General features: G+C 72.4%; 52 protein-coding genes and 1 tRNA gene (2 of these 53 only partly in view). 27 read left to right on the top strand and 26 right to left on the bottom strand.

Annotated elements, in window-relative coordinates; genetic code table 11:
* Together ABZ621_RS12935 and ABZ621_RS12940 are read right to left on the bottom strand one after the other, a co-directional pair.
* Window positions 1–432: the beginning of an erythromycin esterase family protein gene (locus ABZ621_RS12935; protein WP_360603670.1), read on the bottom strand. The gene continues 954 nt to the left of window position 1, outside the view; the window shows 432 of its 1386 coding nt (coding positions 1–432); it begins with the start codon at window positions 430–432; its stop codon lies off the left edge, out of view.
* Window positions 433–510: 78 nt separating this feature from the next.
* Complete coding sequence (locus ABZ621_RS12940) at window positions 511–1761, bottom strand: DUF1343 domain-containing protein (protein ID WP_360603672.1); 1251 nt, start codon at window positions 1759–1761, stop codon at window positions 511–513.
* Between the two features lie 201 nt (window positions 1762–1962).
* On the opposite strand from ABZ621_RS12940, the gene ABZ621_RS12945 reads away from it, so the two are divergent.
* Both ABZ621_RS12945 and ABZ621_RS12950 read left to right on the top strand, forming a co-directional pair.
* On the top strand, window positions 1963–2739 hold the full coding sequence (locus tag ABZ621_RS12945; protein ID WP_360603674.1) for an SDR family oxidoreductase: 777 nt from the start codon (window positions 1963–1965) through the stop codon (window positions 2737–2739).
* A gap of 84 nt (window positions 2740–2823) precedes the next feature.
* Window positions 2824–3417 (top strand): TetR/AcrR family transcriptional regulator, encoded by a 594-nt coding sequence (locus ABZ621_RS12950; protein ID WP_360603676.1) that lies wholly within the window; start codon window positions 2824–2826, stop codon window positions 3415–3417.
* A 4-nt stretch (window positions 3418–3421) separates the two neighbouring features.
* On the opposite strand, the gene ABZ621_RS12955 is transcribed toward ABZ621_RS12950, so the two are convergent.
* The 3 genes from ABZ621_RS12955 to ABZ621_RS12965 form a co-directional block, all read right to left on the bottom strand.
* Window positions 3422–4636 (bottom strand): acyl-CoA dehydrogenase family protein, encoded by a 1215-nt coding sequence (locus ABZ621_RS12955; protein ID WP_360603678.1) that lies wholly within the window; start codon window positions 4634–4636, stop codon window positions 3422–3424.
* Between the two features lie 6 nt (window positions 4637–4642).
* Window positions 4643–5695, bottom strand: a complete 1053-nt coding sequence (locus ABZ621_RS12960) for a phosphotransferase family protein (RefSeq protein ID WP_360603680.1) — start codon at window positions 5693–5695, stop codon at window positions 4643–4645.
* Between the two features lie 160 nt (window positions 5696–5855).
* A complete protein-coding gene (locus ABZ621_RS12965) occupies window positions 5856–6767 on the bottom strand; it encodes an MBL fold metallo-hydrolase (protein ID WP_360603682.1) in 912 nt (303 codons plus the stop codon).
* A gap of 240 nt (window positions 6768–7007) precedes the next feature.
* Here ABZ621_RS12965 and ABZ621_RS12970 point away from each other — a divergent pair, with 240 nt between their 5' ends.
* Entirely contained in the window at window positions 7008–7937 is a 930-nt protein-coding gene (locus tag ABZ621_RS12970) for an NADP-dependent oxidoreductase (protein WP_360603684.1), read from the top strand.
* A 198-nt stretch (window positions 7938–8135) separates the two neighbouring features.
* Here the strand turns inward: ABZ621_RS12970 and ABZ621_RS12975 are convergent, their stop codons facing one another.
* From ABZ621_RS12975 to ABZ621_RS12995, 5 genes are read right to left on the bottom strand one after another with little or no spacing between them, the layout of a single operon-like run.
* On the bottom strand, window positions 8136–8510 hold the full coding sequence (locus ABZ621_RS12975) for a DUF202 domain-containing protein (protein ID WP_360603686.1): 375 nt from the start codon (window positions 8508–8510) through the stop codon (window positions 8136–8138).
* A complete protein-coding gene (locus tag ABZ621_RS12980) occupies window positions 8510–8902 on the bottom strand; it encodes a DUF202 domain-containing protein (RefSeq protein WP_360603688.1) in 393 nt (130 codons plus the stop codon). Before ABZ621_RS12980 ends, ABZ621_RS12975 begins: the two co-directional genes overlap by 1 nt.
* Window positions 8903–8925: 23 nt before the next feature.
* The gene (locus ABZ621_RS12985; RefSeq protein WP_360603690.1) at window positions 8926–9453 is read right to left on the bottom strand and encodes an NUDIX domain-containing protein; all 528 of its coding nucleotides are present in this window, start codon (window positions 9451–9453) and stop codon (window positions 8926–8928) included.
* Window positions 9454–9501: 48 nt separating this feature from the next.
* Window positions 9502–10266 (bottom strand): glucose 1-dehydrogenase, encoded by a 765-nt coding sequence (locus tag ABZ621_RS12990; protein WP_360603692.1) that lies wholly within the window; start codon window positions 10264–10266, stop codon window positions 9502–9504.
* Window positions 10263–10928 carry a TetR family transcriptional regulator gene (locus ABZ621_RS12995; protein ID WP_360603694.1) on the bottom strand — a complete coding sequence of 222 codons (666 nt, stop codon included), beginning with the start codon at window positions 10926–10928 and terminating at the stop codon, window positions 10263–10265. The genes ABZ621_RS12990 and ABZ621_RS12995 overlap by 4 nt, the downstream gene beginning before the upstream one ends.
* Window positions 10929–11078: 150 nt before the next feature.
* Between ABZ621_RS12995 and ABZ621_RS13000 the strand changes: the two genes are divergently transcribed.
* A complete protein-coding gene (locus tag ABZ621_RS13000; RefSeq protein WP_360603696.1) occupies window positions 11079–12734 on the top strand; it encodes an FAD-binding dehydrogenase in 1656 nt (551 codons plus the stop codon).
* 194 nt (window positions 12735–12928) lie between these two features.
* The gene (locus tag ABZ621_RS13005; protein WP_360603698.1) at window positions 12929–13813 is read left to right on the top strand and encodes a TIGR03619 family F420-dependent LLM class oxidoreductase; all 885 of its coding nucleotides are present in this window, start codon (window positions 12929–12931) and stop codon (window positions 13811–13813) included.
* 77 nt (window positions 13814–13890) lie between these two features.
* On the opposite strand, the gene ABZ621_RS13010 is transcribed toward ABZ621_RS13005, so the two are convergent.
* On the bottom strand, window positions 13891–15288 hold the full coding sequence (locus ABZ621_RS13010) for a gluconate:H+ symporter (protein ID WP_360603700.1): 1398 nt from the start codon (window positions 15286–15288) through the stop codon (window positions 13891–13893).
* A 41-nt stretch (window positions 15289–15329) separates the two neighbouring features.
* Window positions 15330–15857 carry a gluconokinase gene (locus ABZ621_RS13015; RefSeq protein ID WP_360603702.1) on the bottom strand — a complete coding sequence of 176 codons (528 nt, stop codon included), beginning with the start codon at window positions 15855–15857 and terminating at the stop codon, window positions 15330–15332.
* A 202-nt stretch (window positions 15858–16059) separates the two neighbouring features.
* Between ABZ621_RS13015 and ABZ621_RS13020 the strand changes: the two genes are divergently transcribed.
* The 4 genes from ABZ621_RS13020 (at window position 16060) to ABZ621_RS13035 (ending at window position 20286) form a co-directional block, all read left to right on the top strand.
* Window positions 16060–16761 (top strand): FCD domain-containing protein, encoded by a 702-nt coding sequence (locus ABZ621_RS13020; protein WP_360603704.1) that lies wholly within the window; start codon window positions 16060–16062, stop codon window positions 16759–16761.
* A 223-nt stretch (window positions 16762–16984) separates the two neighbouring features.
* A complete protein-coding gene (locus tag ABZ621_RS13025) occupies window positions 16985–18442 on the top strand; it encodes an amino acid permease (RefSeq protein WP_360603706.1) in 1458 nt (485 codons plus the stop codon).
* Between the two features lie 129 nt (window positions 18443–18571).
* Complete coding sequence (locus ABZ621_RS13030; protein WP_360603708.1) at window positions 18572–19657, top strand: S-(hydroxymethyl)mycothiol dehydrogenase; 1086 nt, start codon at window positions 18572–18574, stop codon at window positions 19655–19657.
* Window positions 19657–20286, top strand: a complete 630-nt coding sequence (locus tag ABZ621_RS13035) for an MBL fold metallo-hydrolase (RefSeq protein WP_360603710.1) — start codon at window positions 19657–19659, stop codon at window positions 20284–20286. Before ABZ621_RS13030 ends, ABZ621_RS13035 begins: the two co-directional genes overlap by 1 nt.
* On the opposite strand, the gene ABZ621_RS13040 is transcribed toward ABZ621_RS13035, so the two are convergent.
* Together ABZ621_RS13040 and ABZ621_RS13045 are read right to left on the bottom strand one after the other, a co-directional pair.
* Window positions 20270–21196 carry a pseudouridine synthase gene (locus ABZ621_RS13040; RefSeq protein ID WP_360603712.1) on the bottom strand — a complete coding sequence of 309 codons (927 nt, stop codon included), beginning with the start codon at window positions 21194–21196 and terminating at the stop codon, window positions 20270–20272. The two genes, ABZ621_RS13035 and ABZ621_RS13040, sit on opposite strands and share 17 nt — an antisense overlap.
* Before the next feature lie 71 nt (window positions 21197–21267).
* Window positions 21268–21352: transfer RNA gene (locus ABZ621_RS13045), tRNA-Leu, on the bottom strand.
* 160 nt (window positions 21353–21512) lie between these two features.
* Here ABZ621_RS13045 and ABZ621_RS13050 point away from each other — a divergent pair.
* The 3 genes from ABZ621_RS13050 (at window position 21513) to ABZ621_RS13060 (ending at window position 24243) form a co-directional block, all read left to right on the top strand.
* On the top strand, window positions 21513–22838 hold the full coding sequence (locus ABZ621_RS13050; RefSeq protein ID WP_360603714.1) for a M20/M25/M40 family metallo-hydrolase: 1326 nt from the start codon (window positions 21513–21515) through the stop codon (window positions 22836–22838).
* 144 nt (window positions 22839–22982) lie between these two features.
* Window positions 22983–23216: a chaplin ChpH gene (gene chpH / locus ABZ621_RS13055; protein WP_360603716.1), complete on the top strand. Its 234-nt coding sequence runs from the start codon at window positions 22983–22985 to the stop codon at window positions 23214–23216.
* A 172-nt stretch (window positions 23217–23388) separates the two neighbouring features.
* The gene (locus ABZ621_RS13060; protein WP_360603718.1) at window positions 23389–24243 is read left to right on the top strand and encodes a chaplin; all 855 of its coding nucleotides are present in this window, start codon (window positions 23389–23391) and stop codon (window positions 24241–24243) included.
* Between the two features lie 58 nt (window positions 24244–24301).
* Here ABZ621_RS13060 and ABZ621_RS13065 read toward each other — a convergent pair whose 3' ends face one another.
* On the bottom strand, window positions 24302–24490 hold the full coding sequence (locus ABZ621_RS13065) for a DUF5703 family protein (protein ID WP_360603720.1): 189 nt from the start codon (window positions 24488–24490) through the stop codon (window positions 24302–24304).
* Between the two features lie 47 nt (window positions 24491–24537).
* Here ABZ621_RS13065 and ABZ621_RS13070 point away from each other — a divergent pair, with 47 nt between their 5' ends.
* Window positions 24538–25176, top strand: coding sequence for a hypothetical protein (locus tag ABZ621_RS13070; protein ID WP_360603722.1), 639 nt, complete (start codon window positions 24538–24540; stop codon window positions 25174–25176).
* Window positions 25177–25254: 78 nt separating this feature from the next.
* Here ABZ621_RS13070 and ABZ621_RS13075 read toward each other — a convergent pair whose 3' ends face one another.
* Window positions 25255–27405: a helix-hairpin-helix domain-containing protein gene (locus ABZ621_RS13075; RefSeq protein ID WP_360603724.1), complete on the bottom strand. Its 2151-nt coding sequence runs from the start codon at window positions 27403–27405 to the stop codon at window positions 25255–25257.
* Window positions 27402–28379 carry an aldo/keto reductase gene (locus ABZ621_RS13080; RefSeq protein WP_360603726.1) on the bottom strand — a complete coding sequence of 326 codons (978 nt, stop codon included), beginning with the start codon at window positions 28377–28379 and terminating at the stop codon, window positions 27402–27404. Before ABZ621_RS13080 ends, ABZ621_RS13075 begins: the two co-directional genes overlap by 4 nt.
* 165 nt (window positions 28380–28544) lie before the next feature.
* On the opposite strand from ABZ621_RS13080, the gene ABZ621_RS13085 reads away from it, so the two are divergent.
* Both ABZ621_RS13085 and ABZ621_RS13090 read left to right on the top strand, forming a co-directional pair.
* The gene (locus ABZ621_RS13085; protein ID WP_360603728.1) at window positions 28545–29594 is read left to right on the top strand and encodes an LLM class F420-dependent oxidoreductase; all 1050 of its coding nucleotides are present in this window, start codon (window positions 28545–28547) and stop codon (window positions 29592–29594) included.
* A gap of 208 nt (window positions 29595–29802) precedes the next feature.
* Window positions 29803–30588, top strand: a complete 786-nt coding sequence (locus ABZ621_RS13090; protein ID WP_360603730.1) for a ferritin-like domain-containing protein — start codon at window positions 29803–29805, stop codon at window positions 30586–30588.
* A 49-nt stretch (window positions 30589–30637) separates the two neighbouring features.
* Here the strand turns inward: ABZ621_RS13090 and corA are convergent, their stop codons facing one another.
* Window positions 30638–31630 (bottom strand): magnesium/cobalt transporter CorA, encoded by a 993-nt coding sequence (gene corA, locus ABZ621_RS13095; protein ID WP_360604140.1) that lies wholly within the window; start codon window positions 31628–31630, stop codon window positions 30638–30640.
* 134 nt (window positions 31631–31764) lie between these two features.
* On the opposite strand from corA, the gene ABZ621_RS13100 reads away from it, so the two are divergent.
* From ABZ621_RS13100 to mshC, 4 genes are all read left to right on the top strand, one after another.
* Window positions 31765–32454, top strand: a complete 690-nt coding sequence (locus tag ABZ621_RS13100) for a histidine phosphatase family protein (RefSeq protein ID WP_360603732.1) — start codon at window positions 31765–31767, stop codon at window positions 32452–32454.
* A 65-nt stretch (window positions 32455–32519) separates the two neighbouring features.
* Entirely contained in the window at window positions 32520–33110 is a 591-nt protein-coding gene (locus tag ABZ621_RS13105; RefSeq protein WP_360603734.1) for a DUF3090 domain-containing protein, read from the top strand.
* Window positions 33107–33910: an SCO1664 family protein gene (locus ABZ621_RS13110; protein WP_360603736.1), complete on the top strand. Its 804-nt coding sequence runs from the start codon at window positions 33107–33109 to the stop codon at window positions 33908–33910. Before ABZ621_RS13105 ends, ABZ621_RS13110 begins: the two co-directional genes overlap by 4 nt.
* A 157-nt stretch (window positions 33911–34067) precedes the next feature.
* Window positions 34068–35297 (top strand): cysteine--1-D-myo-inosityl 2-amino-2-deoxy-alpha-D-glucopyranoside ligase, encoded by a 1230-nt coding sequence (gene mshC / locus ABZ621_RS13115; RefSeq protein ID WP_360603738.1) that lies wholly within the window; start codon window positions 34068–34070, stop codon window positions 35295–35297.
* A gap of 50 nt (window positions 35298–35347) precedes the next feature.
* Here the strand turns inward: mshC and ABZ621_RS13120 are convergent, their stop codons facing one another.
* The 5 genes from ABZ621_RS13120 to ABZ621_RS13140 form a co-directional block, all read right to left on the bottom strand.
* Window positions 35348–36364 (bottom strand): PAC2 family protein, encoded by a 1017-nt coding sequence (locus tag ABZ621_RS13120; RefSeq protein ID WP_360603740.1) that lies wholly within the window; start codon window positions 36362–36364, stop codon window positions 35348–35350.
* A gap of 202 nt (window positions 36365–36566) precedes the next feature.
* A complete protein-coding gene (locus ABZ621_RS13125) occupies window positions 36567–38174 on the bottom strand; it encodes a glycerol-3-phosphate dehydrogenase/oxidase (protein ID WP_360603742.1) in 1608 nt (535 codons plus the stop codon).
* Between the two features lie 16 nt (window positions 38175–38190).
* Window positions 38191–39717, bottom strand: a complete 1527-nt coding sequence (glpK, locus tag ABZ621_RS13130; protein ID WP_360604142.1) for a glycerol kinase GlpK — start codon at window positions 39715–39717, stop codon at window positions 38191–38193.
* Window positions 39718–39779: 62 nt separating this feature from the next.
* The gene (locus tag ABZ621_RS13135; protein ID WP_360603744.1) at window positions 39780–40538 is read right to left on the bottom strand and encodes an MIP/aquaporin family protein; all 759 of its coding nucleotides are present in this window, start codon (window positions 40536–40538) and stop codon (window positions 39780–39782) included.
* A gap of 277 nt (window positions 40539–40815) precedes the next feature.
* On the bottom strand, window positions 40816–41580 hold the full coding sequence (locus tag ABZ621_RS13140; RefSeq protein ID WP_360603746.1) for an IclR family transcriptional regulator: 765 nt from the start codon (window positions 41578–41580) through the stop codon (window positions 40816–40818).
* Between the two features lie 256 nt (window positions 41581–41836).
* Here ABZ621_RS13140 and metH point away from each other — a divergent pair, with 256 nt between their 5' ends.
* The 4 genes from metH (at window position 41837) to ABZ621_RS13160 (ending at window position 49961) form a co-directional block, all read left to right on the top strand.
* The gene (gene metH / locus ABZ621_RS13145; RefSeq protein WP_360603748.1) at window positions 41837–45346 is read left to right on the top strand and encodes a methionine synthase; all 3510 of its coding nucleotides are present in this window, start codon (window positions 41837–41839) and stop codon (window positions 45344–45346) included.
* Between the two features lie 201 nt (window positions 45347–45547).
* Window positions 45548–46246 carry an HAD family phosphatase gene (locus ABZ621_RS13150; protein ID WP_360603750.1) on the top strand — a complete coding sequence of 233 codons (699 nt, stop codon included), beginning with the start codon at window positions 45548–45550 and terminating at the stop codon, window positions 46244–46246.
* Window positions 46247–46725: 479 nt separating this feature from the next.
* Complete coding sequence (locus tag ABZ621_RS13155; RefSeq protein WP_360603752.1) at window positions 46726–48318, top strand: ABC transporter substrate-binding protein; 1593 nt, start codon at window positions 46726–46728, stop codon at window positions 48316–48318.
* A 68-nt stretch (window positions 48319–48386) separates the two neighbouring features.
* Entirely contained in the window at window positions 48387–49961 is a 1575-nt protein-coding gene (locus tag ABZ621_RS13160) for an ABC transporter substrate-binding protein (RefSeq protein WP_360603754.1), read from the top strand.
* Window positions 49962–50039: 78 nt separating this feature from the next.
* Here ABZ621_RS13160 and ABZ621_RS13165 read toward each other — a convergent pair whose 3' ends face one another.
* Window positions 50040–50717 carry a response regulator transcription factor gene (locus ABZ621_RS13165; protein WP_360603756.1) on the bottom strand — a complete coding sequence of 226 codons (678 nt, stop codon included), beginning with the start codon at window positions 50715–50717 and terminating at the stop codon, window positions 50040–50042.
* Between the two features lie 10 nt (window positions 50718–50727).
* Window positions 50728–51630, bottom strand: a complete 903-nt coding sequence (locus tag ABZ621_RS13170; protein ID WP_360603758.1) for a RecB family exonuclease — start codon at window positions 51628–51630, stop codon at window positions 50728–50730.
* A 178-nt stretch (window positions 51631–51808) separates the two neighbouring features.
* Between ABZ621_RS13170 and ABZ621_RS13175 the strand changes: the two genes are divergently transcribed.
* The 3 genes from ABZ621_RS13175 to ABZ621_RS13185 all read left to right on the top strand — a co-directional run bounded on the left by ABZ621_RS13175 (window position 51809) and on the right by ABZ621_RS13185 (window position 54613).
* Entirely contained in the window at window positions 51809–52942 is a 1134-nt protein-coding gene (locus ABZ621_RS13175) for a site-2 protease family protein (RefSeq protein ID WP_360604144.1), read from the top strand.
* Window positions 52943–52961: 19 nt separating this feature from the next.
* Window positions 52962–53849 carry a tRNA (adenine-N1)-methyltransferase gene (locus tag ABZ621_RS13180; protein WP_031013975.1) on the top strand — a complete coding sequence of 296 codons (888 nt, stop codon included), beginning with the start codon at window positions 52962–52964 and terminating at the stop codon, window positions 53847–53849.
* 176 nt (window positions 53850–54025) lie between these two features.
* Window positions 54026–54613, top strand: coding sequence for a hypothetical protein (locus tag ABZ621_RS13185; RefSeq protein ID WP_360603760.1), 588 nt, complete (start codon window positions 54026–54028; stop codon window positions 54611–54613).
* Window positions 54614–54617: 4 nt separating this feature from the next.
* Here ABZ621_RS13185 and ABZ621_RS13190 read toward each other — a convergent pair whose 3' ends face one another.
* Window positions 54618–54929, bottom strand: coding sequence for a ferredoxin (locus ABZ621_RS13190; protein WP_360603762.1), 312 nt, complete (start codon window positions 54927–54929; stop codon window positions 54618–54620).
* Between the two features lie 241 nt (window positions 54930–55170).
* Between ABZ621_RS13190 and arc the strand changes: the two genes are divergently transcribed.
* Window positions 55171–55864, top strand: the beginning of a protein-coding gene (gene arc, locus ABZ621_RS13195; protein ID WP_360603764.1) for a proteasome ATPase. It continues 1073 nt past the right edge of the window; only the first 694 of its 1767 coding nucleotides appear in the window; its start codon is at window positions 55171–55173; its stop codon lies off the right edge, out of view.

Consider the following 55864-nt stretch of genomic DNA (forward strand, 5'->3'; position numbering starts at 1 on the left):
CTCGTCGCGCATGATCCGCTCGATGTCGCCCTCGCCGGTCGTCACCCACCGGTCGACGAGCAGCCCCGTGGACCAGTTGGCCTCCAGCGCGAAGGTGGTGAACCCGCGCTCCTCCACGAGGTGCTCGAAGATCCGGTGCTTCGCGGCGAAGAACTCGCCCGAACTGTGGGTGGCCTCGCCGACGCCGACGACCTCGGCCCGGCCGACGATCCGGTCGAGGGCCCGGGTGTCGTCCAGCGGCGAGGCGGAGCGGGCGAGTTCACGCAGGACGGGGTCGGAGGGGACTTCACTGGATCCAATGTGACGGGATCCGAGGTCGTCGGCGCCCGGCGCCCCGCGTACGGTCGCGGCGGCGCCGGGGACGGCGGCGGCGAGGCAGAGGGCCGTGAGGAGCCCCACGACGGGCAGGCGGCCGAGTAAGGAGAGCTTCATGGCGCCAGCCTCTCCGCCGCGGCTCCCTCGGGCCCATCCCGGCCTCCCCCGTCTCCGCCGGGGGGACAGCCCCACCCGTCACCGGTACAGCAGGTGCTCCCTCCGGACCGCGCGGAAGGCGGTCAGGTCCTCGGACCAGGCGGCCACGATCTCGTCGGTGGCGGCGCCGGCGTCGACGAGGGTGCGGACGCGGGTGGAGCCGGTGAGCTTGTCGATCCAGTGGTCGGGCCGCCAGGCGAAGCCGGACCAGGAGGCGCGGGCGGTGACCAGGAGCGCGATCCCGGCGCGTACCGGGTCGAAGGCCTCCCGGTCGTGGACGTGCAGCTGCACGCCGCCGACCGTGCGGCCCTGGAACTTCGAGAAGGTCGGCGCGAAGTAGGCCTCGCGGAAGCGGACCCCGGGCAGCTCCAGTGCGTTCGCCGCCTCCGCCCAGCGGCGGTCGACGCCCTCCGCGCCGAGGAGTTCGAAGGGGCGGGTGGTGCCCCGGCCCTCGGAGAGGTTGGTGCCCTCGAAGAGGCAGGTGCCGGAGTAGACGAGCGCGGTCTCCGGTGTCGGCATGTTGGGGCTCGGCGGCACCCACGGCAGCCCCGTGGCGTCGAAGAAGTCCGACCGCCGCCACCCCGTCATGGAGACCGTCTCCAGCTCCACCGGCCGGGTCAGGAACTCGGCGTTGAACAGGAGCGCCAGCTCGGCCACGGTCATCCCGTGCGCCTGGGCGATCGGCTCGCGGCCCACGAAGGTCGCGAAGGCCCGGTCCAGGACGGGGCCGAGGGCCGCCCGGCCGCTCACCGGGTTCGGCCGGTCCAGGACCACGAACCGCTTCCCGGCCAGCTCCGCCGCCACCATGCAGTCGTACAGCGTCCAGATGTACGTGTAGAAGCGGGCGCCCGCGTCCTGGATGTCGAAGACGACGGTGTCGACGCCGGAGGCCGTGAAGACGTCCGCGAGCGGCCGGCCGCTCTTCAGGTACGTGTCGTAGACGGGCAGTCCGGTCGCCGGGTCGTCGTACCGGCCCTCGGAGCCGCCCGCCTGCGCCGTGCCCCGGAAGCCGTGTTCGGGCCCGAACACGGCGATCAGGTCGACCCGTTCGTCGGCGTGCATGACGTCCACCAGGTGGCGGGCGTCGGCGGTGATCCCGGTCGGGTTGGTGACGACGCCGACCCGTTCGCCGGCCAGGAGGGCGTACCCGTCCGCCGCGAGCCGCTCGAATCCGGTCCGTACGCGCGCGTGGCCCCGCCCGGGGGCGGCCGCGGCCGGCGTGGCCGTCGCGGCGGCCAGCGCCCCGCCGGCGGCCAGCAGACCCCGGCGCGACAGTCTCGTCCGCTTCATGCGTGCTCCCGCCTCATCGCGTGCTCCCGCCTCATGCGTGACATGGGCACGCAGGCTAGCGCTCCTGACGGCGTGGGGGAACGAGGCGTGCGGAAGGCGTCCGCCGAAGGAACCAGGTCTTCCACCCCTCCATACCGACCGGTTAGTCTGCCCGCTGTCAGGGGAATCGCACGAACCGCACCGAACCACCTGGAGGGGTCCATGAACGCGGGCACGCACGAGCTCAGGGGCGCCGGCGTCGTCGTCACCGGAGCGGGCGGCGGCATCGGTGCCGCCCTCGCCCGGCGCTTCGCCGCCGAAGGCGCCCGCGTCGTCGTCAACGACCTCGACCCGGCCCGCGCCAAGGCCGTCGCCGACGAGATCGGCGCGCTCGCCGTCCCCGGCGACGCCTCCGCGATCGTCGACGAGGCCCGCGAGGCACTCGGCGGCACCGTCGACGTCTGGTGCGCCAACGCCGGACTCGCCTCCGGCGGCGACGCCTTCGCCGACGAGGCCGTCTGGGCGGCCGCCTGGGACGTCAACGTCATGGCCCACGTCCGCGCGGCCCGCGCCCTGCTCCCCGACTGGCTGGAGCGCGGCACCGGCCGCTTCGTCTCCACCGTCTCCGCCGCCGGCCTGCTCACTATGATCGGCGCGGCCCCCTACAGCGTCTCCAAGCACGGCGCCTTCGCCTTCGCCGAGTGGCTCTCCCTCACCTACCGCCACCGCGGCCTCAAGGTGCACGCCATCTGCCCCCAGGGCGTGCGCACCGACATGCTCGCCGCCACCGGCTCGGCCGGCGACCTCGTCCTCGTCCCCACGGCCATCGAGCCCGAGACCGTCGCCGGCGCCCTCCTCGACGCCATCGCGGAGGACCGCTTCCTCGTCCTGCCGCACCCGGAGGTCGCCGACTTCTACCGGAACCGCGCCGAGGACCCCGAGCGCTGGCTCGGCGGCATGAACAAGCTCCAGCGGCAGTGGGAGGCGGGCGCGCGATAGCGCACCCGGCGACGGATGGGAAGATCTACCGACGACAGACCCCGTACACCAGGGACGGGGCAGCGGACCGGAAGGCGGCGGGGCATGGCCAGGACGACGGACGGGGACGGTTCTCCCGTCCCCCAGAGGCTCCTCGCCGCCGCCACCCGGCTCTTCGCCGAGCAGGGCTACGACCGTACCTCCGTACAGGAGATCGTCGAGGCGGCGGGCGTCACCAAGGGCGCCCTCTACCACTACTTCGGATCCAAGGAGGACCTCCTCCAGGAGGTCTACGCGCGCGTGCTCCGGCTCCAGCAGGAGCGGCTCGACGACTTCGCCGGCTCCGACGCGCCCGTCGAGGAGCGGCTGCGCTCCGCCGCCGCCGACGTCGTCGTCACCACCATCGAGAACCTCGACGACGCCTCGATCTTCTTCCGCTCCATGCACCACCTGAGCCCCGAGAAGAACAAGCAGGTCCGTGCCGAGCGCCGCCGCTACCACGAGCGCTTCCGCGCCCTCGTGGAGGAAGGCCAGCGGGCGGGCGTCTTCTCCTCCGCCACGCCCGCCGACCTCGTCGTGGACTACCACTTCGGCTCCGTGCACCACCTGTCCACGTGGTACCGCCCGGACGGGCCGCTGACCCCGCAGCAGGTCGCCGACCACCTGGCCGACCTCCTGCTGCGGGCCCTGCGCCCGTGAGCCGTCAGAGGTAGCGCTTCAGCTCGCGGCGGGCCAGCGACCGCTGGTGCACCTCGTCGGGCCCGTCCGCGAGCCGCAGGGTCCGCGCCGCCGCCCACAGCTCGGCGAGCGGGAAGTCCTGCGAGACGCCGCCCGCGCCGTGCGCCTGCACCGCCTTGTCGATGATGTCCACCACCGCGCGCGGGGTGGCGATCTTGATGGCCTGGATCTCGGTGTGGGCGCCCTTGTTGCCGACGGTGTCCATCAGCCAGGCCGTCTTGAGGACGAGCAGCCGCAGCTGCTCGATCGTCACCCGGGCGTCCGCGATCCAGTTCTGCACCACGCCCTGCTGGGCGAGCGTCTTGCCGAAGGCGGTACGGGAGACGGCCCGCCGGCAGGTCAGCTCCACCGCCCGCTCGGCCATGCCGATCAGCCGCATGCAGTGGTGGATGCGGCCCGGGCCGAGCCGGGCCTGGGCGATGGCGAAGCCGCCGCCCTCCTCGCCGATCAGGTTCGCGGCGGGGACCCGCACGTCCTCGAAGACGACCTCGGCATGGCCGCCGTGGTAGTGGTCCTCGTAGCCGTACACCCGCATCGCCCGGCGCACGTGGACGCCCGGGGTGTCGCGCGGCACGAGGATCATCGACTGCTGGCGGCGGAGGTCCGACCCGTCCGGATCGGTCTTGCCCATCACGATGAAGACCTTGCAGTCGGGATTCATCGCCCCGGAGATGTACCACTTGCGCCCGTCGATCACGTACGAGTCCCCGTCCCGCCGGATCCGGGTCTCGATGTTGGTCGCGTCGGAGGAGGCCACCTCGGGCTCGGTCATCGCGAAGGCGGACCGGATCTCGCCCGCGAGCAGCGGATCCAGCCACTGCTTCTTCTGCGCCTCGTCGGCGAACTGGGCGAGCAGCTCCATGTTCCCGGTGTCCGGGGCCGCGCAGTTGAGGGCGGTGGGGGCGAGCTGCGGGCTGCGGCCGGTGATCTCGGCGAGCGGGGCGTACTGGAGGTTCGTCAGCCCGGCACCGTACTCCTCGTCGGGCAGGAACAGGTTCCACAGGCCCTGCCGCTTGGCCTCGGCCTTCAGCTCCGCCACCACCGGCGGCTCGTCCCACGGGGAGGCGAGCGCGGCCCGCTGCTCCTCGGCGACGGCCTCGGCGGGGTACACGTGCTCGTCCATGAAGGCGAGGAGCCGGGTGCGCAGCTCCTCGGTGCGGGCGTCGTAGGAGAAGTCCATGGCGGGTCAGCCCTCCTGAAGGGTGGTCAGGCCGTGCTCGATGAAGACGGGGACGAGGTCGCCGATGCGGTCGAAGCCGGCGCCGACGGTCTGCCCGAGGGTGTAGCGGTAGTGGATGCCCTCCAGGATCACGGCGAGCTTGAACCAGGCGAAGGCCGTGTACCAGGAGAGGGCGGAGACGTCCCGGCCGGAGCGGGCGGCGTACCGCTCGACGAGCTCGGCGGCGGCGGGGTGGCCGGCGGCGGTCGCGGTGGTCGAGATCGGCGAGCCCGGCAGGTCCAGCGGGGTGCTGTACATCACCAGGAGGCCCAGGTCGGTCAGCGGGTCGCCGAGCGTGGACATCTCCCAGTCGAGGACGGCGGTGATCCGGTCGTCCGCCCCGACGAGGGCGTTGTCGAGCCGGTAGTCGCCGTGCACCACGGTGGGCGCGGTGGGGGTCCCCCCGGCGGAGCGAGGGGGAGAGTCGGGCAGCGCGCGGCCGAGGGCGGCGTGCAGCTCCTCGATGCCGGGCAGCTCACGGCCCCGGGAGGCGACGAGCTGCTTGCCCCAGCGGCGCAGCTGCCGGTCGAGGAAGCCCTCCGGGCGGCCGAAGTCGCCGAGCCCGACGGCCTCCGGTTCCACCGCGTGCAGGTCGACCAGGGTGTCGACCAGGCCGAGGACGGCGGCCCGGGTGCGCTCCGGGCCCAGCGGCGCCAGCTGGGAGGCGGAGCGGTACGGGGTCCCCTCGACGAACTCCATCACGTAGAAGGGCGCGCCGAGCACCTCCTCGTCCTCGCACAGCAGCACCGTGCCCGGCACCGGCACCGAGGTCCCGCCGAGGGCGCTGATCACCCGGTGCTCGCGCTTCATGTCGTGCGCGGTGGCCAGCACGTGCCCGAGCGGGGGGCGGCGCACCACCCAGCGGCCGGTGCCGTCGGTGACGACGTACGTGAGGTTGGAGCGGCCGCCCTCGATCAGCCGGGCTTCGAGGGGTCCGGCGACCAGCCCCGGCCGCTCGCGGTCCAGATGGTGGCGCAGGCGCTCGGGGTCGAGGCCGGGTGGCGGGGCGGCGTGGCTCATCGGGCGTACCTCCGGTGGGTCGGTCGGTCGGCGTTCATGATGACCGACCAGTCGGTATGTCGTCCAGAGGAACCCCCCGAAACGGCCACGGGGAGGGCCGGAAGTCGTCCGGCCCTCCCCACGCGCGCGTGCCCGCCCGCTGTCGCTGCCTCTGCCGCGCTCAGGCGTGGCAGGCCACCGGTACCCCGCCGTTCATCGCCGCCATGTCGCCGAAGACGGCCGCGGGGTCGAGCGGGTGCCCCTCGGGGAGCCCGTCCAGCTCCGCGTACGCCCGGTGCAGATTGGCCACCAGCCGCTCGCTCTCCCGCCACCCGGCGAACTCGCCCAGGTCCGCCCGCCGCGCGGTCTCCAGCGGCGGATCGCCCTTGGCCCGCCCCTCGCCGGCCAGGTCCAGGACCCACCGCAGATAGCGCTCGGTGGCCTCGTACGCGCCCGGGTCCGTCACCGGCCCGTGTCCCGGCACCACCCGCTCCGCGTCCAGCGACCGCAGCACGTCGATCGCGCGCAGCGAACCGGACACCGTGCCCATCGGCACGAACGGGGTGCCGCCCTGGAAGACCAGGTCCCCGGTGAAGACCACGCCCTGCTCCGGCAGGTGCACGATCGAGTCGCCGGTCGTGTGCGCCGGACCCGGGTGCAGCACCCGCACCTCGATGCCGCCCGCGTACAGGGTCAGCCGGTCGCGGTACGTCAGGTCGGGCGGCGTGATCTCGACCCGGCCGAAGTCGTTCTGCGGCCACAGCAGGTGCAGCTGGTGTCCCGCGGCCAGCTGCTCGGTCCGGCAGTTCTCGTGCCCGACGATCCGCGCCTCCGGCCGGAACACGCCGTTGCCGTAGGTGTGGTCGCCGTGGTGGTGGGTGTTCACGATCGTGCGCGGCAGCGGCAGCCCTTCGGCGAGCACCGCCTCGCGCAGCGACAGGGCGCGCCGCTCGGTGGCGGTGGTGTCGACGAGCAGGGACTCGCCCGCGTCGCCGAGGAAACCGGCGTTGTTCAGACACCAGCCGCCGTCGGGCTGGACATAGGCGTGGACGTGCGGCGCGAGCGTGACCACGTACGGGTCGGTGGCAGGCACAGGGCTCCCCCGGGAGACGTATTCGACGGGATCGACGGGATCGACGGGATCGACGGGATGGACGTGATGGACGGGATTCGACGGGATCGGCACGGCGGTACAAGATCGACCGATCAGCGGAAGCCTGCCACCGACGGGCCTTCCCCGGGGCGCTTTCCCGGCGACCGCCCTCCCTCCTCCCGTTCCCCCGCGGCCCCGCCCGGCTTGCGGAGCACCCCGCCCGCACCGAGGGTCGGTGCCATGAAGGCCATCAGCTACCGCCGCTACGGCGGCCCCGAGGTCCTGGAGTACGGCGAGCTGCCCGACCCGAAGGTGGGGCCCGACGAGGTCCTGGTCCGGGTGAAGGCCGCGGCGGTCAACCCGGTCGACTGGAAGGCCCAGGCCGGCTACCTCGACGGGATGGTCGACGCCGTCTTCCCCGTCGTCCCCGGCTGGGACGTCTCCGGCGTCGTCGTCCGGCCCGGCGTCTCCGTCACCGAGTGGGCGGAGGGCGACGAGGTCATGGGGTACGTCCGGGAGGACTTCCTCGCCCACGGCACCTTCGCCGAGTACGTCGCCGCCCCCGTCCGCACCCTCGCCCGCAAGCCCCGCTCCTGCTCCTTCGAGGAGGCCGCGGGTCTGCCCCTGGTGGGGCTCACCGCCTACCAGGCCCTGCACACGGCGCTGTCGGTACGGTCGGGGGAGACGGTCCTGGTACTCGCCGCGGGCGGCGGGGTCGGCTCGATGGCCGTCCAGATCGCCCGGCACCTCGGCTGCCGCGTCCTGGGCGCGGTCCGCGAGTCCGGCGTGGACCGGGTGAGGGAACTCGGCGCCGAGCCCGTCCTCTTCGACGAGCGGACCTTCGCCCACCAGGTCCGGGAACTCGCCCCCCAAGGCGTCGACGCCCTTCTGGACACCCTCGGCGGACCCTTCCTCCAGCACGCGGCCAAGCTCCTCGCCCCCGGCGGCCGCCTCGCCTCCATCGCCGACGGCGAGGCCCTCGCGCTCGGCGGCCGCTACTTCTGGGTCCGCCCGGACGCCACCGACCTCGCCGCGCTGGCCGACCTCGCCGACGAAGGAGTCCTGGACGTCCGCGTGGCGAAGACCTTCCCCCTGGAACGCGCCGCCGACGCCCAGCGCGCCAACGCCGAGGGGGGCCTCCAGGGCAAGGTCGTGGTCACGGTGCCGTAGCCGGGGCGAGGCCTGACCGGATGCTGGATCCAACATCCAGCCTCTTGGATCCAACGTCCCGGATCCGATCTCCTGGATCCGATCTCCCGGATCCAGGAGGTTGGATCCAGCCTCTTGGAACTGTTGGATCCGGCCTCCTGGATCCGGCCTCCTGGATCCGGCCTCCTGGATCCGATCTGCTGGATCCAGGAGATCGGATCACCAGATCAGCACCGCCCCGCACACCGCCAACGCCACGGTGCACCCCGCGGCCAGCAGCGCGCCCCGGGTCGACAGGACCTGTGGCCGGGCGGTGTCCAGGGAGCGGATCCGCCGGTGGGTGACGGCCAGGAAGCCGATCCACAGCAGCGCGGCGAGGGCGAGGCCGGTCACGCCCGCGGCGGTGGCGTCGTCCATCAGGGCGAGCTTGACGCCGAGCACCGCCACGACCGTCCAGGACAGGGTCGTCCGCCGCCAGGCGAGCCGGGTCCGCTCCGGCTGGAGCCCGGGATCGCGGGCCTCGCCGCCGGAGGCTCCGGACCCGGACCCGGAGGACTCGCGGCCGGAGCCGGACCCGGGCGCGGCGCCGCCCACTAGCCGGCCCGGCCGACGACCACGAGGACGACCATGGCGACGGCCACCACGGCCACGGTGAGGCTCAGGACGGTGGGGAAGCGGGAGACCGGCAGGTCCTCGCCCCGGCGCATGGCCCGTTCGCAGCGGATCCAGTGGTTCACCGCGCGCAGCGCGCACAGCACTCCGGCGGCCAGCAGGGCGAGCGAGAGCCCGACCCGGACCGCCCAGCGCAGGTCCGGCAGGAACTGGTCGACGGCGAAACCGCCGCCGATGAGCGCGAGGGCCGTCCGGATCCAGGCGAGGAAGGTCCGCTCGTTGGCGAGGGAGAAGCGGTAGTCGGGGGTTTCGCCCTCGTCCCGGATCCGCCGCGGCGCGAACCACAGCCGCAGGCTCTGTACGAATCGACTCACCCCGGCACCCTAACGGCCCGCCGTCACCGGCTCTCGTCCGCCACCAGTCGCTCGTACGCCGCGAGCCCGTCCGGCACCCACTCCCAGGCCCCGGGCGCGCCGGGCAGCCGCTCGCGCAGCTCCTCCCCGGTCAGGAAGGCGTGCCAGGCGACCTCCTCCGCCTGCGGCCGCACCGGCAGGTCGCAGCGGACCTCGTACACGGACGACCACCACTTCCCGGCGACGCCCCCGGAGTCGTACAGGAACCTGAAGAGGAAGTCGGGCCGGGGGAGCCCGGAGACTCCCAGCTCCTCCTCGGCCTCGCGCAGCGCGGCGTCCTCGTAGGACTCGCCGGCGCCGACCACGCCGCCGACGAACAGGTCGTACATCGATGGGTACACCAGCTTCGTCGGCGTCCTGCGGTGCACGAAGAGCCGGCCCTCGGCGTCCCGCACCCGGATGAAGGTGCAGCGATGGATCAGGCCCCGCGCGTACACCTCACCGCGCGGAGCCTGTCCGATCACCCGGTCGTCCTCGTCGACGACGTCGATCATTTCCTCAGCGGCGCTCATGAGCCCATGAAAGCACCACGGGAACCACCGCCCCGCGACGGGCGGGGATCACTGCCCCATGACGTACTTGACCGTCGGGCCCGTCGTCCAGCCGCCGTCCACGGCGAGCTCGGCGCCCGTCACGTACGACGCGGCGTCCGAGAGCAGGAAGACGACCGCGCCGGCGATCTCGTCGGCCTCGCCGACCCGGCCCATCGGCGTGTTCGGGTACATGCCCTCCCCGCGCTGGATGCCGACCGAGGCCGTCATCGGCGTGTAGGTCATGCCCGGGTGGACCGAGTTGACCCGGATCCTCGCGGTGCCCAGCTCCACCGCGCCGATCTTCGTCAGCCCCCGCACGCCCCACTTGGAGGCGCCGTAGCCGGCGGTGAGCGCGAGGCCCATCAGGCCGGCCGCGGAGGAGATGTTGACGATGGAGCCGCTGCCGGCCTCCCTCATCGCCGGGATCGCGGCCTTCATGCCGATGAAGACGCCGGTGAGGTTGATGTCGAGGACCTTGCGGAAGTGCTCGACGCTCTCGGTCTCCAGGAGGGCGCCGGTGGAGATGCCGGCGTTGTTCACCAGGCCGTGCAGCCCGCCGAACTCGGCGACCGCGTAGGCGACGGCCGCCGCCCACTCCTCCTCGGAGGTGACGTCGTGGCGGAAGAAGCGGGCGCGCTCGCCGAGCGCCGCGGCGGTGGCCGCGCCGTCCTCGTCGAGGACGTCGGTCACGACCACGTTCGCCCCGGCGGCGACGGCCTGACGGGCCGCCTCCGCGCCCAGGCCGCGGGCGCCGCCGGTGATGAGGACGGTCTTGCCGGTGAGGTCGTTCATGGGGAGGTCCTTTCGGGGTGGTGCTCGGTGGTTCGGTCGCGCCCGGGCCGTGCGGCCCGGAGGAGCGCGGTGGTGGTCTCGACGAGGTCGGCGAGGAAGAGCGGCTCGTCGGTGAGCGGCTCCGCCCCGGCGAGGTACTGCCGCGCCCGGTCGGCGAGCGCCGCGCCGACCACGGTGAGCGCCAGGTCCACGCGTTCCAGGAGCAGCGGCTCGGGCAGCCCGTCGGCGGCCAGCCGGTCGGCGAGGCGCTCGATCAGCCCCCAGTAGGCGGTGCCGGCCAGGGTGGGGTGCGGGGTGCGGGAGCGGATGCCGCTCTCGTGGCTGAGCTGCGCGGAGATCCGCAGACACCGGCACCCGCGCTCGGTCCGCAGCTCACTGGCCTCGGCCGTGACGAGCGCCGCGACCAGCTCCCGTACCCCTGCCTCCGTGTCGTACGCGAGGGAGACGAGCACCTGCTCGGTACGGGCCAGCCGGCCGGCCATGACCGCGTCGAGGAGCCCGGCGCGGGAGCCGAAGTGGTACTGGACGGCCGACGGGTTGGCCTGTCCGGCGACGCGGGTGATGTCCCGCAGCTGGGCGCCGTCGACGCCCTGGGCGGCGAAGAGCTCCTCGGCCGCGCGGATCAGTTTGTCCCGGGTCTCGGGTCCTGACGTCCTTGCCATACATTCATATTAATGCTCGACATTAGAAAACGGGAGCGGGGCGTCGGCGCAGGCGTCCGGCACGCGCGGTCGCCTCGATTCGCGCCGGACGCTCACCTCGATCCGTGCGAATGGTTGACTGGATACATTCGTGTATCCAAGATGCGATCCATGTCCTACGACGCCGATGTGATCGTGATCGGGGCCGGCCTCGCCGGTCTCGTCGCCACCGCCGAACTGGTCGACGCCGGCCGGTCCGTGATCCTCCTGGACCAGGAGCCCGAACAGTCCCTCGGCGGCCAGGCCCACTGGTCCTTCGGCGGGCTCTTCCTCGTCGACTCGCCCGAACAGCGCCGGCTGCGCGTCCGGGACAGTCACGACCTCGCCCTCCAGGACTGGATGGGCACCGCCGGCTTCGACCGGCCCGAGGACGCGTGGGCCCGCCGCTGGGCGGAGGCGTACGTCGACTTCGCCGCCGGCGAGAAGCGTTCCTGGCTGCACGCGCGCGGGATCCGCTTCTTCCCCGTCGTCGGCTGGGCCGAGCGCGGCGGCTACGACGCCAACGGCCACGGCAACTCCGTCCCCCGCTTCCACATCACCTGGGGTACGGGCCCCGGCCTCGTCGCCCCCTTCGAGGCGAAGGTCCGCGAGGGCGTCGCCCGTGGCCTCGTCACCTTCCGCTTCCGCCACCGCGTCACCTCCCTCGGCCGTACCGCGGGCGCCCTCGACACGGTCACCGGCGAGGTCCTGGAGCCCTCGGACGCCGAGCGCGGCACCGCCAGCAGCCGCGCCGTCACCGGCTCCTTCGAGCTGCGGGCCCAGGCGGTGATCGTCACCACCGGCGGCATCGGCGGCAACCACGACCTGGTCCGCGCCCAGTGGCCCGCCCGCCTCGGCACCCCGCCCGAGAAGCTGCTCTCCGGCGTCCCCGCCCACGTCGACGGCCTGATGCTCGGCATCGCGGAGAAGGCCGGCGCCCGGCACGTCAACCGCGACCGGATGTGGCACTACACCGAGGGCATCGAGAACTGGAACCCCATCTGGGCCCGGCACGGCATCCGCATCCTGCCCGGCCCCTCCTCCCTCTGGCTCGACGCCACCGGCAAGCGGCTCCCGGTCCCGCTCTTCCCCGGCTTCGACACCCTCGGCACCCTCGAACACATCATGCGGACCGGCCACGACCACACCTGGTTCGTCCTCGACCAGCGGATCATCGGCAAGGAGTTCGCCCTCTCCGGCTCCGAGCAGAACCCCGACCTCACCGGCAAGTCCGTCCGCGACGTCCTCGGCCGGGCCCGCGCCGACGTTCCCGGCCCCGTCCGGGCGTTCATGGACAAGGGCGCCGACTTCGTCGTCGAGGACGACCTGCCGTCCCTGGTCCGCGGCATGAACCGGATCACCGGCCGGGACCTCGTCGACGAGGACGCCCTCCGCCGCGAGGTGACCGCCCGCGACCGCGAGATCGCCAACCCCTTCACCAAGGACCTCCAGATCACCGCGATCCGCGGCGCCCGCAACTACCTCGGCGACCGCCTCATCCGTACCGCCGCCCCGCACCGCATCCTCGACCCCAAGGCCGGCCCCCTCATCGCCGTCCGCCTCAACATCCTCACCCGCAAGTCCCTCGGAGGCCTCCAGACCGACCTCTCCTCCCGCGTCCTCACCGAGACGGGCGAACCCCTTCCGGGCCTGTACGCGGCCGGCGAGGCCGCCGGCTTCGGCGGCGGCGGCGTCCACGGCTACCGCTCCCTCGAGGGCACCTTCCTCGGCGGCTGCGTCTTCTCCGGCCGCGCGGCGGGCCGCGCGGCGGCCGAGGCCGTGGCGTAGACGTACGCCCCTCGCCCCCCGGCGCCGTGTAGCGGTGCCGACGTGAGGCCCCGCCACGCGCGCGTGGCCCGTCCGACCGGCCCCGCCACACGCGTGGCCCGGACGTCCGGCCCACCCCCGCCACGCGCGCGTGGCGGGGGTCACACGCCGGGCCCTTCGTGTCGCGGAACCTCCCGGTGCCCAGGATGGGGCCCATGGAGATAGGCATCGCACTGCCCCAGTACGGCACCCACGCCCGCGCCGACCGCATCGCGGACTTCGCCCGGGACGCCGAGGAGGCCGGGTTCGACTCGTTCTGGGTCGGCGACCGCGTCCTCACCCCGGTCGCCCCCGGCGACCTCTATCCGGGGCACACGCCGGAGAACCCGTACCCCCACCAGTACAAGACCTTCCTCGACCCGCTGACGGTGCTCACCGTCGCCGCCGGTGCGACCTCCCGCGCCCGGCTCGGCACGAGCACCCTCAACGGCCCCTGGTACCCGCCCGCGCTGCTCGCCCGCTCCCTCACCTCCCTCGACCAGGTCAGCGGCGGGCGCCTCGACGTCGGTCTCGGCATCGGCTGGCTGCGCGACGAGTACACCGCCGTCGGCGCGGACTTCGGCAGGCGCGGCGCCCTCCTCGACGAACTGCTCGACGTCCTCCACGGCATCTGGACCCAGGAGGAGTTCGGCCACCGCGGCCCCCACTGGACGATCCCCGTCTCCTTCGTGGGCCTGCGCCCCGTCCAGCCCGCCGGACCCCCCGTCTATCTGGGCGGCTTCAGCCCGGCCGCACTGCGCCGGGTCGGCCGACGGGCCGCCGGCTGGGTCGGCGCCGTCCTGCCGCCCGGCGCGGCCGAGGGACTGTGGGAGGTGGCGCGGCGCGCGGCCGGCGAGGCGGGCCGCGACCCGGAGGCGCTGCGCCGGCGGATCCGCTGCAACCCCGGCCCCGGCACCTCGGCGGACGCCATCGCCGTGGTCCTCGACGGGGTGCGCGCCACCGGCGCCGACGGCTGCTTCGTCGACCTCCAGCGGTCGGTCGACTCGCCGGACGAGGCCCTGGAGCTCGGGGCCGAGGTCCTGGACCTGCTGCGGGGCTGAGCGCGAGCACCGACCGGGCACGACGAAGGCCCCGGACCCCTGCGAAGAGGTCCAGGGCCGTCGCGGCACCCGCGCCGCTACACCAGCAGCGACAGCAGCAGCACGAACACCAGGCCCACCACCGAGATGATGGTCTCCATCACCGACCAGGTCTTGATCGTCTGGCCGACGTTCATGCCGAAGTACTCCTTCACCAGCCAGAATCCGGCGTCGTTGACGTGGCTGAAGAAGAGCGAACCGGCACCGATGGCCAGCACGAGCAGCGCCGTCTCACCGGTCGACATGCCCGCGGCCAGCGGGGCCACCAGGCCCGCCGCCGAGATCGTCGCGACCGTGGCGGAGCCCGTCGCGAGCCGGATGGCGACCGCGATCAGCCAGGCCAGCAGCAGCGCCGGGATCGACCAGTCCTTGGAGAAGTCCAGGATCATCTGGCCGACGCCGATGTCGATCAGGGTCTGCTTGAAGCCGCCGCCGGCGCCGACGATCAGCAGCACGCCCGCGATCGGGGCGAGGGACTTATCGACGGTCGAGGACAGCCGCTCCTTGGTGAAGCCGGCCGCGCGGCCCAGGGTGAACAGGGCCACTATGACGGCGGCGAGCAGCGCGATCAGCGGCGAGCCGATGACGTCGGTGACCTTCTGCACCGCGTTCTCCGGGTCGTCGACCACGATGTCGACGAGCGCCTTCACCAGCATCAGGACGACCGGCAGCAGCACGGTGGCGACGGTGACGCCGAAGCCGGGGCGCTTCTCCAGGTCCTCGGAGGGACGCGACGGGATCATGTGCTCGGGCGCCTGGATGTCCACCCAGCGGGCGGCGTACCGGGAGAAGAGCGGACCGGCGATGATCACGGTCGGGACGGCGACGACCAGGCCGAGGGCGAGGGTGACGCCCAGGTTGGCGCCGACCGCGTCGATCGCGACGAGCGGGCCGGGGTGCGGCGGGATGAGCCCGTGCATCACGGAGAGACCGGCGAGGGCGGGGATGCCGATCCGCATCAGGGAGTAGTTGCCGCGCTTGGCGACCATCAGGACCACCGGGATCAGCAGCACGATGCCGACCTCGAAGAAGAGCGGCAGGCCGATCACCGAGGCGATCAGGACCATCGCCCACGGCATGGACCGCTTGCTCGCCTTCGCGAGGATCGTGTCGACGATCTGGTCGGCACCGCCGGAGTCGGCGAGCAGCTTGCCGAGGATCGCGCCGAGCGCGATCAGCACGCCGACGCCGGCGACGGTGTTGCCGAGTCCGGTGCTGAACGACTTGATGGTGTCCGCGAGCGGCGCCCCGGCGAACGCGCCGAGCGCGAGCGAGCCGATGGTCAGCGCCAGGAAGGCGTGCAGCTTGAACTTGGTGATGAGCAGGACGATGACGGCGATGCCGGCGAGAACGGCGATGCCCAGCTGGGCGTTGCCGGCCGAGGTGATCGGTTCGACGGCGTCCGCTGCCAGGGTCTCGACGCTGAGACTGGTCACGGTGGTGTCCTTCGTACGGGCAGGTGGGGAGGGCGGGAGGGTCAGCCGGCGAGGCGCCGCAGCGCGGCGACGGCCCGGTCGGTGATCTCCTCGGGGGTGCCGGAGACGTCGACGGCGACGCCGGCCTCGTCGTCCTGCAGCGGCTGCAGGGTGGCGAACTGTGAATCGAGCAGCGCGGTGGGCATGAAGTGGCCCTTGCGGGAGGCCATCCGGCCCTCGATCAGCTCCCGGTCGCCGGTCAGGTGGAGGAAGACGACCCCGGGGGCGGCCGCGCGCAGCCGGTCCCGGTAGATCCGCTTCAGCGCGGAGCTGCTCACCACCCCGCCGAGCCCGGCCCGGTCGTGCGCCCAGGCGCCGATGGCGTCGAGCCACGGTTCCCGGTCGGCGTCGTCGAGCGGGACGCCGGCCGACATCTTGGCCACGTTTGCCGCCGGGTGGAAGTCGTCGCCCTCGGCGTACGGCAGGCCGAGGGCGCCGGCCACCAGCGGGCCGATCGTGGTCTTCCCGGTCCCGGCGACGCCCATGACGACGACGACCGGGGGAGCGGCGGGGTGGGGGGTGGTGCTCATGGAGGTGCCTCGCTGTCTTCTTCGACATCGGTGCTGCTCGACATCGGTGGTGTCTTCGCGACATCGGTGCTGTCTTCGCGACATCGATCCGTCGCGCTCATGAAACCCATTGAGTACGACGTATTCAAGAGTCTGTGACGTAAAAGTAGTACTTTTAATTCCCGAGGTGATCACCGGACGGCCCCCGCATAGGCTGAGCCCCATGACGACATCGGCCCAGGGGCTCCACTCGCACGTGCTCGCCACCCTGGGCCTGGCCATCACCGCCGGGGAGTACCCGCCCGGCACGGTGCTCCGCACCGACGAGCTCGCCCAGACCTTCGACGTCTCCCGGACCGTCGTCCGCGAGGTCGTCCGCGTCCTGGAGTCGATGCACCTGGTGGAGTCCCGCCGCCGGGTCGGCGTCACGGTCCTGCCCACCGAGAGCTGGAACGTCTACGACCCCCAGGTCATCCGCTGGCGCCTGGCCGGCGCCGACCGCCCCCGCCAGCTCCGCTCGCTCACCGTGCTGCGCTCCGCCGTCGAGCCCGTCGCCGCCGGCCTCGCCGCCCTCCACGCGACCCCGGACCAGTGCCGCGAGCTCACCGAGCAGGCCCTCGGCATGGTCGCCACCTCGCGCGGCCGGCAGCTGGAGGCGTACCTCGTCCACGACATCGCCTTCCACCGGGTCGTCCTGAACGCGTCGGGGAACGAGATGTTCGCCCGCCTCGGCGACGTCGTCGCCGAGGTCCTCACCGGTCGCACCCACCACCACGTCATGTTCGAGGACCCCGACCCGGCCGCCGTCACCCTCCACGTCCAGGTCGCCGAGGCGGTACGGGAGCGGGACGCCGTCCGCGCCGAGGCGCTGACCCGCGAGATCGCCGTCGGCGCGCTCAAGGAGCTGGACGTCCTGGCCCCGTGACGGCACCGGGCCGCCGCATGCCGCTCGTACGCCGCTCGTACGCCGTACAGCGCTGCGTAACCTCTGAACTAGCTCAAATCCGGGCGTTCAGTGAGTTCGCTCACAGTCAGTGAGCATGTCTTGCCGTGAGGATGTCCGCTGGCCGTCCGAGGCGACCCCCACGAAGGGGCCCGGCCCGGCCGCACCGCACAGCCCCCACCCCCTCACGAAGGCGAACAACTCCATGACTGACCGCGTCACCGCGGCCGAGCCGCTGTCCGCCGCCCCGGCGCACACGGCCGGCTCCCCCCACGTGGACGCCGGCGACGCCGGGTACCGCAAGGACCTCAAGTCCCGGCACATCAACATGATCGCCATCGGCGGCGCGATCGGCACCGGCCTCTTCCTCGGCGCCGGCGGCCGGATGGCCAGCGCGGGTCCCTCGCTCTTCATCGCGTACGCGGTCTGCGGCGTCTTCGCCTTCTTCGTGGTCCGGGCCCTCGGCGAGCTGGTGCTCTACCGCCCGTCCTCCGGCGCCTTCGTCTCCTACGCCCGTGAGTTCATGGGCGAGAAGGGCGCCTACACGGCCGGCTGGCTGTACTTCCTGAACTGGTCGACCACCGCCGTCGCCGACATCACCGCCGCGGCCACCTACGCCCACTTCTGGTCGATGTTCAGCGACGTCCCGCAGTGGATCCTCGCCCTGATCGCCCTCGCGGTCGTCCTCGCCGCCAACCTCATCTCGGTGAAGTACTTCGGCGAGATGGAGTTCTGGTTCGCGATCATCAAGGTCGCCGCGCTCGTCGCCTTCATGCTCGTCGGCATCTTCCTCGTCGTGACCTCGCACGACGTCGGCGGCTCCACCCCGGGCCTCGCCAACATCACCGAGAACGGCGGCATCTTCCCCAACGGCATGATGCCGATGCTCCTGCTCATCCAGGGCGTCGTCTTCGCCTACGCCTCCGTCGAGCTCTGCGGCGTCGCCGCCGGCGAGACCGAGAACCCCGAGAAGATCATGCCGAAGGCGATCAACTCGATCATGTGGCGCGTCGGCCTCTTCTACGTCGGCTCCGTCGTCCTGCTCGCGCTGATCCTCCCGTACACCGCCTACTCCGGCGACCAGAGCCCCTTCGTCACCGTCTTCGACAAGCTGGGCATCCCCGGCGCCGCCGGCGTGATGAACCTCGTCGTCCTCACCGCCGCCCTCTCCAGCCTCAACTCCGGCCTGTACTCCACCGGCCGCATCCTGCGCTCCATGTCGCTGGCCGGCTCCGCGCCGAAGTTCACCGGCGTCATGAACAAGGGCGGCGTCCCCTATGGCGGCATCCTGCTCACCGCGGGCTTCGGCGTCGTCGGCGTGATCCTCAACGCCAGGATGCCCGAGGACGCCTTCGAGCTGGTCCTCAACTTCGCCTCGATCGGCATCATCGGCACCTGGGCCATGATCATGGTGTGCTCGCTGCTCTTCGTCCGCCGCGCCAAGCAGGGCGTGCTCGCCCGCCCCGCCTACCAGCTGCCCTGGGCTCCGTACACCCAGATCGTCACCCTGGTCTTCCTCGGCTCCGTCCTCGTCCTCATGTGGATGGACGGCGGCATCGGCCGCACCACCGTCAACTGCCTGCCGCTGATCGGCGCGGCCCTCGTCGGCGGCTGGTTCCTGGTCCGCCGCCGGGTCCGCGAGACCTCCGGCAAGCAGGACTGACCCCGTCCCCCCCGACTCCCCCCACGGGAGCGGCGGACCCCCGCAGGCACGGCCTGCGGGGGTCTCGCCTTTTATCAGGAGATAGTGGTACGCAGGAGGCTTACAAGATCCTCTGAAGGGAAGTCAGCGATGCCACAGCACGTGCGGGGCGTCATCGCCCCCGGCCGCAACGAGCCGGTGCGGATCGAGACCGTCGTCATCCCCGACCCGGGCCCCGGAGAGGCCGTCGTCCGCGTCGAGGCCTGCGGTGTCTGCCACACCGACCTGCACTACAAGCAGGGCGGGATCAACGACGACTTCCCCTTCCTCCTCGGCCACGAGGCCGCGGGCACCGTGGAGGCGGTCGGCGAGGGCGTCACCGACGTCGCCCCCGGCGACTACGTGATCCTCAACTGGCGGGCCGTCTGCGGCCAGTGCCGCGCCTGCCGCCGCGGCCGCCCCTGGTACTGCTTCGACACCCACAACGCGAAGCAGAAGATGACGCTCCTCGACGGCACGGAGCTCTCCCCGGCCCTCGGCATCGGCGCCTTCGCCGAGAAGACCCTCGTCGCCGCCGGCCAGTGCACCAAGGTCGACCGCTCCGTCGCCCCCGAGATCGCCGGCCTCCTCGGCTGCGGCGTGATGGCCGGCATCGGCGCCGCCATCAACACCGGCAACGTCTCCCGCGGCGACACCGTCGCCGTCATCGGCTGCGGAGGCGTCGGCGACGCCGCCATCGTCGGATCCCGCCTCGCCGGCGCCGCGAAGATCATCGCCGTCGACGTCGACGAGCGAAAACTGGCCAAGGCCAAGGAGATGGGCGCCACCGACACCGTCGACTCCCGCACCACCGACCCCGTCGAGGCGATCCGCGCCCTCACCGGCGGCTTCGGCGCCGACGTCGTCATCGAGGCCGTCGGCCGCCCCGAGACGTACCGGCAGGCCTTCTACGCCCGCGACCTCGCCGGCACCGTCGTCCTCGTCGGCGTCCCCACCCCCGAGATGCAGCTCGAACTGCCCCTCCTCGACGTCTTCGGCCGCGGCGGCTCCCTCAAGTCCTCCTGGTACGGCGACTGCCTGCCCTCCCGCGACTTCCCCATGCTCATCGACCTGCACCGGCAGGGCCGCATCGACCTCGGCGCCTTCGTCACCGAGACCATCGCCCTCGACGACGTCGAGAAGGCCTTCGCCCGCATGCACGAGGGCGACGTGCTGCGCTCGGTGGTGGTGCTGTGATGACCGCCCGCATCGACCACCTGGTCACCTCCGGCACCTTCAGCCTCGACGGCGGCACCTGGGACGTCGACAACAACGTCTGGATCGTCGGCGACGACGAGGAGGCGATCGTCATCGACGCCGCCCACGACCCCGACGCCATCCTCGAAGCCCTCGACGGCCGCGCCCTGCGCGCCATCGTCTGCACCCACGCCCACGACGACCACGTCGGCGCGGCCCCCGCGCTCGCCGCCGCCACCGGCGCCCGCATCCTGCTGCACCCCGCCGACCAGCCGCTGTGGAAACTCACCCACCCCGACCACACCCCCGACGGCGACCTCGCCGACGGTCAGGTCCTCACCATCGCCGGCACCGACCTGAGGGTCCTCCACACCCCGGGCCACGCCCCCGGAGCGGTCTGCCTGCACGTCCCCGACCTGGGCACCGTCTTCACCGGCGACACCCTCTTCCAGGGCGGCCCCGGCGCCACCGGCAGGTCCTTCTCCGACTTCCACACGATCGTCGACTCGATCCGGGAGAAGCTCCTCACCCTCCCGCCGGAGACGGTCGTCCGCACCGGCCACGGCGACTCCACCACCATCGGCGCGGAAGCCCCGCACCTCCAGGAGTGGATCAAGCGGGGACACTGAGCGAGAGGCGGCTCGTGAACCGCCTCTCCTCGCCCGTGAACGGGTCGGGGAACTCCAGCGCCGCCGCGAGCAGCCGCAGCGGCCGCCGGTAGTCCTCCGGCCCGTCCTCACGCACCACCGGATACAGCGGATCGTCGACGATCGGCAGCCCCAGCGCGTTCATGTGCACCCGCAGCTGATGCGTCTTCCCCGTCTCCGGCAGCAGCCGGTACCGCCCGTAGGCGCCGAGCCGCTCCACCAGCTCGATCCGGCTCACCGCGTTCGGCTCGCCCGGCACCTCCCGGGCGGCCAGCACGCCCCGCTCCTTCTCGATCCGGCTGCGCACCGTCACCGGCAGCGCCACCCCGGGGTCGTACGCCGCCACCGCCGCGTACTCCTTGCGCACCCGCCGCTCCTTGAACAGCAGCTGGTACGCCCCCCGGTCCGCCGGCCGCACCACGAAGAGCACGAGCCCCGCCGTCAGCCGGTCGAGCCGGTGCGCCGGCTGGAGCTCCGGCATCCCCAGCTCCGCCCGCAGCCGCGCCACCGCCGTCTCGGTCACATGCCGCCCGCGCGGGGTCGTCGCCAGGAAGTGCGGCTTGTCCGCCACCAGGATCCGCTCGTCCCGGTACACCACCCCGACCTCGAACGGCACCCGCTCCTCGGGCGCGAGGTCCCGGTGGAACCACAGCCACCGCCCCGGCTCGTACGGCTCCGAGGCCGCCGCCGCCCGCCCGTCGGCCCCGACGAACCGTCCCGCGTCCAGCATCGCGCCGATCCGCTCCGCGCCGACCGCGGCCCCGTACCGCCCCAGCAGGTACGCCCCCACGGTCGGCCAGGTCCCCGCCGGATCCTCCGGCAGCCGGAGCCGCACGGGGTCGATCCCGTCCCGCTGCGGCAGCGGCGCCGCCGGCACCCTCTTCCTGCGCACCGCTCCGCCTCGCCCTCGTCCGCACAACGCCGAAGTCCCGGTCGAGTGAACTCGACCGGGACTTCTTCATGTGTCCGAGGGGGGACTTGAACCCCCACGCCCGATAAAGGGCACTAGCACCTCAAGCTAGCGCGTCTGCCATTCCGCCACCCGGACTAGGTGTCTGTCTCGCGGCCCTGAGCCGTTCCGACGAGGGAAACCATAGCAAACAATCGGACCGGCCGATCACCACGCCCTTGCGCCGCCGGGGCGGGCGCGGGGGAGGATGGGGGCGACCACCAGCAAGCACGTGGGGCACGTCGTGGGAGGAAGCAGCGTGAGCGAGTCGAACACCGGCCGGACCGTCGCGGGCGAGGACGAGGTCGTCGACCTCTGCCGGGACCTCATCCGCATCGACACCAGCAACTACGGCGACCACTCCGGCCCGGGGGAGCGCGCCGCGGCCGAGTACGTCGCCGAGAAGCTCGCCGAGGTCGGCCTCGAACCGAAGATCATCGAGTCGCACAAGGGACGGGCCTCCACCGTGGCCCGCATCGAGGGCGAGGACCCTTCGCGTCCGGCGCTGCTCATCCACGGGCACACCGACGTCGTCCCGGCCGACGCGGCCGACTGGACCCACCACCCCTTCTCCGGCGAGGTCGCCGACGGGTGCGTCTGGGGCCGCGGCGCCGTCGACATGAAGGACATGGACGCGATGACCCTCGCGGTCGTCCGCGACCGGCTGCGCAGCGGCCGCAAGCCCCCGCGCGACATCGTCCTCGCCTTCCTCGCCGACGAGGAGGCCGGCGGCACCTACGGCGCCCGCCACCTGGTCGACAAGCACCGGGACGTCTTCGACGGGGTCACCGAGGCCATCGGCGAGGTCGGCGGCTTCTCCTTCACCGTGAACGAGAACCTCCGCCTCTACCTGGTCGAGACCGCCCAGAAGGGCATGCACTGGATGCGGCTCACCGTCGAGGGCACGGCCGGCCACGGCTCGATGACCAACGACGACAACGCCATCACCGAACTGTGCGAGGCCGTCGGCCGGCTCGGCCGCCACCAGTGGCCGGTCCGCGTCACCAAGACCGTCCGCAGCTTCCTCGACGAGCTGTCCGACGCCCTCGGCACCCCGCTCGACCCCGAGGACATGGACGGCACCCTCGCCAAGCTCGGCGGCATCGCCAAGATGGTCGGCGCCACCCTGCGCAACTCCGCCGCCCCCACCATGCTCGGCGCCGGCTACAAGGTGAACGTCATCCCCGGCCAGGCCACCGCCCACGTCGACGGCCGCTTCCTGCCCGGCTACGAGCAGGAGTTCCTCGCCGACCTCGACCGGATCCTCGGCCCCAAGGTCCGGCGCGAGGACGTGCACGGCGACAAGGCCCTGGAGACCAGCTTCGACGGCGCCCTCGTCGACGCCATGCAGCTCGCGCTGCGCGCCGAGGACCCGATCGCCCGCGCCGTCCCGTACATGCTCTCCGGCGGCACCGACGCCAAGTCCTTCGACGACCTCGGCATCCGCTGCTTCGGCTTCGCCCCGCTCCAGCTGCCGCCGGAGCTCGACTTCGCCGGCATGTTCCACGGCGTCGACGAGCGCGTCCCCGTCGACGGCCTGAAGTTCGGCGTGCGCGTCCTGGACCGCTTCCTCGACGCCTGCTGACCGCGGGCCGGCCAGAATTCGGCAGCGCGTTTGGGTTTGCCCGGAAAGAGTGAATGCATCCGGGGGCTCGTAGCCCCCACCCTTCCCCCTCGTTACAGGTGATGCGGTCCGCGGCTGGGGCCGCATTGTCAACTAGGAGGAATAATGATCAAGAAGGTCGTCGCTGCTGCGGCTGCCACCGGCGGTCTCGTTCTCGCGGGCGCGGGCATGGCCGTCGCCGACGCGGGTGCCCAGGGTGCGGCCATCGGTTCCCCCGGTGTCCTCTCGGGCAACGTCGTGCAGGTCCCGGTTCACGTGCCGATCAACGCCTGCGGCAACACGGTCTCCGTGATCGGCCTGCTGAACCCCGCCTTCGGCAACACCTGCATCAACGCCTGACGTTGTGCCCCGCCCCTTGAGGGCGTGAGCCGTCCGGCCCCGGAGTGCGTGCCATGCACTCCGGGGCCGGTGGCCATTCCGCCCCGGGCACGGGCCCGGTGGCCCTCACTCCCCGCCGGTCGGGCGTTCGAGGCCGATCCGGCGCATTGCCGAGAAGGCAGGTAAGCAAGCTATGCGACAGGTCACGCGCAAGAGCATCATCACCGTCGCGGCGGCCGGAGGCGTCTTCGCGCTCGGCGGCGGCATCGCGCAGGCGGACTCCGCCGCGAGCGGCACGGCCAGGAACTCACCCGGCGTGGCGTCCGGGAACACCGTGCAGGTCCCGATCCATGCCCCGGTCAACGCCTGCGGCAACACCGTCGACGTCGTCGGGGTGCTCAACCCGGCGATGGGCAACTCCTGCGCGAACATCCCCGCGCAGTCCGGCCCCGGCACGTCCGGCGGCGCGTACGCGAGCGACTCCCCGGGCGTGGCCTCCGGCAACACGGTGGTGGTCCCGGTCGACGTGCCCGTGAACGCGTGCGGCAACAGCGTCACGGGCATCGGCCTCGGCAACCCCGCCACGGGCAACGACTGCGCCAACGGCCAGACCCCGGACTCCGGCTACGGCGAGGAGGAGCCCGGCGGTTACGGCGAGGAGCCGGGCGGCTACGGCGAGGAGACCCCGCCGGGGACCCCCGGGACCCCGGGCACGCCCGGCACACCCGGCACCCCTGGTACGCCGGGGACTCCCGGTACGCCGGGTACCCCTGGGACTCCCGGTACCCCCGGTACGCCGGGTACCCCCGGGACTCCGGGTACGCCTGGCACTCCCGGTACCCCCGGCACTCCCGGTACCCCCGGTGTGCCGCCCGGTCCCGGTGGTGGCTCGAACCACCCCGGGCCGCAGCTCACGCCGCCGCCGGCCTCCCCGGACGAGCTCGCAGAGACGGGTGCGTCCGCGCCGCTCGGCGTGATCGTGCCGGCCGCCGCGGGGATGCTCCTCGCGGGCTCGCTGGTCTACCGCCGCTCCCGCCGCGGCGCCTGACCCGCACCGGCCGGAACGCGAAGGGGCCCCGCACCGTGCGGGGCCCCTTCCGCGTCCGTCACCAGGTCGCGCGCATCTGACGGATGATCCGCCGCTTCAGCCGCACTCTGCGGCTCCCGTCCCGGCGGAGGGTGAGTCGGTCCAACTCCCAGTGTCCGTACTCGGCATGGTCGGTCAGAAGCCGCGTCGCCTCCCTGCGGGAGACCCCTCGCGGCACGTACACGTCGACAAATTCGTATTCCGGCATCGCATCTATTGTGCGGGCACCGGCCCGGTACGGATAGCGTCTGTCCCATGTCTGATGCTGCGCAGCCCACCGCTGCCGAGGTACGTGCCGCCGCAGAGGCGGTCAAGACCGCACTGGACCGCCACCTCGCGGCGGTCGAAGGCCGCACGGGGGACGACGACACGGCGGTGTACGAGGCGTTCAACGCGCTCGCCGCGGCCGCCGAGTCCTACGACGAACTCCTCTACGACCGCTACGACGAGGTGACCCCCTTCGAGATCCCGGGGGCCGACGAGGGGCTGCCGCCTTACGCCGGACCTGACGAACCCCACGCCCTCAGCGTGCTGATCCGCCGGGACTACGCGGTGGCCGAGCCGCGCCGGCTGGTGGCCCAGGCCCGGCGCGTCGCCGACCTGGACCACGACGAGGAGGGACCCCGCACCACGGCCGCCGCCCTCGGCGTCCTCTTCGGGGAGTACGAGCCCGACGAGATCGCCTCCCGGCACAAGGAGTTCGGCCTGGAGGAGGGCGACTCCACGCTGTGGGTGACCGCCGCGGGCGAGCTCCCGGAGCCGGGGGAGTGGCTGGCCGCCCCCTTCGAGCAGGCCGACCCGGAGCGGATCGTCTGCCGCTTCGACATCAGCTCCGTCTTCGACGATGACGAGGACGACGACGAGGAGGCCGGTGAGGTGGCCGCCGGCCGCTGACACGCGACGGGGAGGACGCCGGAGGGCCGGGACACCACTGCTGGACGTCCCGGCCCTCCGGCGTTCCGCCGTCCGTTCCTACTCCTCGTCGGACGCGGCGAGGAGGGCGATCAGCAGGGGGCGCAGCCGGGTCGTGCGCGCCGGGGCGAGGACCTCGGCCACCGAGCGGGGCAGCGCCTGGTCGACGCCGTGCACGACCGACAGATGGCGCTCGGCCCGGCCGAAGGCCGTGTAGACCCACGGCCGGCTCAGGCCCGGCGCCGCGTCGCCCGGCAGGACCACGACCACCGCGGGCCAGCGGCCGCCCGCCGCCTGGTGCGCGGTGAGGGCCCAGCCGTGCCGCAGCGCCGACTCCACCCGCTCCTTCGGTACGAGGACCTCGCCGTCGCCGGTGCGCAGGCGCAGGCCCTCGGCGTCGGCCCCGAGGACCGTGCCGGTCACCGTCCGGCCGGGCACCGGCGCGTACGCCACCCGGTCGCCCGGGTCGTAGCCGCCGAAGCGGCCGGGGCCGGGGTTCAGCCGCTGCTTCAGGGCCGTGTTCAGCGCGCGCGTCCCGGCCGAGCCGCCGTGGCCGACCGTGATCACCCGGGTCTGCTCGGGGGTGAGCCCGAAGGCGCGCGGCACCGAGTCGGCGACCAGCTGGACCGTGCGGTGCACGGCCTCGCCGGCGTCCCGCACGGGGACGATGACGACCTCCTTGCCGGGCGCCTCGACCTGGTTCAGCTCCCCGATGCCGATGCCCGAGACCAGTTCGCCCAGCGGGCCGGGGTCGGGGCGGCGGGAGGCCACCCGGGGGCAGACGCGGGCCGCCAGGGCGTCGGCGAAGACCGCGCCGGGACCGGCCGACCCGAGGACCTCCGGGTCGCCGCTGAGGACCAGCCGGCAGCCGTCGGGGAGGGCCTCGACGAGCATCGCGCCCGTCTCCACGTCCAGCTGCGGTGCGTCGAGGACCACCAGCAGGTCCAGGGCGAGGCAGCCCTCCTCGTCCCGGCCGGGACCGGCCGTCCCGGAGAGCAGCGCGGCGAGCGTCACGGCCGTCCCGGAGGCGCGGTCCTCCTCGCTCAGGCGCTCGGCGTCGTGCACGGCGACCAGGACCCGCAGGCCGTGCTCCCGGGCCGTGGCGGCGAGCTCCAGGGGCTCGGCGCGGGCGGCCTCGCCGCCGGTGTGCAGCACGAGACCGTGGCCGCCGACGGCCCGCTCCAGCTCGCCGCCGTCCCACTCCCGCGGGGTGACCGTGCGCACCAGCCGGGCGAGGCCGTCCGCGAGGCTCTCCTCGGCCAGGGCGTACCGGTCGAGCCCGAGCAGCGCCGGTTCCGCCGGCTCGTCGTCCTCCGGCCCGGCGCCCTCGGCGGCGGCCTCGCCCTCTCCGCCCTCTTCGTCCTCCTCGGGCTCTCCCGGAGCCTCGTCCTCCTCCTGGAAGACCAGGACGGCGCCCTCGGAGACGGCCGTGCCGACGGCCTTCTCGGGATCGGGGACCTGGTGCCGGGCGAGTCCGGCCGCCACCTCGTCGACGGTGAGCGCGGTGTGGCCCTGGAGGGCGGCGTGGTCGAGCAGCCACACGGTCAGGGCGACGGCCCGGCGGGGGTCGTCGGGGCCGCAGGCGCCGCCGAGCAGGGCCCGCGCGAAGCCGTCGGCCTGTTCCGGCCGCACCCCGGGGACGGCGAGGAGCCGCCACGGGTCCTCCGTCAGGGCCTCGGCGGCCTGTTCGCCGAGCGCACCGACGACCTGCCCGGCCAGCGCCTCGGGCGCGCCGCCCCGGGCCAGCACCTCGCGGACCCCGGCCAGGGCGCCTGCCGTGGGCGCGGCCGGCGCCGACGGGGCGGGCGGACGGACGGTGGTCTCGGGCGCCCGCGTGGGGCGCGGCGGCTCGGGCGCCGGAGCGAAGAAGGCGCCGCCGGACGCGGAGCCGCCCTCGACGGCCCGTACGGCGGCGAGCAGATCGGCGGCGGTGCCGCTGAGCTTGGCCCCGCTCGCCACGGGCCCGGACTTCTCGGCCTTCCGCGCCTCGATCCTGGCCCGCAGCTCCCGCTGGGCCGCCAGCTCCGCCTGCGCCTCGCTCACCTCCGGCGCGTCCTCCGTCGAGGCCTCGGAGGACTCGACGGCCTCGACGGCCTCGGAGGACTCGGCGGAGGCGTCGGCGGTTTCGGTCGCCTCGGCGGTCGTCGGCGCGTCCTCGTGGGTCACGTCCTCGGGTGCCTCGGGCGCGGTCTCCCCGGCAGGCTCGGTCACAAGGTGCTCCAGTCGTGATCCGGATAGCGGTGCACGGGCGCGGACACATCGTCCAAAGCCCGGCAGATCTCGTCAGGAAGACTAAGGCCCTCCACCGACAGCGCGGCCGTGAGCTGGCGTGCCGTGCGCGCGCCGACGATCGGGGCGGTCACGCCCGGCCGGTCCCTGACCCAGGCGAGCGCCACGTGCAGCGGGCTCGTGTTGAGCCCGTCGGCGGCGGTGCCGACGGCGTGCACGATCCGGCTCGCGGCCTCGTCGAGGTACGGCTCCACGAACGGCGCGAGCGCATCCGACGCGCCCCGGGAGTCGGCCGGGGTGCCGCCGCGGTACTTGCCGGTGAGCACGCCGCGTCCGAGCGGGGAGGAGGGCAGCAGGCCTATGCCGAGGTCGATGGCGGCCGGCAGCACCTCCCGCTCGACGCCCCGCTGGAGCAGCGAGTACTCCAGCTGCGCCCCGGCGAGCCGGGTGCGGTCGCCGGCCAGCTGCCAGGTGCCCGCCTTGGCGAGCTGCCAGCCGCAGAAGTTGGCCACGCCCGCGTACCGCGCCCGGCCGCTGCGTACCGCGATGTCGAGGGCCTGGAGGGACTCCTCCAGCGGGGTGAACGGGTCGTAGGCGTGCAGCTGCCACAGGTCGACGTGGTCCGTGCCGAGCCGGGCCAGGGAGGCGTCGAGGGCGGCGAGCAGGTGGCCGCGCGAGCCGTCGGTGCGGCGGTCGGGGTCCGGGACGCTGCCGGCCTTGGTGGACAGGACCAGGTCGCGGCGCGGCACCAGCCGCTCCATGAGCCGGCCCAGGAGGTACTCCGCCTCTCCGCCGCCGTACACGTCGGCGGTGTCCACGAGTGTGCCGCCCGCGTCCCAGAACGCCTTCAGCTGCGCGGCGGCGTCGTGCTCGTCGGTGTCCCGCCCCCAGGTGAGCGTGCCGAGCCCGATGCGCGAGACGCGCAGGCCGGTCCGTCCGAGATGCCTCTGCTCCATGGGCGGGACATTACTGGCCAGGGCACCACGCGCAGAGACCCTGTGGACGGAAGCTGTGGACAGAGACGGTGGACGACGGCGTGGCGCCCGGCCCCTGACGGATGCGGGAGGGGCGCGCTAGAGTCCCGACGAGAGACGTTACCGATGGGTAAGGGGTGCGTGGAAATGCGGCTCGGCATCAACCTCGGCTACTGGGGCGCCGGCATGGACGGCGACAACCTCGCCGTCGCCCAGGAGGCCGACCGGCTCGGCTACGACGTCTGCTGGGCGGCGGAGGCGTACGGCTCGGACGCGCCGACCGTGCTCTCCTGGGTCGCCGCGAAGACGGAGCGGATCGACGTCGGCTCGGCGATCATGCAGATCCCGGCACGCCAGCCCGCGATGACGGCGATGACCGCCGCCACCCTGGACTCGCTCTCCGGCGGCCGTTTCCGCCTCGGCCTGGGCGTCTCGGGGCCGCAGGTCTCCGAGGGCTGGTACGGCGTGAAGTTCGACAAGCCGCTGGCCCGCACCCGCGAGTACGTGGAGATCGTCCGCAAGGCGATGTCCCGCGAGCGCCTCACCCACGAGGGCGAGCACTGGACGCTGCCGCTGCCCGGCGGTCCCGGCAAGCCGATCAAGCTGACCGTCCACCCGCAGCGCGAGCACATCCCGCTGTACATCGCGGCGATCGGCCCGAAGAACCTGGAGCAGACCGGCGAGATCGCCGACGGCGCCCTGCTGATCTTCCCCTCGGCCGAGCACCTGGAGGAGACGGCGCTGCGGCCGCTGCGGGCGGGCCGCGAGAAGGCCGGCCTGACCATGGACGGCTTCGACGTCTGCCCGACGCTGCCGCTCGCCCTCGGCGAGGACGTCGACGCGCTCGCCGACGTCTTCCGGCCGTACACCGCCCTCTACGTGGGCGGCATGGGGAGCCGCAAGCAGAACTTCTACAACCAGCTCGCCCAGCGCATGGGGTACGAGAAGGAGGCCGCCGAGATCCAGGACAAGTACCTGGCCGGCGACAAGACGGGCGCCGCGGCGGCCGTGCCCCGCTCGCTGATCGACCAGACCGCCCTGCTCGGCACCGTCGACCGGATCGCGGACCGCATGACCGCCTACGCGGAGGCCGGTGTCACCACGCTGACCCTGGCCCCGGCCGGCTTCACCCTCGACGAGCGCCTCACCGCGCTGCGCGCGGGCGTCGACGCCCTGGAGCGGGCGGGTCTGGCGTAAGGAAGACTGCGGCCGTGGTGGGGGCTCGGGGGTCTTCCCCGCCACGGCCGTCATGCCGTTCAACGCGCCACCGCGCCCCCGGTTACGGCCCCGGCTCTCACTCTTTCGGCCGACACCGCGGAGCCCTCCTGTTGCCCCCCGTCCCGGACCGCATTTGACTCGGTCTCCCGGACGCGCGGAGTGCGGTCGTCCGCAGGGAGGTGCAGCGATGCTCACGGCCAAGAGCCTGTTCCAGGAAATCATCGACGACGACGAGGCCTTCCGGCTCTTCTGTTCGATCGCCGCCAGCGGCGAGTCGCAGGGCGGCTGGGAGAACGCCCGGATCGCCGCCCTCGTCGCCCCCGGCATGCGGGAGCTCGCGCCCAAGATCACCCGGCACGGCGCCGACGAGGACAAGCACGGGCGCATCTTCAACGCGCTGCTGCGCAAGCGGGGCCTCGAACCCGTCCCCGTACCGCCCGAGACCGACTACACGATGCTCCTCGAACGGCGCGGCATCGGGCTCGCCCACGAGAAGCTCCGCGGCGACCGGCCGCTGTCCGAGCGCGACGTCATCGTCTACCTCGCCCACAGCAGGGTCACCGAGCAGCGCGCGGCCGACCAGATGGACATGCTCGTCACCTACTTCGGCGACCACCCGGAGCTGGGCAAGGCCATCCACATGATCGACAACGACGAGGCCAACCACCTCGCCTACTGCCACGAGGAGCTGCTCCGGCTCGCCCGGGCCGGTCACGGCCGTCTCATCCAGACCACCCTGCGCGAGTCGGCCCTCGCCGAGATCCAGGTTTACCGGGACGTCAGCCTCGCCGTCATGGGCCACATGGGCCGGATCCTGAAGTGGCCGAAGCCCAAGGGCGCGGCGCTCGCCGCCGGCATCCACGGCATGTACGCCTACGAGCGCCTCGCCGGCTGGCACAAGATGATCAGCCTGAGGATGCCGGAGCGGCGCGACGCGCTGGGCGGCCCCGCCACCCCCGCACCCGCGTTCTGACATATTCCCGGCGGCGCGGCCGGCTTTCTTCCCGGAACCCGGCGTCCGCTCAGAGCCAGCCGCGCCGCTTGAACAGGCGGTACAGACCCGTCACGATCCCCGCCATCAGGAGGATCAGCGCCGGATACGACCACGCCCAGTGAAGTTCCGGCATGTGGTCGAAGTTCATGCCGTAGATGCCGGCGACCATCGTCGGCACCGCGGCCATCGCCGCCCAGGCCGAGATCTTCCGCATGTCGTCGTTCTGCCGCACCCCCATCTGCGCCAGATGCGCCGACAGCACGTCCGACAGCAGCCGGTCCAACCCCTCCACCTGCTCGTTCGCCCGCAGCAGATGGTCGTTGACGTCCCGGAAGAAGGGCTGCGACTCCTCGTTCACGAACGGCACCGCGCCCGCCGTCAGCCGGGCCATCGGCCCCGCCAGCGGCCCCGTCGCCCGACGGAACTCCAGGACCTGCCGCTTCGCCGTGTAGATCCGCTCCGCCGTGTTCGCCGTGCCCGTCCCGCCCGGCGCGAAGACGTCGGCCTCCAGCTCCTCCAGGTCCACCTGCAGCTCGCCCGCCACGTCCAGGTAGTGGTCCACCACCGCGTCACTCACCGCGTACAGCACCGCCGTCGGCCCGTGCCGCAGCACCTCCGGCTGGGTCTCCAGGCGCTTGCGCACCGCCGCCAGGGGCGCTCCCTCGCCGTGCCGGACCGTCACCACGAAGGAGTCGCCCAGGAAGAGCATCAGCTCGCCGGACGAGACCCGGTCGCTCTCCGGCTCGTAGTCCACGGGCTTCAGGACCGCGAAGAGGGAGTCGTCGTACACCTCCAGCTTGGGCCGCTGATGGGCCTTCAGAGCGTCCTCGACGGCCAGCGGGTGCAGCGCGAACTCCGAGGCCACGTGGTCGAACTCGGCCTCCGTCGGCTCGTAGAGACCCAGCCACAGGAAGGCGTGGCCGCTCTCCCGGGCCTCGGCGAGGGCGTGCGCGAGGTCGCTGCCGCATTCCGTCCGGCGCCCGTTGCGGTAGAGGGCAGAGTCGACGATCACGCGCCGTATTCTCCCCCGTCCCCTCCCGCCCCGCACGCGCGCGTGGCGTCCGGCTCGCACCGGACCGCTCCCGTACGCGCGCGTGCCGCCCCGCCCGGCGGGGACCACGCCCGCACGCGCGCGTGCGCCGTAGGCTGGCCGGCATGGCCACGCTCATCCTCGTCCGGCACGGACGCTCGACCGCCAACACCTCCGGACTGCTCGCCGGCCGCACGCCGGGCGTGGCGCTCGACGAGCGCGGCGCCGCCCAGGCCGCCGCCCTGCCCGCCAGGCTCGCCGGGATCCCGCTCGCCGCCGCCCTCTCCAGCCCCCTCCAGCGCTGCCGCGAGACCCTCCAGCCGCTCCTGGACGCCCGCCCCGAGCTGCCGCTCCACATCGAGGAGCGGGTCAACGAGTGCGACTACGGCGACTGGTCGGGACGCAAGCTCGCCGAGCTGAACGACGAACCGCTGATGGAGGTCGTCCAGGCGCACGCCTCCGCCGCCGCCTTCCCCGGCGGCGAGTCCATGCGCGCCATGCAGACCAGGGCCGTCGACGCCGTCCGCGACTGGAACGCCCGGATCGAGGCCGAACACGGCGAGGACGCCGTCTACGCCCTCTGCTCCCACGGCGACGTCATCAAGTCCCTCGTCGCCGACGCCCTCGGCCTCCACCTCGACCTCTTCCAGCGCATCCACGTCGACCCCTGCTCACTCACCGTGATCCGCTACACCCGGCTGCGCCCCTTCCTGGTCCGCCTCGGCGACACCGGGGACCTCGCCGCACTGGCCCCGCGCGAGACTCCGGGGGCCGGTGGGACGGCCGAGGTGGGGGGCGGCGCGGGCGCGCCGTGATCCCCGCGCAGTAGGGTGGACTCGCCGTTGCAGTACGACAGTCGACAGTCAAGGGAGCCGGGAGAGTGTCCCGTCAGGTGTTCCTCTACGACCCGCCGGAGCGCTTCGTGGCCGGTACGGTCGGGCTGCCTGGCCGCCGCACGTTCTTCCTCCAGGCGTCCGCGGCCGGCCGGGTCACCAGCGTCGCCCTGGAGAAGACCCAGGTGGCCGCACTCGCCGAGCGCATCGACGAGCTTCTCGACGAGGTCCTGCGCCGCACCGGGGGCAACGCCCCGGTCCCGGCCGTGGCCCCCGCCGACATCGCCGACACCGCCCCTCTCGACAGCCCCGTCGAGGAGGAGTTCCGGGTCGGCACCATGGCCCTCGCCTGGGACGGCGAGGAACAGCGCATGATCGTCGAGGCGCAGGCCCTGGTCGAGATGGACGTGGACTCCGAGGAGGACCTCGCCGCGGCCGAGGAGCGGCTGCTCCAGGACGAGGAGAACGGCCCGCCGATGCTCCGGGTCCGCCTCAGCGGGGCCCAGGCCCGCGCCTTCGCCAAGCGGGCCCTCGACGTGGTCAACGCCGGCCGGCCGCCGTGCCCGCTGTGCAGCCTTCCGCTGGACCCCGAGGGCCACGTCTGCCCCCGCCAGAACGGATACCGCCGCGGAGCATGAGCAGCCCCGAGTTCGCGCCGGACACCGAGCTGCTCGCCCGAGGTGAGCTGACCGTCCGGGGCCAGGTCCGCGAGGCCTCCAACGCGGTGCTCTACTGCACCGTCGCCCACGAGGGCCGCGAGGCCGCCTGCGTCTACAAGCCGGTCGCGGGGGAGCGCCCCCTGTGGGACTTCCCCGACGGCACCCTCGCCGAGCGCGAGGTCGCCGCGTACGAGCTCTCCGAGGCCACCGGGTGGGGCCTGGTCCCCCCGACGGTGCTGCGGGACGGCCCGTACGGCGAGGGCATGGTCCAGCTCTGGGTCGAGGCCGACCCGGAGGCCCGGCTCCTCGCCCTCACCGAGGACGAGGAGGCCGGCGAGGGCTGGAAGGCGATCGGCCCCGCCGAGGTGGGGGAGGGGCGCACCGCGCTCCTCGTCCACGCCGACACCCCCGAACTGCGCCGCCTCGCCGTCCTCGACGCGGTGATGAACAACGGCGACCGCAAGGGCGGCCATCTGCTCCCCGCACCAGGCGGCCGGCTCTACGGCATCGACCACGGCGTCTCCTTCCACGTGGACGACAAGCTGCGCACCCTGCTGTGGGGCTGGGCCGGCCAGGAGCTGCCCGCCGAGGCCACCGAGGTCCTGACCGGCCTCGGCCGCGCGCTGGCCCCCGGGGCGCCCCTCGCCACCCGGCTGGGGGAACTGCTCACGGCCGCCGAGGTGTCCGCCGTACGGCAGCGGGTGGCGGCGATGCTGACCACCGGGCGTCACCCGGAGCCGTCCGGGCAGTGGCCGGCGATCCCGTGGCCGCCGGTCTAGGAGCCGTACGGTTTCGGCCACATCGGATCCGCCCCCGGAGACCGCGCCGGACTTCCGTGGGGTGTGCACATACGCGGCTGACCCGCAAGAGTGCGTGATCGGACAAGATTCCGGATCCGGTTCGTATCCGGAAGAGCTGTCCGGTTACGCTCGGGTCATGCATGCCTGGCCCGCTTCCGAGGTCCCCGCCCTTCCCGGCAAGGGCCGCGACCTCCGGATCCACGACACCGCGACCGGCGGACGAGTGACCCTCGCCCCCGGTCCCGTCGCCCGTATCTACGTCTGCGGCATCACGCCCTACGACGCGACCCACATGGGTCACGCGGCGACCTACAACGCGTTCGACCTCGTGCAGCGCGTGTGGCTCGACACCAAGCGGCAGGTGCACTACGTCCAGAACGTCACGGACGTGGACGACCCGCTCCTGGAACGCGCCCTGCGGGACGACATCGACTGGACCGAACTCGCCGAGCGCGAGACCTCCCTCTTCCGCGAGGACATGACCGCCCTGCGGATGCTGCCGCCCCGGCACTACGTCGGCGCGGTCGAGTCGATACCGTCGATCATCCCGCTGGTCGAGCGGCTCCGGGACAACGGCGCGGCCTACGAGCTCGACGGCGACATCTACTTCTCCGTCGAGGCCGACCCGCACTTCGGAGAGGTGTCGCACTACGACACCGAGCTGATGCGCCACCTCTCCGCCGAGCGTGGCGGCGACCCCGAGCGGCCCGGAAAGAAGAACCCGCTCGACCCGATGCTGTGGATGGCCGCCCGCGAGGGTGAGCCCAGCTGGGACGGCGGCAGCCTCGGCCCCGGCCGCCCCGGCTGGCACATCGAGTGCGTCGCCATCGCCCTCGACCACCTCGGCATGGGCTTCGACGTGCAGGGCGGCGGATCCGACCTGATCTTCCCGCACCACGAGATGGGCGCCTCGCACGCCCAGACCCTCACGGGCGAGTTCCCCATGGCCAAGGCGTACGTCCACGCCGGCATGGTCGCCCTGCACGGCGAGAAGATGTCCAAGTCCAAGGGCAACCTGGTCTTCGTCTCCGCGCTCCGCCGCGAGGGCGTCGACCCGGCCGCCATCCGGCTCGCCCTCCTCGCCCACCACTACCGCGCCGACTGGGAGTGGACCGACCAGGTCCTCGCCGACGCCGTCGCCCGTCTCGACCGCTGGCGCGCCGCCGTCTCCCGGCCCGACGGCCCGTCCGCCGACGCCCTCGTCGAGGAGGTCCGCGAGGCGCTCTCCGACGACCTCGGCACCCCGGCCGCGCTCGCCGCGGTGGACCGCTGGGCCGCCCGCCAGGAGTCCGACGGCGGCACCGACGAGTCCGCCCCCGGCCTCGTCTCCCGCACGGTCGACGCGCTCCTCGGCGTCGCGCTGTAAGGCCGAGAGAAGAACGGAAGAGGGGGACGGCCCTGGCCGTCCCCCTCTTCTCATTCCTCGTCGGGCCCCTCAATCCGATCGGACTGATCGGACTGATCCGGCCGGTCGGGCTCCTCGGACTGTCCCGGCTTCGGCGGCCGGGTCCGGCCGCTGCCCGGATCCCGCAGGTACGAGGTGTCGCCGCTCTCCGTCGCCACCCCCGGACCACCGGGTCCCGGACCCTGGCCGGGGTCGCGCCGCCGCAGGTAGCGCTCGAACTCGCGGGCGATCGCCTCGCCCGAGGCCTCCGGCAGCTCGGCGGTGTCCCGCGCCTCCTCCAGCGTCTGCACGTACTCGGCGACCTCGCTGTCCTCCGCCGCCAGCTGGTCCACCCCCAGCTGCCAGGCGCGCGCGTCCTCGGGCAGCTCGCCCAGCGGGATCCGCAGCCCGATCAGGTCCTCCAGGCGGTTGAGCAGCGCCAGCGTCGCCTTCGGGTTCGGCGGCTGCGACACGTAGTGCGGCACCGCCGCCCACAGGCTCACCGCCGGCACGCCCGCGTGGGTGCACGCCTCCTGGAGGATGCCGACGATGCCCGTCGGACCCTCGTACCGGGTCTCCTCCAGGTCCATCGTCCGGGCCAGGTCCGGGTCGGAGGTGACGCCGCTGACCGGCACCGGGCGGGTGTGCGGGGTGTCGCCGAGCAGCGCGCCCAGGATCACCACCATCTCCACGCCCAGCTCGTGCGCGAAGCCCAGCAGCTCGTTGCAGAAGGAGCGCCAGCGCATCGAGGGCTCGATGCCCCGGACCAGGACCAGGTCGCGCGGCTTGTCGCCGCCGATCCGGACCACGGAGAGCCGGGTGGTCGGCCAGGTGATCTTCCGTACGCCGTTCTCCAGGAACACAGTCGGGCGGTTGACCTGGAAGTCGTAGTAGTCCTCGGCGTCGAGCGCCGCGAAGACCTCGCCCTTCCATTCCCGGTCCAGATGAGCGACCGCGGTGGAGGCGGCGTCGCCGGCGTCGTTCCAGCCCTCGAACGCGGCCACCATGACCGGGTCGATCAGCTCGGGTACCCCCTCGAGCTCGATCACCCAGCGCCTCCTTCTTCGAAGTTCGTGTCGTACGGACCAACCTTACGGCTTCCGGGTCGTCCGGCCGCAGCCCTCGGGCACGCCCGAAAACCCGTGCGGCCTTGATCGACTACCCAGGATCGGGGCCCCGCACACGGCGCGCGAGAGGGGCGGTCCACACCCTCCCCGGAGTGGACCGCCCCTCGGCTCGTGGCGCCGGTGACTACTCGGCGCGCAGCATCGCGTCGACCTCGGCGCGGATCTCGTCGGTGGCGAGGCCGCGGATGGTCAGGGTGGTGCGGCGGCGCAGCACGTCGTCGGCCGTCTCGGCCCACTCGTGGTCGCGGGCGTAGGCGACCTGCGCCCAGATCTCCGGGGCGTCCGGGTGGATCCGGCGGGCGAGCTCGGGGTTCTCGTTCGCCATCCGGGCGATGTCGAAGGAGAGCGAACCGTAGTGCGTGGCCAGGTGCTTGGCGGTGTCGGCGGCCATCCGCGGGCCGGGGGCCGGGCCGTCGACGAGCAGCCGGTGGGCGACCGCGTTCGGGTTGGCGATGCCGGGCAGCGGCAGCCGCTTCGGGAGCGTGGAGACGGACTCGTAGTCCTCGCCCAGCGGGTGGCCGGGGAGCGCCTCCAGCTTCTTCATGATGGTGCGGCCGATGTGGCGGAAGGTGGTCCACTTGCCGCCGGCGACCGACAGCATCCCGCCGCGGCCCTCGGTGACGACCGTCTCGCGCTTGGCCTTGGAGGTGTCGCCGGGGCCGCCCGGGAGCACCCGCAGGCCGGCGAAGGCGTAGGTGATGAGGGAGCGGTCGAGCTGCTGGTCGCGGATGGAGAAGGCGGCCTCGTCCAGGATCTGGGCGGTGTCCTTCTCGGTGACCGCGACCTCGCCCGGGTCGCCCTCGTACTCCTCGTCGGTGGTGCCGAGCAGGAGCATGTCCTCCCAGGGGAGGGCGAAGGTGATCCGGTACTTGTCGATCGGGGTGGCCAGCGCGGCCTTCCACGGGGCGGTCCGCTTGAGGACCAGGTGGGCGCCCTTGGAGAGGCGGATGGAGGGGGCCGCGTTGGGGTCCTCCATCCGGCGCAGGTGGTCGACCCAGGGGCCGGTGGCGTTGAGGACGAGCCGCGCGGTGACGCCGAACTCCTCGCCGGACATCCGGTCCCTGAGCTCGGCGCCGGTGACCCGGCCCTTGGTGAAGCGGAGCCCGGTGACCTCGGCGTGGTTGAGGACGACGGCGCCGGCGTCGACGGCCGCGCGGACCGTCATGAGCGCCATGCGGGCGTCGTTCATCTGGTCGTCGCCGTAGACGGCGACCGCCTTGAGGTTGTCGGTGCGCAGCTCGGGCACGTCCTGGGCCGCCTTGGCGGGGGAGAGGAGGTGGCCGACGCCGTCGCCGAAGGCGGAGAGCGCGGAGTACGCGAAGACGCCGGCGCCCAGCTTGGCGGCGCCGTGCGGGCCGCCCTTGTAGACGGGCAGGTAGAAGGTGAGCGGGTTGGACAGGTGGGGGGCGACCTGCCGGGAGACGGCGCGCCGCTCGAAGTGGTTCTCGGCGACGAGCTTCACCGCGCCGGTCTGCAGGTAGCGCAGGCCGCCGTGGAGGAGCTTGGAGGAGGCCGAGGAGGTGGCGCCGGCGAAGTCGCCGGCGTCCACCAGGGCCACCCGCAGACCGGACTGCGCGGCGTGCCAGGCGGTGGAGATGCCCAGGATGCCGCCGCCGATCACCAGCAGGTCGTACGTCGCCTTGGCAAGCTGCTCTCTGGTCTCGGCGCGGGTCGGAAGCGAGCCGGCGGCCGGGTGCGTTCCGAGGGCGGGAACGGTCTGCGGGGTGGTCATCTCGGTCTACTCCTCGTCACTTCTCTTCTTCGAGCCAGCCCATGGAGCGCTCCACGGCCTTGAGCCAGTTCTTGTACTCGCTGTCGCGCTTGTCGGCGTCCATGCGCGGGGTCCACTCCGCGGCACGGCGCCAGTTGGCGCGCAGCGCGTCGGTGTCGGGCCAGAAGCCGACGGCGAGACCGGCGGCGTAGGCGGCACCGAGGCAGGTGGTCTCGGCGACCATCGGGCGCACCACGGGGGCGTCCAGGAAGTCCGAGAGGGTCTGCATCAGCAGGTTGTTGGAGGTCATGCCGCCGTCGACCTTGAGCGCGGTCAGCTCGACGCCGGAGTCCTTGGTCATGGCGTCGGTGATCTCGCGGGTCTGCCAGGCGGTGGCCTCCAGGACGGCACGGGCGATGTGCGCCTTGGTGACGTACCGGGTGAGGCCGGCGATCACACCGCGGGCGTCGGAGCGCCAGTACGGGGCGAAGAGGCCGGAGAAGGCGGGCACGAAGTAGGCGCCGCCGTTGTCCTCGACGGAGGAGGCCAGGGTCTCGATCTCGGCGGCGGACTTGATCAGGCCCATCTGGTCGCGCATCCACTGGACGAGCGAGCCGGTGACGGCGATGGAGCCCTCCAGGGCGTAGACCGGCGCGGCGTCGCCGATCTGGTAGCCGACCGTGGTCAGCAGGCCGCTGTAGGAGTTGATGATCTTGTCACCGGTGTTCATCAGCATGAAGGTGCCGGTGCCGTACGTCGACTTGGCCTCGCCCTCGGCGAAACAGGTCTGGCCGAAGAGCGCGGCCTGCTGGTCGCCGAGCGCGGAGGCGACCGGGACGCCGTCGAGGACGCCGCCCTTGACCGTGCCGTACACCTCGGCGGAGGAGCGGATCTCGGGGAGGACGGCCGCCGGGATGTCGATGGACTGGAGGATGCGCTCGTCCCAGGCCATCTCGTGGAGGTTCATCAGGAGCGTGCGGGAGGCGTTGGTGACGTCGGTGACGTGGACGCCGCCCTGGGTGCCGCCGGTGAGGTTCCAGATGACCCAGGAGTCCATGGTGCCGAAGAGGATGTCGCCGCGCTCGGCGCGCTCGCGCAGGCCCTCGACGTTGTCGAGCAGCCAGCGGACCTTCGGGCCGGAGAAGTAGGAGGCGAGCGGGAGACCGGTCTCGCGGCGGAAGCGGTCCTGGCCGACGTTGCGGCCGAGCTCCTTGCAGAGGCCGTCGGTGCGGGTGTCCTGCCAGACGAGGGCGTTGTGGACGGGCTCGCCGGTGTTCTTGTCCCACATCAGCGTGGTCTCGCGCTGGTTGGTGATGCCGATGGCCTTGACGTCGGCGGCGGTGATGCCGGCCTTGACGATGGCGCCGGCGACGACCTCCTGGACGTTGGTCCAGATCTCGGTGGCGTCGTGCTCGACCCAGCCCGGCTTCGGGAAGATCTGCTCGTGCTCCTTCTGGTCGACCGAGACGATCCGGCCGTCCTTGTCGAAGACGATGCAGCGGGACGAGGTGGTGCCCTGGTCGATGGCGGCGATGAAGGGGCCGGCGGTGTGGGCGTCGGTCACGGTGTGCTCCATGGGAAGTCTGGGAAGGACGGCTCGGGGCTCTGTTGCTGTTCTCGTACGGATCAGACGAACGCGAGCTTGTAGATACCCGCTGCGAGGGCTCCACCGACCAGTGGGCCGACGACGGGGATCCAGGCGTAGCCCCAGTCGGAGCCGCCCTTGTTCGGCAGCGGCAGCAGCGCGTGCACGATGCGGGGGCCGAGGTCGCGCGCCGGGTTGATCGCGTACCCGGTCGGGCCGCCGAGCGAGAGGCCGATCGAGACCACGACGAAGGCGGTGATCAGGGCGCCGAGGACGCCGAGGCCCTTGCCGCTGTCGTTGAGGCCCTGGGTGAGCACGGCGAGGACGAGCACGACGGTGCCGATGATCTCGGTGGCGAGGTTCTGCCAGGTGTTCCGGATCTCGGGGCCGGTGGAGAAGATGCCGAGCACCGGGCCGGGGCCCTCGACCGGCTTCTCGCCGACCGTCTCCGGGTCGGTGAGGTGCGCCTGGAACTGGCCGTGGTAGGCGACCCAGACCAGGGCGGCGCCGATCATCGCGCCGAGGAACTGGCCGGCGAAGTAGACCGGCACGTTGCCCCACTCGCCGCTGTTGACGGCGATGCCGACCGTGACGGCGGGGTTCAGATGGGCTCCGGAGAGGGAAGCCGTCATGTAGACGGCGGTCATGACCGCGAAGCCCCACCCGAAGGTGATCGCCAGCCAGCCCGCGCCGCGGGCCTTGGAGCTCTTGAGCGTCACGGCGGCGCACACGCCGCCGCCGAGAAGAATGAGTACGGCGGTACCGATGGTCTCGCCGAGGAAGATGTCGGAGCTGGACACCCGCGACTCCTTTGTCCTTCGTCCAGGGGGATGGCGAACCCGGTTCGCCCCGGTGGTCCGCGCCCTCGTGTGAGGGCGTCCACGGCCCTTGGCACTGCCACACTCTAGCGCGTATTGCCGGTAGGTGTTCGACAATGCCGACCGATGAACGGAAGTTTTGCCCTGGGGTTAACAGTGCGTCAAGGGTCTGGGAAGCGAAAAACCCGCCGATAACGCGATCGTTACCGACGGGTTCACTTTCCGTGCGGACCGGCTCACCGGCCCCGCGGGCGCGGCCTCAGAAGCGGCCCGCCCCCAGGTCCCGGGAGACCGCCCGGGCACAGTCCCGCACCGCCGCCACCAGCTCCGGGCGCAGCTCCCCGGCCGGGCAGAGCCGCTCCACCGCCCCGGTCACCGCCACCGCGCCCACCGGCATCCGGCGCCGGTCGTGGATCGGCGCCGCCACCGAGGCCACGCCCTCCCAGGTCTCCTCCACGTCGGCGGCCCAGCCGCGCGCCCGGGTCATGTCGAGCAGCGACTCGAAGTCCTCCAGGCCCGTGACCGTACGCGGCGTGAACGGCTCCCGCGTCACCTCCACGGCCTCGCTGTGCGCCACCGGGTCGTACGCCGAGAGCACCTTGCCCAGGGCCGTGGAGTGCAGCGGCTGCATGGCGCCCACCTCCAGGACCTGCCGGCTGTCGTCCGGCCGGAAGACGTGGTGCACGATCAGCACCCCCTGCTGGTGCAGCACCCCCAGGTGCACGCTCTCCCCGCTGGACCGCGCCAGGTCGTCCGTCCACACCAGGGCCCGCGCCCGCAGCTCGTGCACGTCCAGATAGCTGTTGCCGAGCCGCAGCAGCTCCGCGCCCAGCTGGTAGCGGCCCGAGGGGGCGTCCTGCTCCACGAAGCCCTCTGCCTGGAGGGTGCGCAGGATGCCGTGGGCCGTGCCCTTGGCCAGTCCCAGCGAGGAAGCGATGTCGGACAGGCCGAGCCGGCGCTCGCCGCCCGCGAGCAGTCGCAGCATGGCCGCCGCCCGTTCAAGCGACTGGATGTTCTTCGCCATCGCCCGGCCCTTCTCCTCACCTGTGCCACACATGATGCTGTTCGACAATGCTGAACACTATCGGTCGATGCCGACCTTGCCTCGCACTTGACAGTGTCCTCGAAGAAGGGGCCCCACCGGGAGTCCTCGCACACAGGATGCCGTCCGCCCTGCGGGACGCCGTGTCCACCCCGGCCGATCCGCGGTTACGCTGACCCCGTGCACCCTGTGCCCAGGGTGCAAAGCCGACAGCCGTCGCAGCCCAGGGAGCCCCCTTATGGCCTCGTTGCCGACCCCTTCCGCCGACAGCCGGAGCCGCGTCACCGCGCTCCGCGAAGCACTCGCCAGCCGTGTCGTCGTCGCCGACGGCGCGATGGGGACGATGCTCCAGGCCCAGGAGCCGACCCTCGCGGACTTCGAGAACCTCGAAGGCTGCAACGAGATCCTCAGCCTCACCCGGCCGGACATCGTCGCCTCCGTCCACCGCGAGTACTTCGCGGCGGGTGTGGACTGCGTCGAGACGAACACCTTCGGTGCCAACCACGCGGCCCTGGGGGAGTACGACATCGCCCACCGCGTGCACGAGCTGTCCGTGGCCGGCGCGCGGGTGGCGCGCGAGGTCGCGGACGAGTTCACGGCCGCCGACGGCCGGCAGCGCTGGGTCCTGGGCTCCATCGGCCCGGGCACCAAGCTGCCGACCCTCGGACACGCCCCGTACACGGTGCTGCGTGACGCCTACCAGCAGAACGCCGAGGGTCTCGTCACCGGTGGCGCCGACGCGCTGATCGTGGAGACGACGCAGGACCTCCTCCAGACCAAGGCCTCCGTCATCGGCGCCCGCCGCGCCCTCGACGCCCTCGGCCACGACGTGCCGCTCATCGTCTCCGTCACCGTCGAGACCACCGGCACCATGCTGCTCGGCTCCGAGATCGGCGCCGCCCTCACGGCCCTGGAGCCGCTCGGCATCGACATGATCGGCCTGAACTGCGCCACCGGCCCGGCCGAGATGAGCGAGCACCTGCGCTACCTCGCCCGCCACTCCCGTATCCCGCTCTCGGTGATGCCCAACGCCGGCCTGCCCGTCCTCACCTCCGACGGTGCCCACTACCCGCTCTCCGCGGCCGAGCTGGCCGACGCGCAGGAGCAGTTCGTGCGCGACTACGGCCTCTCCCTCGTCGGCGGCTGCTGCGGTACGACCCCCGAGCACCTGCGCCAGGTCGTCGAGCGCGTCCGCGACCTCACGCCCGCCCCGCGCGACCCGCGCCCCGAGCCCGGTGCCGCCTCCCTCTACCAGACCGTGCCCTTCCGGCAGGACACCTCGTACCTCGCCATCGGCGAGCGGACGAACGCGAACGGGTCGAAGAAGTTCCGCGAGGCCATGCTCGACGGCCGGTGGGACGACTGCGTGGAGATGGCCCGGGACCAGATCCGCGAGGGCGCGCACATGCTCGACCTGTGCGTGGACTACGTCGGGCGTGACGGCGTCGCCGACATGGAGGAGCTGGCGGGCCGCTTCGCCACCGCCTCCACCCTGCCGATCGTGCTCGACTCCACCGAAGTGCCGGTGATCCGGGCGGGCCTGGAGAAGATCGGCGGCCGGGCGGTCATCAACTCCGTCAACTACGAGGACGGCGACGGCCCCGAGTCCCGCTTCGCGAAGGTCACGCGCCTCGCCCAGGAGCACGGCGCGGCGCTGATCGCCCTGACCATCGACGAGGAGGGCCAGGCCCGCACCGTCGAGAACAAGGTCGCCATCGCCGAGCGGATCATCGCCGACCTCACCGGCAACTGGGGCATCCACGAGTCGGACATCCTCATCGACACGCTGACCTTCACCATCTGCACCGGTCAGGAGGAGTCCCGCAAGGACGGCATCGCGACGATCGAGGCGATCCGCGAGCTGAAGCGGCGCCACCCGGACGTGCAGACCACGCTCGGTCTGTCGAACATCTCCTTCGGTCTCAACCCGGCCGCCCGCATCCTGCTGAACTCGGTCTTCCTCGACGAGTGCGTGAAGGCCGGCCTGGACTCGGCGATCGTGCACGCCTCGAAGATCCTGCCGATCGCCCGCTTCGACGAGGAGCAGGTCACCACCGCGCTCGACCTGATCTACGACCGGCGCGCCGAGGGCTACGACCCGCTCCAGAAGCTGATGGCCCTCTTCGAGGGCGCCACCGCCAAGTCCCTCAAGGCCGGCAAGGCCGAGGAGCTGGCCGCGCTGCCGCTGGAGGAGCGCCTCAAGCGGCGGATCATCGACGGCGAGAAGAACGGCCTGGAGGCCGACCTCGACGAGGCCCTGACCACCACCCCGGCCCTCGACATCGTCAACAACACGCTGCTCGACGGCATGAAGGTCGTCGGCGAGCTCTTCGGCTCCGGCCAGATGCAGCTGCCGTTCGTGCTCCAGTCCGCCGAGGTCATGAAGACCGCGGTGGCCCACCTGGAGCCGCACATGGAGAAGTCCGACGCCGACGGCAAGGGCACGATCGTGCTCGCCACCGTCCGCGGCGACGTCCACGACATCGGCAAGAACCTCGTCGACATCATCCTCTCCAACAACGGCTACAACGTCGTCAACATCGGCATCAAGCAGCCGGTCTCCGCGATCCTCGAAGCCGCCGAGGAACACAAGGCGGACGTCATCGGCATGTCCGGCCTCCTCGTGAAGTCCACCGTGATCATGAAGGAGAACCTGGAGGAGCTGAACCAGCGCGAGCTGGCCGCCAAGTACCCGGTGATCCTCGGCGGCGCCGCCCTGACCAGGGCGTACGTCGAGCAGGACCTCCACGAGATCTACCAGGGCGAGGTCCGCTACGCCCGCGACGCCTTCGAGGGCCTGCGCCTCATGGACGCCCTCGTCGCCGTCAAGCGCGGCGTCCCCGGAGCCGTACTCCCCGAGCTGAAGCAGCGCCGGGTCCCCAAGGGCACGGCCGCGCTCCAGGTCGACGAGCCCGAGCCCGGCGGCCGCTCCGACGTGGCCACCGACAACCCCGTCCCCACCCCGCCGTTCTGGGGCACGCGGGTCGTCAAGGGCATCCCGCTCAAGGACTACGCCTCCTGGCTCGACGAGGGCGCGCTCTTCAAGGGCCAGTGGGGCCTCAAGCAGAACCGGGCCGGCGACGGTCCGACGTACGAGGAGCTGGTGGAGACCGAGGGCCGGCCGCGGCTGCGCGGCTGGCTGGAGCGGCTGCACACCGAGAACCTCCTGGAGGCGGCCGTCGTCCACGGCTACTTCCCGTGCGTCTCCAAGGGCGACGACCTGATCATCCTCGACGAGGCCGGCCACGAGCGGACCCGCTTCACCTTCCCCCGCCAGCGCCGCGGCCGCCGCCTCTGCCTCGCGGACTTCTTCCGTCCCGAGGAGTCCGGCGAGACCGACGTCGTCGGCCTCCAGGTCGTCACCGTCGGCTCGAAGATCGGCGAGGCCACCGCCGAGCTCTTCGCCGCCGACTCCTACCGCGACTACCTGGAGCTGCACGGCCTCTCCGTGCAGCTGGCCGAGGCCCTCGCCGAGTACTGGCACGCGCGCGTGCGCGCCGAGCTCGGCTTCGGCGGCGAGGACCCGGCGGACGTCCAGGACATGTTCGACCTCAAGTACCGCGGCGCCCGCTTCTCCCTCGGCTACGGCGCCTGCCCCGACCTGGAGGACCGGGCGAAGATCGCCGACCTGCTCCGGCCGGAGCGGATCGGCGTGCACCTCTCCGAGGAGTTCCAGCTCCACCCGGAGCAGTCCACCGACGCCATCGTCCTCCACCACCCCGAGGCGAAGTACTTCAACGCCCGGTGACCGGTCGCTGACCGGCCGCCGACCGACCGCCGACGGTCGGCGGCCGGTCAGCCCATGGTGGGCCGTCGGCGGGTGCCGGGTGGTAAATCACGGCGCCGGCGGTGATCGCGACGTACACTTGTCGGTCCAGTGCAGGCCGGTCCTCCTCCCCGTACCGGGAGTGGGGGCCGGCCTTTCCGTCCCTCCATGGAGGTGTGCCGGATGACCAGTACGGTCCCCGCGTCCCTGTTCCGCGCCAACGGAAGCTCCGCCCTGCAGGCGGTCTTCCTCGACATGGACGGGACCCTCGTCGACACCGAGGGCTTCTGGTGGGACGCGGAGGTCGAGGTCTTCGCCGACCTCGGACACCGGCTCGACGAGGCCTGGAAGGACATCGTGGTCGGCGGCCCGATGACCCGCAGCGCCGGCTACCTGATCGACTCCACCGGCGCCGACATCACCCTCGACGAGCTGAGCGTGCTGCTCAACGAGAAGTTCGAGCAGCGCATCGAGCGCGGCGTCCCGCTCATGCCCGGCGCCGAGCGGCTCCTCGCCGAGCTGGCCCGGCACTCCATCCCCACCGCGCTCGTCTCCGCCTCCCACCGGCGGATCATCGACCGCGTCCTGGAGTCCCTCGGCCGCGACCGCTTCCACCTCACCGTCGCCGGCGACGAGGTCACCCGTACCAAGCCCCACCCGGAGCCCTACCTCACCGCCGCGCGGGGCGTCGGCGCCGACCCCGCCCTGTGCGCGGTCATCGAGGACACCGCGACCGGGGTCGCCGCCGCCGAGGCGGCCGGCTGCAGGGTCGTCGCCGTGCCCTCCGTCGCGCCGATCCCGGCCCTGCCCGGCCGGGTCGTGGTGCGCTCCCTGGAAGAGGTCGACGTGCCCTTCCTGCGTACCCTCGTCTCGGGAATCTGAGCTTTATCTGAGCTTTTCCCGCGCCACCCCGGGAGCCCCCAGGGCTTTCCCCCGGGGAATTGCTTCAGGCCATCCCTCGAATTGCGACCGCGTGACCTTGGTCACCCAGCGTGCTCGCCGAGGGGTGGCCTGAGGTCGTTCCGTGCCCGGAATGCGAACGTCCGCCGCCCCTTTGTGTCCCGTTTCGCTCACTCCCGTCCGCCTCGCGCACCGCATGGTTATCGAGGTTGACGCATTCATGATCACCCTGCGATTACTCCCCACCGGCCACCCCGTCCGGCCGCGGCACCGCCGCCCACTAATCTTTCGCGGAGTACTTCGCCGCAATCACCGCGTGCGCCGGCGCATACCCAAGTCGCCGAGAACACAGGACCGATCGCAACTTCCCGGCCCGATCGCTCCCGCCCCGACCGGGCGGCCGGCGGCGGAGTGTCGTCATGACCGCTGTACCCCAGGCCGGCTGAGGAGAACGTCCCTTGATGAACCGCAAGACCTTGGTGCTGCCGGCCGTGGCCGGACTGCTCGCCCCCCTCCTCGCCGCCTGCGGCACCGGGGAGGACGACAGAGCCATCGTCGTCGGAACCACCGACCAGTTCGTCGCCACCGAGGAGGCCCCCGCGCCCCTCGACCCGGCCTACGCCTACGACACCGGCGCCTGGAACATCCTCCGCCAGACCGTCCAGACCCTGGTCCACGTCCCCCGCGGCGGCGGCCGTCCCGTCCCCGAGGCCGCCGAGACCTGCGCCTTCACCGACACCGCCAGCGAGAGCTACCGCTGCGTCCTGCGCTCCGGCCTCACCTTCGCCGACGGCACCCCCGTCACCGCCGAGGACGTCAAGTACTCCATCGACCGGGTCCGGAACATCAAGTCCGACAACGGCGCCGCCGCCCTCCTGTCGACCGTCGACACCGTCGAGACCAAGGGTGACCGCGAGGTCGTCTTCCACCTCAACGCCCCCGACGCCACCTTCCCGTACAAGCTCTCCACCCCCGTCGCCGGCATCCTCAGCAAGGACAAGTACGCCGCCGACAAGCTCCGCGAGGGCTTCGTGGTGGACGGCTCGGGCCCGTACACCCTCAAGACCGAGCAGGACGGCGACCAGGCCACCCGCTTCGTCTTCTCCCGCAACCCCCGCTACAAGGGCGACATCACGGCCCGCAACGAGCGGGTCGAGCTCCGCGCCTTCGCCGACGCCGGCGCCATGGGCAAGGCCCTGGAGAGCAAGGACATCGACATGATGGCCCGCTCCCTCTCCCAGGAGCAGGTCCGCGACCTCACCGAGAGCCCCGCCGCCGGCATCCGCGTCTCCGAGGTCCCCGGCCTGGAGATCCGCTACCTCGGCTTCAACACCAAGGCCCCCGCCGTCGAGGAGAAGGCCGTCCGCCAGGCCATGGCCGCCGTCATCGACCGCGGCGCCCTCGTCAACCGCGTGTACGGCCCCACCGCCGAGCCGCTCTACTCGCTCATCCCCTCCAGCATCAGCGGCCACGCCACCCCCTTCTACGAGGAGTACGGCGAGGGCGACGCCGGCCGCGCCGCCGCCATCCTCCGCAAGGCCGGCGTGCGGACCCCGGTCAAGCTCACCCTCAACTACACCACCGACCACTACGGCGAGGAGACCGCCCAGGAGTTCGCGACGCTGAAGAACCAGCTCGTCGCGAGCGAGCTCTTCGACGTCACCGTCAAGGGCACCGCCTGGTCCGAGTTCCGCCCCGCCCAGCGCCGCGGCGACTACGCCGTCTACGGCCTCGGCTGGTTCCCCGACTACCCGGACCCGGACAACTACGTCGCGCCCTTCCTCGACAGCGACAACTTCCTCGGCACCCCGTACGTCAACAAGACCGTCCGCGACCGGCTCATCCCGCAGTCCCGCCGCGAGGCCGACCGCACCGCCGCGACCCCCGTCTACCACCGGATCCAGAAGATCGTCGCCCAGGACGTGCCCGTCCTGCCGCTCTGGCAGGGCAAGCAGTACGTCGCCGCCCGCGACGACATCAACGGTGTCGAGTACGCCCTCAACACCTCTTCGGACCTGCTCCTGTGGGAGCTGAGCCGCGGCACCACCGCCTGACCCCTTCGTTGTACCGGCCGCGCAGCCACGCGCGGCCGGCCTGGCAAGAGATCACGAGGCAAGTTTCTGTGAAGACGCACCACAAGTGGCTGACCGCCCCGCTCGCCGCGGGCCTCTCCGCCGCCCTCCTCGGCGGCTGCGGCACCGAGCAGGGCACGGGCTCCGGCGCGGCCGGCGGCATCCGGGTCGGCATGTCCGACGAGATCCTGGCGACCGACCCCGCGGCCGGCTACGACCCGGGCTCCTGGCTGCTGTTCAACAACGTCTTCCAGTCCCTCCTCGCCTTCCCCAAGGGCGGCTCCGTGCCCGAGCCCGAGGCCGCCGACAAGTGCGGCTTCGGCGAGGGCAGCACCGTCTACACCTGCACGCTGCGCCCCGGCCTGAAGTTCTCCAACGGCAACCCGCTCACCTCCGAGGACGTCAAGTTCTCCTTCGAGCGCGCCCTGAAGATCGCCGACCCCTCCGGCCCGGCGCCGCTGCTCTCCACCATCGACACCATCGAGACCCCCGACGAGCGGACCGTCGTCTTCCGCCTCAAGGTCCCGGACGCCACCTTCCCCAGCAAGATCGCCTCCGGCGCCGGCTCCATCGTCGACCACCGCGAGTACCCCGCCGACGCGCTCCGCGGCGACGGCAAGGCCGTCGGCTCCGGCCCGTACAAGCTGGACTCCTTCGGCGACACCGAGGCCGTCTTCTCCGCCAACACCGGCTACCAGGGCACCGCCGAGCGCCGCAACGACAAGATCACCCTCAAGCTGTACCAGGGCGACCGCACCGCCCTCGCCAAGGCCTTCACCGACGGCGACGTCGACATCGCCTACCGAGGCCTCTCCGCCGCCGACATCTCCGCCCTGGAGAACGCCGGCGGCGACCACGACGTCCAGGTCGTCCAGGGCGGCAGCGCCGAGGTCCAGCACCTCGTCTTCAACATGCAGGACCCCGTCGCCGGCAAGCTCGCCGTCCGCAAGGCGATAGCCCACCTCGTCGACCGCGACGCCCTCGTCGAGGACGTCTACAAGTCGACCGCCACCCCGCTCTACTCGATCGTCCCGGCCGGCATCAACGGCCACAACACCGCCTTCTTCGACACCTACGGCGCCCCCGACCAGGCCAAGGCGAAGCAGGTGCTGCGCGCCGCGGGCATCAAGGACAAGATCGCCCTGACCCTCTGGTCGACCCCCAGCCGCTACGGCCCCTCCACCGACGCCGAGCTCAAGGCCATCGCCGCCCAGCTCAACGCCAGCGGCCTCTTCACCGCCGACGTCAAGTCCGTCCCCTTCGAGCAGTACGAGAAGGACATCGCCGACGGCAAGTACGGCGTCTACGTCAAGGGCTGGGTCCCCGACTACCCCGACGCCGACAACTTCACGTCCCCCTTCTTCGGCGAGGGCAACGTCCTCGGCAACCACTACGAGAACAAGGCCATCACCGGCACCCACCTGCCGAAGACCGCCGCCACCGCCGACCGCTCCGCCACCGACAAGGAGTACGGCGCCATCCAGGACGCCGTCGCCGAGCAGCTCCCGCTCCTCCCGCTCTGGCAGGGCAAGCAGTACGCCGTCACCCGCGACGGCGTCACCGGCCTCGAATGGACCCTCGACGCCTCGACCGTCTTCCGCTTCTGGGAGCTCCGCAAGAGCTGACCCCGGTCCGGAACACGGCGAAGGGCCCGGCGCGCACCCGCGCGCCGGGCCCTTCCCCGTACCGCCGTCGTACCCGGCCTACTGGCCGTTGGCCCCCGGCCGGACCAGACCGCTCTCGTACGCGTACACCGCCGCCTGCACACGGTCGCGCAGGCCCAGCTTGGTCAGCACATGGCCCACGTGCGTCTTCACCGTCGTCTCGCTGACGAACAGGTCCGCCGCGATCTCCGCGTTCGACAGCCCCTTGGCGACCAGCTTCAGGACCTCCACCTCACGGTCGGTCAGCGTGCCCAGCGTGTCCGGCACCCGCTCCTCGCCCGTCGGCAGATGCGCCGAGTACTTGTCGAGGAGCCGGCGCGTGATCGACGGGGCCAGCATCGCCTCGCCCGCCGCCACCACCCGGATCGCCTGCACCAGCTCGTTCGCCGGGGCGTCCTTGAGCAGGAAGCCGCTCGCGCCCGCGCGCAGCGCCTCCACCACGTACTCGTCCAGGTCGAAGGTGGTCAGCACCAGGACCTTCGCCGGCCCGTCCCGGCCGGGCCCGGTGATCTGCCGGGTCGCCTCCACCCCGTCCATCCGCGGCATCCGGATGTCCATCAGCACCACGTCGGGCTGCAGCGCCCGCACCTGGTCCAGCGCCTGCAGACCGTCACCGGCCTCGCCCACCACCGCCAGGTCCTGCTCCGCCTCCAGAATCATCCGGAAGCCGGTGCGCAGCAGCGGCTGGTCGTCGACCAACAGGACGCGAATCGTCACAGGGGCTCCTTCACGAGGCGGGCCGGTCCCCGCCCATTCTGCCCTGCACCGATTCGCCCGACTCCGCCGGGCGCGCGGAAACGATCTCCAGCGGGTACACCGGGGGAGTCCCCCCGAACTCCGGGCACACCGCCCGGTGGTCGCACCAGCCGCACAGCTTCGTCGGCCGCGGCCGCCAGTCGCCCGTCTCCGTCGCCGTCCGGATCGCGTCCCACAGCGCGTGCAGCTTCCGCTCCACCCGCCGCAGGTCCGCCTCCACCGGGTCGTACGTCAGCACGTCCCCGCTCCCCAGGTACACCAGCTGCAGACGGCGCGGGATCACGCCCTTCAGCCGCCACACCACCAGCGCGTAGAACGTCATCTGGAACAGCGCGCCCTCGCTGTACTCCGGCCGCGGCGCCTTGCCCGTCTTGTAGTCGACGATCCGCACCTCGCCCGTCGGCGCCACGTCCACCCGGTCGATCACCCCGCGAAGCCGCAGCCCCGACTCCAGCTCCGTCTCCACGAACAGCTCGCGCTCGGCCGGCTCCAGACGCGCCGGATCCTCCAGCGTGAACCACCGCTCCACCAGCGCCTCGGCCTCCGCCAGCCACTGCCCGAGCCGCTCGCCCGCCGGATCGTCCGCGAACAGCTCGCCCAGCTCCGGCTTCGACTCCAGGAGCCGGTCCCATTGCCCCGGCACCATCGCCTTCGCCCGCGGCACCGTCCGCTCCGCCGCCGGATCGTCGAAGAGCCGCTCCAGGACCGCGTGCACCAGCGTCCCGCGCGTCGCCGCCGCGCTCGGCTTCTCCGGCAGCCGGTCGATCACCCGGAACCGGTACAACAGGGGACACTGCATGAAGTCGCTCGCCCGCGAGGGCGACAGCGACATGGGCGCCCGGGGCCCCTCCGGGAGCCGCTCGCTCGTACTCATGACACAGACCCTACGACCCGCCACCGACAGCGAGCCGCATACCATCGACGCATGACCCGTCGCGCTGCATGATCGACCCGTGACGCGGCGGCGCGGTCACACCCGGCGACGAGAGGAACCCGTGAACCAGGACGAGCCCAAGCCGCAGCGGACCGAGGAACCCGGCGGCGGGATCCTGATGGGCCGCCCCTTCGGCGTGCCCGTCTACGTCGCGCCCAGCTGGTTCCTCGTCGCCGCCCTCATCACCTGGGTCTTCGGCGACCAGATCGAACGGGTCCTGCCCGAACTCGGCGCCGCGCGCTACCTCGTCTCCCTCTTCTTCGCCGTCGCCTTCTACGCCTCCGTCCTCGTCCACGAGCTCGCCCACACCATCGCCGCCCTCCGCTTCAAGCTCCCGGTGCGACGCATCCAGCTCCAGTTCTTCGGCGGCGTCTCCGAGATCGAGAAGGAGTCCGAGACCCCCGGCCGCGAATTCGTCCTCGCCTTCGTCGGCCCCCTCCTCTCCCTCGTCCTCGCCGGCGTCTTCTACCTCGCCATGTACGCCGTCGACCCCGGCACCGTGCCCGGCGTCCTCCTCGCCGGCCTGATGATCTCCAACCTCATCGTGGCGATCTTCAACCTCCTGCCCGGCCTGCCCCTCGACGGCGGCCGGATGCTCCGCGCGGTCGTCTGGAAGCTCACCGGCAAGCCCATGACCGGCACCATCGCCGCCGCCTGGGTCGGCCGCGCCCTCGCCGTCACCGTCCTCATCGGCCTCCCCCTCCTCACCCGCACCGGCTGGCTCGGCAACTCCACCGCCGACATCGACGGCTTCACCACCGTCACCGACGCCCTCCTCGCCGCCATCCTCGCCGCCATCATCTGGACCGGCGCCGGCAACAGCCTCCGCATGGCCCGGCTGCGCGAACACCTCCCCGAACTCCGCGCCCGCGCCCTCACCCGCCGCGCCATCCCCGTCGAACCCGACACCCCCCTCTCCGAGGCCCTCCGCCGCGCCAACGAGGCCGGCGCCCGCGCCCTCGTCGTCGTCGACCCCACCGGCGACCCCACCGGCATCGTCCGCGAGGCCGCCATCGCCGCCGTCCCCCAGCACCGCCGCCCCTGGGTCGCCGTCACCACCCTCGCCCAGGACCTCAACGACGGCATGCGGGTCCCCGCCGAGCTCACCGGCCAGCCCCTCCTCGACCACCTCCGCGCCACCCCCGCCACCGAATACCTCGTCGTCGAGGAGACCGGCGAGATCTACGGAGTCCTCGCCACCACCGACGTCGAGCGGGCCTTCGTGAAGGCCATGGCACGACCGTCCTCCTAGGCCCGGTACTCTTGTTCCCATGTCCGAACCGACCGGTGCCGCCCGCCGACGCGGGCCCTTCAAGGTCGGGGACCAGGTTCAGCTGACCGACCCCAAGGGCCGCCACTACACGTTCACGCTCGAAGAGGGAAAGAACTTCCACACCCACAAGGGTTCCTTCCCGCACGACGAGCTGATCGGCGCTCCCGAGGGCAGCGTTGTCCGCACCACCGGAAACGTCGCCTACCTCGCGCTGCGCCCCCTGCTCCCCGACTACGTCCTGTCCATGCCCCGCGGCGCCGCCGTGGTCTACCCGAAGGACGCGGGACAGATCCTCGCCTTCGCCGACATCTTCCCCGGCGCGCGCGTCGTGGAGGCCGGCGTGGGTTCCGGCTCGCTCAGCAGCTTCCTGCTCCGCGCCATCGGCGACAGCGGAATGCTGCACTCCTACGAGCGCCGCGAGGACTTCGCCGAGATCGCGAAGGGCAACGTCGAGCGCTACTTCGGCGGCCCCCACCCGGCCTGGCAGCTGACCGTCGGCGACCTCCAGGACAACCTGACCGACACCGACGTCGACCGGGTCATCCTCGACATGCTCGCCCCCTGGGAGTGCCTGGAGGCCGTCTCCAAGAGCCTCGTCCCGGGCGGCATCCTCTGCTGCTACGTGGCCACCACCACCCAGCTCGCCCGCACCGTGGAGTCCATCCGCGAGATCGGCTGCTACGCCGAGCCGCAGCCCTGGGAATCCATGATCCGCAACTGGCACGTCGAGGGCCTCGCCGTCCGCCCCGATCACCGCATGATCGGCCACACCGGCTTCCTCGTCACCGCCCGCCGCCTCGCGGACGGCGTCGAGCCCCCGATGCGCCGCCGCCGCCCCGCCAAGGGCGCCTACGGCGAGGACTACGACGGCCCCAACAAGGGCTGACACTCCGACAGGATCCCGGCGACGCCGCCGTCCGTTCACCCCGCTCCGCGGGGAACCGGGCGGCGGCGTCGCCGCGTTCGGCACCACGCTTCCCACCCCCGGCTGTTCCGCCGCCCTGTGACGTGTGGCACGATGCCCGCAACCCCTCGGCACGACCCTCACAGGAGACGTCTCGCGTGCAGCCCTCCGCCGCCCCGGACCCCGTGGACCTCGCTCACACCCACGCCCGGCCGCTGCACTGGCTGGCCACCGCCACCGCGACCGCCGCGGTCGTCGCCCTCGCCGGCGCCCTGACCCCCCGCGCCGCCGAAGCCGGCCCGGCCGTCCAGAAGGCCCCCGCGGCCGCCGGACCGGCCGCCGCGCCCGACCCCGCCACGGCCGCCTACCCCCTTCGGTGCGGGGGAGTGGACCACCGCGTCGCCCGCAGCGTCACCGGCGACCTGGACGGCGACAAGAACCCCGAGACCGTTGCGGTCGTACACTGCGAAGCCGGATCCGGAACCCCGCCCTCCGGGCTCTACGTCCTCACCCCCGGCCGCGGCGACGGCGCCCCCGCGCGCGTGGTGGCCACCCTCGTCGACCCGCGCGAGCAGCGCAGCGTCACCGGCCTCGCGATCCGCGACGGAGCCGTCCGCGCCACCCTGCTCGGCTACTCGTCCCTTGACGTCCCCAGCTGCTGCCCCGACGAGAAGGAGCAGGTCAGCTGGGAGTGGAGCGGCGGCGCCTTCGTCCGCACCGCGGGCGCGGAGGCCTTCGGCGCCTGACGCGTCACTCCGCGTCGGGGCCGTACACCTCGACGCGGTCCCGGACCCGCCGGACGTGGATGCAGTCGCCCGGGCACTCCTTCGCCGAGTCCACCACGTCCTGCAGCAGCGGCAGCGGCACCGGCGTCGTCGCCCCCGCCTCCTGCAGCAGCTCGTCGTCGGCGCTCTTCACATACGCGAGCCCGTCGATGTCCAGCTCGAAGACCTCGGGAGCGTACTGCGCGCAGATCCCGTCCCCCGTGCACAGGTCCTGGTCGATCCAGACCTCCAGGGCCTCCTCGGCCCCGTCGGCCGGCGCCTCGTTCTGCACGCTCATCTCTTCTGCCGTTTCTGCTCCGCGCGGACAATTGAGGCCGCGACCCGCGGGTGTTGACCCCTCATGACGATACAACTGCCCGCTTTCAGAGCCCGAAGGGTGGGTATTCAGCTGGCGAGAGGGGAAGCGCAAGGGTGAAGATCGGACACGCCCCGGAGTCTTTTTGATCTAGGGGTTTCAATCATCACCCACGCAGGTAGGGTCAGGATGCGTCCAGCTCCCCTTGGAGGAGGTGAGGACCGTGGCAGCCCACGACGACGACATCAACCGCGGCATCCGGCCGGGGCGGGGGTCTGAAGACCCTGCCGGCCAGGTTGCCTATCTCGAGCAGGAAATCGCCGTCCTGCGCCGCAAGCTCGCCGACTCTCCGCGACACACGAGGATTCTCGAAGAGCGGATCGTCGAGCTGCAGACGAGCCTGGCCGGCGTGTCCGCGCAGAACGAAAGGCTGGCGAACACGCTCCGTGAGGCACGCGACCAGATCGTGGCCCTCAAGGAGGAGGTCGACCGGCTCGCACAGCCGCCGGCCGGATTCGGTGTCTTCCTTCAGGCCAATGAGGACGGCACGTGCGACATCTTCACCGGGGGCCGCAAGCTCCGGGTGAACGTGAGTCCCAGCGTCGAGCTCGACGAGCTCCGGCGCGGCCAGGAAGTCATGCTCAACGAAGCGCTCAACGTGGTCGAGGCCATGGAGTTCGAGCGCGCCGGGGAGATCGTCACCCTCAAGGAGATCCTGGAGGACGGCGAGCGCGCCCTGGTGGTGGGGCACACCGACGAGGAGAGGGTGGTGCGGCTCGCCGAGCCGCTCCTGGACATCACCATCCGCTCCGGCGACGCCCTGCTCTTCGACTCCCGGTCCGGGTACGTCTACGAGGTCGTGCCCAAGAGCGAGGTCGAGGAACTCGTCCTCGAAGAGGTCCCGGACGTCGACTACG

The sequence above is a fragment of the Streptomyces sp. NPDC007863 genome (genome assembly GCF_040633895.1).
Taxonomy (GTDB): Bacteria; Actinomycetota; Actinomycetes; order Streptomycetales; family Streptomycetaceae; genus Streptomyces.

What these genes read in the sequence shown, in the direction of transcription:
- ABZ621_RS12940 (WP_360603672.1), bottom strand. Translation starts at nt 1,761, where the DNA reads ATGAAGCGGACGAGACTGTCGCGCCGGGGTCTGCTGGCCGCCGGCGGG.
- ABZ621_RS12945 (WP_360603674.1), top strand. Translation starts at nt 1,963, where the DNA reads ATGAACGCGGGCACGCACGAGCTCAGGGGCGCCGGCGTCGTCGTCACC.
- ABZ621_RS12950 (WP_360603676.1), top strand. Translation starts at nt 2,824, where the DNA reads ATGGCCAGGACGACGGACGGGGACGGTTCTCCCGTCCCCCAGAGGCTC.
- ABZ621_RS12955 (WP_360603678.1), bottom strand. Translation starts at nt 4,636, where the DNA reads ATGGACTTCTCCTACGACGCCCGCACCGAGGAGCTGCGCACCCGGCTC.
- ABZ621_RS12960 (WP_360603680.1), bottom strand. Translation starts at nt 5,695, where the DNA reads ATGAGCCACGCCGCCCCGCCACCCGGCCTCGACCCCGAGCGCCTGCGC.
- ABZ621_RS12970 (WP_360603684.1), top strand. Translation starts at nt 7,008, where the DNA reads ATGAAGGCCATCAGCTACCGCCGCTACGGCGGCCCCGAGGTCCTGGAG.
- ABZ621_RS12985 (WP_360603690.1), bottom strand. Translation starts at nt 9,453, where the DNA reads ATGAGCGCCGCTGAGGAAATGATCGACGTCGTCGACGAGGACGACCGG.
- ABZ621_RS12990 (WP_360603692.1), bottom strand. Translation starts at nt 10,266, where the DNA reads ATGAACGACCTCACCGGCAAGACCGTCCTCATCACCGGCGGCGCCCGC.
- ABZ621_RS12995 (WP_360603694.1), bottom strand. Translation starts at nt 10,928, where the DNA reads ATGGCAAGGACGTCAGGACCCGAGACCCGGGACAAACTGATCCGCGCG.
- ABZ621_RS13000 (WP_360603696.1), top strand. Translation starts at nt 11,079, where the DNA reads ATGTCCTACGACGCCGATGTGATCGTGATCGGGGCCGGCCTCGCCGGT.
- ABZ621_RS13005 (WP_360603698.1), top strand. Translation starts at nt 12,929, where the DNA reads ATGGAGATAGGCATCGCACTGCCCCAGTACGGCACCCACGCCCGCGCC.
- ABZ621_RS13015 (WP_360603702.1), bottom strand. Translation starts at nt 15,857, where the DNA reads ATGAGCACCACCCCCCACCCCGCCGCTCCCCCGGTCGTCGTCGTCATG.
- ABZ621_RS13020 (WP_360603704.1), top strand. Translation starts at nt 16,060, where the DNA reads ATGACGACATCGGCCCAGGGGCTCCACTCGCACGTGCTCGCCACCCTG.
- ABZ621_RS13025 (WP_360603706.1), top strand. Translation starts at nt 16,985, where the DNA reads ATGACTGACCGCGTCACCGCGGCCGAGCCGCTGTCCGCCGCCCCGGCG.
- ABZ621_RS13030 (WP_360603708.1), top strand. Translation starts at nt 18,572, where the DNA reads ATGCCACAGCACGTGCGGGGCGTCATCGCCCCCGGCCGCAACGAGCCG.
- ABZ621_RS13035 (WP_360603710.1), top strand. Translation starts at nt 19,657, where the DNA reads ATGACCGCCCGCATCGACCACCTGGTCACCTCCGGCACCTTCAGCCTC.
- chpH (WP_360603716.1), top strand. Translation starts at nt 22,983, where the DNA reads ATGATCAAGAAGGTCGTCGCTGCTGCGGCTGCCACCGGCGGTCTCGTT.
- ABZ621_RS13060 (WP_360603718.1), top strand. Translation starts at nt 23,389, where the DNA reads ATGCGACAGGTCACGCGCAAGAGCATCATCACCGTCGCGGCGGCCGGA.
- ABZ621_RS13065 (WP_360603720.1), bottom strand. Translation starts at nt 24,490, where the DNA reads ATGCCGGAATACGAATTTGTCGACGTGTACGTGCCGCGAGGGGTCTCC.
- ABZ621_RS13070 (WP_360603722.1), top strand. Translation starts at nt 24,538, where the DNA reads ATGTCTGATGCTGCGCAGCCCACCGCTGCCGAGGTACGTGCCGCCGCA.
- ABZ621_RS13080 (WP_360603726.1), bottom strand. Translation starts at nt 28,379, where the DNA reads ATGGAGCAGAGGCATCTCGGACGGACCGGCCTGCGCGTCTCGCGCATC.
- ABZ621_RS13085 (WP_360603728.1), top strand. Translation starts at nt 28,545, where the DNA reads ATGCGGCTCGGCATCAACCTCGGCTACTGGGGCGCCGGCATGGACGGC.
- ABZ621_RS13090 (WP_360603730.1), top strand. Translation starts at nt 29,803, where the DNA reads ATGCTCACGGCCAAGAGCCTGTTCCAGGAAATCATCGACGACGACGAG.
- ABZ621_RS13100 (WP_360603732.1), top strand. Translation starts at nt 31,765, where the DNA reads ATGGCCACGCTCATCCTCGTCCGGCACGGACGCTCGACCGCCAACACC.
- ABZ621_RS13110 (WP_360603736.1), top strand. Translation starts at nt 33,107, where the DNA reads ATGAGCAGCCCCGAGTTCGCGCCGGACACCGAGCTGCTCGCCCGAGGT.
- mshC (WP_360603738.1), top strand. Translation starts at nt 34,068, where the DNA reads ATGCATGCCTGGCCCGCTTCCGAGGTCCCCGCCCTTCCCGGCAAGGGC.
- ABZ621_RS13125 (WP_360603742.1), bottom strand. Translation starts at nt 38,174, where the DNA reads ATGACCACCCCGCAGACCGTTCCCGCCCTCGGAACGCACCCGGCCGCC.
- ABZ621_RS13140 (WP_360603746.1), bottom strand. Translation starts at nt 41,580, where the DNA reads ATGGCGAAGAACATCCAGTCGCTTGAACGGGCGGCGGCCATGCTGCGA.
- metH (WP_360603748.1), top strand. Translation starts at nt 41,837, where the DNA reads ATGGCCTCGTTGCCGACCCCTTCCGCCGACAGCCGGAGCCGCGTCACC.
- ABZ621_RS13150 (WP_360603750.1), top strand. Translation starts at nt 45,548, where the DNA reads ATGACCAGTACGGTCCCCGCGTCCCTGTTCCGCGCCAACGGAAGCTCC.
- ABZ621_RS13155 (WP_360603752.1), top strand. Translation starts at nt 46,726, where the DNA reads ATGAACCGCAAGACCTTGGTGCTGCCGGCCGTGGCCGGACTGCTCGCC.
- ABZ621_RS13170 (WP_360603758.1), bottom strand. Translation starts at nt 51,630, where the DNA reads ATGAGTACGAGCGAGCGGCTCCCGGAGGGGCCCCGGGCGCCCATGTCG.
- ABZ621_RS13175 (WP_360604144.1), top strand. Translation starts at nt 51,809, where the DNA reads ATGGGCCGCCCCTTCGGCGTGCCCGTCTACGTCGCGCCCAGCTGGTTC.
- ABZ621_RS13180 (WP_031013975.1), top strand. Translation starts at nt 52,962, where the DNA reads ATGTCCGAACCGACCGGTGCCGCCCGCCGACGCGGGCCCTTCAAGGTC.
- ABZ621_RS13190 (WP_360603762.1), bottom strand. Translation starts at nt 54,929, where the DNA reads ATGAGCGTGCAGAACGAGGCGCCGGCCGACGGGGCCGAGGAGGCCCTG.